This window comes from Paracoccus methylarcula, assembly GCF_003007735.2.
Taxonomy (GTDB): Bacteria; Pseudomonadota; Alphaproteobacteria; order Rhodobacterales; family Rhodobacteraceae; genus Paracoccus; species Paracoccus methylarcula.
The window spans coordinates 111,950-168,035 of sequence record NZ_PXNQ02000010.1; the positions used below are offsets into that span (position 1 = coordinate 111,950).

Annotated in this window: 53 protein-coding genes and 4 pseudogenes (2 of these 57 cut by a window edge); 35 read left to right on the forward strand and 22 right to left on the reverse strand. The window is 64.8% G+C overall.

All coding sequences use genetic code 11. The features are described 5' to 3' along the window. From A7A09_RS15900 to A7A09_RS15960, 13 genes and pseudogenes are all read right to left on the reverse strand, one after another. On the reverse strand, positions 1–1,025 hold the 5' portion of the coding sequence (locus A7A09_RS15900) for a M3 family oligoendopeptidase (RefSeq protein ID WP_106692312.1). 790 nt of this gene lie to the left of the window's left edge; 1,025 of the gene's 1,815 nt are visible here — the first part of the coding sequence; it begins with the start codon at positions 1,023–1,025; its stop codon lies off the left edge, out of view. Between the two features lie 211 nt (positions 1,026–1,236). Further along, positions 1,237–1,458 (reverse strand): 50S ribosomal protein L31, encoded by a 222-nt coding sequence (gene rpmE / locus A7A09_RS15905; RefSeq protein ID WP_106692313.1) that lies wholly within the window; start codon positions 1,456–1,458, stop codon positions 1,237–1,239. A gap of 13 nt (positions 1,459–1,471) precedes the next feature. After that, a complete protein-coding gene (gene rplS / locus A7A09_RS15910; RefSeq protein ID WP_106692314.1) occupies positions 1,472–1,861 on the reverse strand; it encodes a 50S ribosomal protein L19 in 390 nt (129 codons plus the stop codon). A 4-nt stretch (positions 1,862–1,865) separates the two neighbouring features. Continuing rightward, positions 1,866–2,750 (reverse strand): tRNA (guanosine(37)-N1)-methyltransferase TrmD, encoded by an 885-nt coding sequence (gene trmD / locus A7A09_RS15915; RefSeq protein ID WP_106692315.1) that lies wholly within the window; start codon positions 2,748–2,750, stop codon positions 1,866–1,868. Further along, on the reverse strand, positions 2,747–3,544 hold the full coding sequence (locus A7A09_RS15920) for a hypothetical protein (protein ID WP_106692316.1): 798 nt from the start codon (positions 3,542–3,544) through the stop codon (positions 2,747–2,749). Before A7A09_RS15920 ends, trmD begins: the two co-directional genes overlap by 4 nt. After that, a pseudogene (rimM, locus tag A7A09_RS15925) lies at positions 3,541–4,034 on the reverse strand (ribosome maturation factor RimM). Before rimM ends, A7A09_RS15920 begins: the two are co-directional and overlap by 4 nt. 197 nt (positions 4,035–4,231) lie before the next feature. After that, positions 4,232–4,603: a 30S ribosomal protein S16 gene (rpsP, locus tag A7A09_RS15930; protein ID WP_106692317.1), complete on the reverse strand. Its 372-nt coding sequence runs from the start codon at positions 4,601–4,603 to the stop codon at positions 4,232–4,234. A gap of 37 nt (positions 4,604–4,640) precedes the next feature. Continuing rightward, positions 4,641–4,946, reverse strand: coding sequence for a chorismate mutase (locus A7A09_RS15935; RefSeq protein ID WP_106692318.1), 306 nt, complete (start codon positions 4,944–4,946; stop codon positions 4,641–4,643). A 124-nt stretch (positions 4,947–5,070) separates the two neighbouring features. Continuing rightward, positions 5,071–5,637 (reverse strand): GNAT family N-acetyltransferase, encoded by a 567-nt coding sequence (locus A7A09_RS15940; protein WP_366466160.1) that lies wholly within the window; start codon positions 5,635–5,637, stop codon positions 5,071–5,073. Next, a complete protein-coding gene (locus A7A09_RS15945; RefSeq protein WP_106692319.1) occupies positions 5,618–6,139 on the reverse strand; it encodes a GNAT family N-acetyltransferase in 522 nt (173 codons plus the stop codon). The genes A7A09_RS15940 and A7A09_RS15945 overlap by 20 nt, the downstream gene beginning before the upstream one ends. After that, positions 6,136–7,632 carry a signal recognition particle protein gene (gene ffh / locus A7A09_RS15950; RefSeq protein ID WP_106692320.1) on the reverse strand — a complete coding sequence of 499 codons (1,497 nt, stop codon included), beginning with the start codon at positions 7,630–7,632 and terminating at the stop codon, positions 6,136–6,138. Before ffh ends, A7A09_RS15945 begins: the two co-directional genes overlap by 4 nt. 220 nt (positions 7,633–7,852) lie before the next feature. Next, on the reverse strand, positions 7,853–8,149 hold the full coding sequence (locus A7A09_RS15955) for an antibiotic biosynthesis monooxygenase family protein (RefSeq protein WP_170167133.1): 297 nt from the start codon (positions 8,147–8,149) through the stop codon (positions 7,853–7,855). Between the two features lie 172 nt (positions 8,150–8,321). Next, the gene (locus A7A09_RS15960; protein WP_106692322.1) at positions 8,322–8,909 is read right to left on the reverse strand and encodes an FMN-dependent NADH-azoreductase; all 588 of its coding nucleotides are present in this window, start codon (positions 8,907–8,909) and stop codon (positions 8,322–8,324) included. A gap of 98 nt (positions 8,910–9,007) precedes the next feature. Between A7A09_RS15960 and A7A09_RS15965 the strand changes: the two genes are divergently transcribed. From A7A09_RS15965 to pbpC, 13 genes and pseudogenes are all read left to right on the forward strand, one after another. After that, positions 9,008–9,886, forward strand: a complete 879-nt coding sequence (locus tag A7A09_RS15965; RefSeq protein ID WP_106692390.1) for a LysR family transcriptional regulator — start codon at positions 9,008–9,010, stop codon at positions 9,884–9,886. A 171-nt stretch (positions 9,887–10,057) separates the two neighbouring features. Further along, entirely contained in the window at positions 10,058–10,636 is a 579-nt protein-coding gene (locus A7A09_RS15970) for a peroxidase-related enzyme (protein WP_106692323.1), read from the forward strand. Beyond that, on the forward strand, positions 10,633–11,577 hold the full coding sequence (locus A7A09_RS15975) for a DMT family transporter (RefSeq protein ID WP_245999395.1): 945 nt from the start codon (positions 10,633–10,635) through the stop codon (positions 11,575–11,577). Before A7A09_RS15970 ends, A7A09_RS15975 begins: the two co-directional genes overlap by 4 nt. Further along, positions 11,574–12,476 carry a DMT family transporter gene (locus A7A09_RS15980; protein WP_245999396.1) on the forward strand — a complete coding sequence of 301 codons (903 nt, stop codon included), beginning with the start codon at positions 11,574–11,576 and terminating at the stop codon, positions 12,474–12,476. Before A7A09_RS15975 ends, A7A09_RS15980 begins: the two co-directional genes overlap by 4 nt. Before the next feature lie 82 nt (positions 12,477–12,558). Then, on the forward strand, positions 12,559–13,329 hold the full coding sequence (locus A7A09_RS15985; RefSeq protein ID WP_106692324.1) for a division plane positioning ATPase MipZ: 771 nt from the start codon (positions 12,559–12,561) through the stop codon (positions 13,327–13,329). Positions 13,330–13,425: 96 nt separating this feature from the next. After that, positions 13,426–14,571 (forward strand): efflux RND transporter periplasmic adaptor subunit, encoded by a 1,146-nt coding sequence (locus A7A09_RS15990; protein WP_106692325.1) that lies wholly within the window; start codon positions 13,426–13,428, stop codon positions 14,569–14,571. Further along, positions 14,568–15,161, forward strand: coding sequence for an efflux RND transporter permease subunit (locus tag A7A09_RS21885; protein ID WP_281277609.1), 594 nt, complete (start codon positions 14,568–14,570; stop codon positions 15,159–15,161). Before A7A09_RS15990 ends, A7A09_RS21885 begins: the two co-directional genes overlap by 4 nt. Then, on the forward strand, positions 15,122–17,623 hold the full coding sequence (locus A7A09_RS15995; protein ID WP_281277610.1) for an efflux RND transporter permease subunit: 2,502 nt from the start codon (positions 15,122–15,124) through the stop codon (positions 17,621–17,623). Before A7A09_RS21885 ends, A7A09_RS15995 begins: the two co-directional genes overlap by 40 nt. A gap of 245 nt (positions 17,624–17,868) precedes the next feature. Next, positions 17,869–18,444, forward strand: a complete 576-nt coding sequence (locus A7A09_RS21115; protein WP_211341153.1) for a PAN domain-containing protein — start codon at positions 17,869–17,871, stop codon at positions 18,442–18,444. Then, on the forward strand, positions 18,441–19,421 hold the full coding sequence (locus A7A09_RS21120) for a hypothetical protein (protein ID WP_211341154.1): 981 nt from the start codon (positions 18,441–18,443) through the stop codon (positions 19,419–19,421). The genes A7A09_RS21115 and A7A09_RS21120 overlap by 4 nt, the downstream gene beginning before the upstream one ends. Continuing rightward, positions 19,409–20,923 carry an alpha-2-macroglobulin family protein gene (locus A7A09_RS21125; RefSeq protein WP_211341155.1) on the forward strand — a complete coding sequence of 505 codons (1,515 nt, stop codon included), beginning with the start codon at positions 19,409–19,411 and terminating at the stop codon, positions 20,921–20,923. The genes A7A09_RS21120 and A7A09_RS21125 overlap by 13 nt, the downstream gene beginning before the upstream one ends. A gap of 47 nt (positions 20,924–20,970) precedes the next feature. Next, positions 20,971–23,333 (forward strand): annotated as a pseudogene (locus tag A7A09_RS21130) (alpha-2-macroglobulin family protein). A gap of 2 nt (positions 23,334–23,335) precedes the next feature. Next, positions 23,336–25,438, forward strand: a complete 2,103-nt coding sequence (gene pbpC, locus A7A09_RS16005) for a penicillin-binding protein 1C (RefSeq protein ID WP_106692326.1) — start codon at positions 23,336–23,338, stop codon at positions 25,436–25,438. A gap of 95 nt (positions 25,439–25,533) precedes the next feature. Here pbpC and A7A09_RS16010 read toward each other — a convergent pair whose 3' ends face one another. Next, positions 25,534–26,739 (reverse strand): MFS transporter, encoded by a 1,206-nt coding sequence (locus A7A09_RS16010; protein WP_106692327.1) that lies wholly within the window; start codon positions 26,737–26,739, stop codon positions 25,534–25,536. Between the two features lie 120 nt (positions 26,740–26,859). On the opposite strand from A7A09_RS16010, the gene A7A09_RS16015 reads away from it, so the two are divergent. From A7A09_RS16015 to A7A09_RS16045, 7 genes are all read left to right on the forward strand, one after another. Next, positions 26,860–27,804: an AraC family transcriptional regulator gene (locus A7A09_RS16015; protein ID WP_211341158.1), complete on the forward strand. Its 945-nt coding sequence runs from the start codon at positions 26,860–26,862 to the stop codon at positions 27,802–27,804. A 173-nt stretch (positions 27,805–27,977) separates the two neighbouring features. Further along, positions 27,978–29,675, forward strand: a complete 1,698-nt coding sequence (locus A7A09_RS16020; protein ID WP_170167134.1) for a sensor histidine kinase — start codon at positions 27,978–27,980, stop codon at positions 29,673–29,675. Next, the gene (locus A7A09_RS16025) at positions 29,672–31,006 is read left to right on the forward strand and encodes a sigma-54-dependent transcriptional regulator (protein WP_106692330.1); all 1,335 of its coding nucleotides are present in this window, start codon (positions 29,672–29,674) and stop codon (positions 31,004–31,006) included. Before A7A09_RS16020 ends, A7A09_RS16025 begins: the two co-directional genes overlap by 4 nt. Before the next feature lie 134 nt (positions 31,007–31,140). Further along, complete coding sequence (locus A7A09_RS16030; protein ID WP_106692331.1) at positions 31,141–32,160, forward strand: TAXI family TRAP transporter solute-binding subunit; 1,020 nt, start codon at positions 31,141–31,143, stop codon at positions 32,158–32,160. Between the two features lie 137 nt (positions 32,161–32,297). Further along, positions 32,298–34,415, forward strand: coding sequence for a TRAP transporter permease (locus A7A09_RS16035; RefSeq protein WP_106692332.1), 2,118 nt, complete (start codon positions 32,298–32,300; stop codon positions 34,413–34,415). Continuing rightward, on the forward strand, positions 34,412–35,602 hold the full coding sequence (lhgO, locus tag A7A09_RS16040; protein ID WP_106692333.1) for an L-2-hydroxyglutarate oxidase: 1,191 nt from the start codon (positions 34,412–34,414) through the stop codon (positions 35,600–35,602). The genes A7A09_RS16035 and lhgO overlap by 4 nt, the downstream gene beginning before the upstream one ends. A 110-nt stretch (positions 35,603–35,712) precedes the next feature. Beyond that, positions 35,713–36,867, forward strand: a complete 1,155-nt coding sequence (locus A7A09_RS16045) for an iron-containing alcohol dehydrogenase (RefSeq protein WP_106692334.1) — start codon at positions 35,713–35,715, stop codon at positions 36,865–36,867. A gap of 22 nt (positions 36,868–36,889) precedes the next feature. Here A7A09_RS16045 and A7A09_RS16050 read toward each other — a convergent pair whose 3' ends face one another. From A7A09_RS16050 to A7A09_RS16065, 4 genes are all read right to left on the reverse strand, one after another. Continuing rightward, on the reverse strand, positions 36,890–37,222 hold the full coding sequence (locus A7A09_RS16050) for a DUF2794 domain-containing protein (protein WP_170167141.1): 333 nt from the start codon (positions 37,220–37,222) through the stop codon (positions 36,890–36,892). Positions 37,223–37,309: 87 nt separating this feature from the next. After that, positions 37,310–37,594 (reverse strand): I78 family peptidase inhibitor, encoded by a 285-nt coding sequence (locus A7A09_RS16055; protein ID WP_106692336.1) that lies wholly within the window; start codon positions 37,592–37,594, stop codon positions 37,310–37,312. A gap of 2 nt (positions 37,595–37,596) precedes the next feature. Next, the gene (locus A7A09_RS16060) at positions 37,597–37,944 is read right to left on the reverse strand and encodes a hypothetical protein (protein WP_245999398.1); all 348 of its coding nucleotides are present in this window, start codon (positions 37,942–37,944) and stop codon (positions 37,597–37,599) included. A 110-nt stretch (positions 37,945–38,054) separates the two neighbouring features. Further along, positions 38,055–38,738, reverse strand: a complete 684-nt coding sequence (locus tag A7A09_RS16065) for a TetR/AcrR family transcriptional regulator (protein ID WP_106692337.1) — start codon at positions 38,736–38,738, stop codon at positions 38,055–38,057. Positions 38,739–38,948: 210 nt separating this feature from the next. On the opposite strand from A7A09_RS16065, the gene A7A09_RS16070 reads away from it, so the two are divergent. The 5 genes from A7A09_RS16070 to A7A09_RS16090 all read left to right on the forward strand — a co-directional run bounded on the left by A7A09_RS16070 (position 38,949) and on the right by A7A09_RS16090 (position 44,171). After that, on the forward strand, positions 38,949–40,376 hold the full coding sequence (locus A7A09_RS16070; RefSeq protein ID WP_106692338.1) for a Glu/Leu/Phe/Val family dehydrogenase: 1,428 nt from the start codon (positions 38,949–38,951) through the stop codon (positions 40,374–40,376). Between the two features lie 222 nt (positions 40,377–40,598). After that, on the forward strand, positions 40,599–42,296 hold the full coding sequence (locus A7A09_RS16075; protein WP_106692339.1) for an acyl-CoA dehydrogenase: 1,698 nt from the start codon (positions 40,599–40,601) through the stop codon (positions 42,294–42,296). Further along, positions 42,293–43,315, forward strand: coding sequence for an MBL fold metallo-hydrolase (locus A7A09_RS16080; protein WP_170167135.1), 1,023 nt, complete (start codon positions 42,293–42,295; stop codon positions 43,313–43,315). Before A7A09_RS16075 ends, A7A09_RS16080 begins: the two co-directional genes overlap by 4 nt. Positions 43,316–43,370: 55 nt before the next feature. After that, entirely contained in the window at positions 43,371–43,523 is a 153-nt protein-coding gene (locus A7A09_RS16085; protein WP_106692395.1) for an aa3-type cytochrome c oxidase subunit IV, read from the forward strand. A 21-nt stretch (positions 43,524–43,544) separates the two neighbouring features. Next, positions 43,545–44,171, forward strand: coding sequence for a hypothetical protein (locus A7A09_RS16090; protein ID WP_106692340.1), 627 nt, complete (start codon positions 43,545–43,547; stop codon positions 44,169–44,171). Here A7A09_RS16090 and A7A09_RS16095 read toward each other — a convergent pair. Further along, positions 44,156–44,491, reverse strand: a complete 336-nt coding sequence (locus A7A09_RS16095) for an AzlD domain-containing protein (protein WP_106692341.1) — start codon at positions 44,489–44,491, stop codon at positions 44,156–44,158. The genes A7A09_RS16090 and A7A09_RS16095 overlap by 16 nt on opposite strands. Then, the gene (locus A7A09_RS16100) at positions 44,488–45,168 is read right to left on the reverse strand and encodes an AzlC family ABC transporter permease (RefSeq protein WP_106692342.1); all 681 of its coding nucleotides are present in this window, start codon (positions 45,166–45,168) and stop codon (positions 44,488–44,490) included. The genes A7A09_RS16095 and A7A09_RS16100 overlap by 4 nt, the downstream gene beginning before the upstream one ends. Before the next feature lie 173 nt (positions 45,169–45,341). Between A7A09_RS16100 and A7A09_RS16105 the strand changes: the two genes are divergently transcribed. Beyond that, on the forward strand, positions 45,342–45,815 hold the full coding sequence (locus tag A7A09_RS16105; protein WP_106692343.1) for a GNAT family N-acetyltransferase: 474 nt from the start codon (positions 45,342–45,344) through the stop codon (positions 45,813–45,815). Between the two features lie 128 nt (positions 45,816–45,943). Here the strand turns inward: A7A09_RS16105 and A7A09_RS16110 are convergent, their stop codons facing one another. Beyond that, positions 45,944–46,867 (reverse strand): hypothetical protein, encoded by a 924-nt coding sequence (locus A7A09_RS16110; RefSeq protein ID WP_211341159.1) that lies wholly within the window; start codon positions 46,865–46,867, stop codon positions 45,944–45,946. 27 nt (positions 46,868–46,894) lie between these two features. Beyond that, entirely contained in the window at positions 46,895–47,365 is a 471-nt protein-coding gene (greA, locus tag A7A09_RS16115; RefSeq protein ID WP_106692345.1) for a transcription elongation factor GreA, read from the reverse strand. A gap of 241 nt (positions 47,366–47,606) precedes the next feature. On the opposite strand from greA, the pseudogene A7A09_RS16120 reads away from it, so the two are divergent. From A7A09_RS16120 to A7A09_RS16160, 9 genes and pseudogenes are all read left to right on the forward strand, one after another. Next, a pseudogene (locus A7A09_RS16120) lies at positions 47,607–49,261 on the forward strand (electron transfer flavoprotein-ubiquinone oxidoreductase). 78 nt (positions 49,262–49,339) lie between these two features. After that, on the forward strand, positions 49,340–51,214 hold the full coding sequence (locus A7A09_RS16125; protein ID WP_106692346.1) for a tetratricopeptide repeat protein: 1,875 nt from the start codon (positions 49,340–49,342) through the stop codon (positions 51,212–51,214). 6 nt (positions 51,215–51,220) lie between these two features. Next, positions 51,221–52,054, forward strand: coding sequence for a 4-(cytidine 5'-diphospho)-2-C-methyl-D-erythritol kinase (locus A7A09_RS16130; RefSeq protein WP_106692347.1), 834 nt, complete (start codon positions 51,221–51,223; stop codon positions 52,052–52,054). A gap of 28 nt (positions 52,055–52,082) precedes the next feature. Then, positions 52,083–52,817, forward strand: a complete 735-nt coding sequence (locus A7A09_RS16135) for a pyridoxine 5'-phosphate synthase (protein ID WP_106692348.1) — start codon at positions 52,083–52,085, stop codon at positions 52,815–52,817. Positions 52,818–52,938: 121 nt separating this feature from the next. Continuing rightward, positions 52,939–53,352, forward strand: coding sequence for a holo-ACP synthase (acpS, locus tag A7A09_RS16140; protein WP_106692349.1), 414 nt, complete (start codon positions 52,939–52,941; stop codon positions 53,350–53,352). 75 nt (positions 53,353–53,427) lie between these two features. Further along, positions 53,428–54,221 (forward strand): annotated as a pseudogene (gene lepB, locus A7A09_RS21140) (signal peptidase I). Further along, positions 54,218–54,907, forward strand: coding sequence for a ribonuclease III (gene rnc, locus A7A09_RS16150; protein WP_106692350.1), 690 nt, complete (start codon positions 54,218–54,220; stop codon positions 54,905–54,907). Before lepB ends, rnc begins: the two are co-directional and overlap by 4 nt. Further along, a complete protein-coding gene (gene era / locus A7A09_RS16155; protein ID WP_106692351.1) occupies positions 54,904–55,818 on the forward strand; it encodes a GTPase Era in 915 nt (304 codons plus the stop codon). The genes rnc and era overlap by 4 nt, the downstream gene beginning before the upstream one ends. A 5-nt stretch (positions 55,819–55,823) precedes the next feature. Next, positions 55,824–56,086 carry the 5' portion of a DUF1491 family protein gene (locus A7A09_RS16160; protein ID WP_106692352.1) on the forward strand. Its footprint extends 73 nt past the window's final position, so only the first 263 of its 336 coding nucleotides appear in the window; the start codon lies at positions 55,824–55,826; the stop codon falls past the right edge of the window.

Consider the following 56,086-nt stretch of genomic DNA (forward strand, 5'->3'; position numbering starts at 1 on the left):
CGCGGCGAGAAACCGGCATAGGCGTCCAGGACCGTGCTGCGGGCCTCGTCCCAACCGATGGTCCGGGGCGCTTCGGTCGGCAGGGGCGCGTTGCGGTCCCAGACTTGCAGCTTGTCCAGTCCCAGCCAGCGCGCCTTGAGCGCGTAATAGCGATGCGACAGGCGCGGATAGGCGCGGGTCACGGCATCGCGCAATGCCTCGACCACCTCGGGTTCGACATGGTTCGACAGGTGCCGGCCATATTGCGGCGTGGGCATCTTGCGCCACTTGTCCTCGATGGCCTTTTCCTTGGCCAGCGTGTTGTGGATGCGCGCGAACAGCTTGACATTGTCGCCAAAGACCTTGGCCAGCGCATGGGCGGCGGTCTCTCGCTTGGCACGGTCATGCTCGGTCAGCAGGTTCAGCGTCGATTCCATTCCCATGCGCTCGCCGTCCACCTCGAATTCCAGCGCCGCCGTGGTTTCGTCGAAGAGCCGGTTCCATGCCGCCGCGCCCACGACGGAATTGTCATGCAGGAACTGCTCCAACTCGTCGGAAAGCTGGTGCGGGCGCATGGCCCGCATCCGGTCGAAAACCGGCTTGTAGCGGGCCGGGCCGTCAGCGGCGGCAAAGACCGCTTCATAGGTCTCGTCGGGAATGCGGTTGAATTCGAGGCTGAAGAACACCAGCGGCGTGGTGATATCGGTGATCCGCCCTTGCAGGTCGCCCATCAGCTTGGCGCGTTCCGCGTCGGTGGTATTCTGGTAATAGCGCAGCCCGGCAAAGGACATGATCCGCCCGGCGGTGATGTCGATCCGCTCATAGGCCTGGATGCAGGCCAGCATCTCGGGCGCGGACAGATCGGCCAGCTTGCCCTGGTAACGCGCGGCGAAATCCTGCGCTTCCTTCGTCAGACGCTCGATATCGGCGGTCAGTTCCGGAGCATCCGGGGCAGGATAGAGATCGCTCAGGTCCCATTCGGGAAGCTGCCCGAGTTCATTGCCTTTCGCCATGTCCCTGGAATCGAATGTCACATGTCCTGCCATCTTCGGTCCTTTCTCGATTGCCCTAGATGTGGACCGTAAGCAAGCTGCCTGCAAGGCTCGGGATGCGCTTTGACCGGATTGCCGTCGGGTCGGGGCGTGGTGGTTTCGGGGCAGGGTGCGGTGACGGCCCGGCGGCGATCACCACCCGGTCCCGCAAAAGGAAAACGCCGCCCCTTGGGACGGCGTTTTACATCGCAACAGCCTGGCTGGATCAGAAGCCCAGTCCGGCATATTTCGATTTGAACTTCGACACGCGGCCACCGGCGTCCATCAGCCGCGAGGAGCCGCCGGTCCATGCCGGATGCGAGGTCGGGTCGATGTCGAGCGTCATCGTGTCACCTTCGGACCCCCAGCTGGAGCGGGTCTGATAGGTGGTGCCGTCGGTCATCTTGACCTCGATCAGGTGGTAGTCGGGATGGATATCCTTTTTCATCGGGGGCCTCCGTTCACGCGTTTGCTTCAGCGCCCGACTTGGGCTTGTAGTTGGTTTTCTCGACGATGCGGGCGGATTTACCACGGCGATCGCGCAGGTAATACAGCTTGGCGCGGCGGACCTTGCCGCGGCGGACGACCGTGATCGCGTCGATATTGGTCGAGTAGAGCGGGAAGACACGTTCCACACCCTCGCCAAAGCTGATCTTGCGGACGGTGAAGCTGGCGCCGATGCCGCTGCCGCCCTTGCGCGAGATGCAGACGCCTTCATAGTTCTGCACGCGGGTCCGGGTGCCCTCGGTCACCTTGTAGCCGACGCGGATGGTGTCGCCGGCCTTGAAGTCCGGGATGGTCTTGCCAAGCTCGGCGATTTGCTCGGCTTCGAGTTCTGCGATCAGATTCATCGCTTCATTCCTTTTCTGGCTCGCGGTGGCCCCGCGATTGGTCTGATGCGCCCGAGAGCTGTCGGTCCTTTGCCGGGTCCATGTCCGACGCCTGTCCGGGATGCTTCCCGGCTGCGTCGGCCCATGCCCGCCACAGGTCGGGGCGGCGTTCCTTGGTCAGCCTTTCGGCCTCTGCTTCCCTCCAAGCGGCAATGGCCGCGTGATTTCCGGACAGCAGGACCTCCGGTATCTCGCGGCCTTCCCATTGGGCGGGCTTCGTATACTGAGGATGTTCCAGAAGACCCCGGTTGCCGATGGAAAAGGACTCCTCGGCCAGCGAATCCTGATTCCCCAGCACGCGCGGTATAAGCCGAACCGTCGCGTCGATCAAGACCTGAGCGGCGATCTCTCCTCCGGTCAGGACATAATCGCCGATGCTGACCTCCTCGACATCATGGGCATCAAGGACGCGCTGGTCAACACCTTCGAAACGCCCGCATATCAGGGTCACGCCGGGACCTTCCGCCAGGGCGCGGGCGCGGGACTGGGTCAGGGGGCGGCCGCGGGGGGACATGTAGAGGACCGGACCGGCGGGGCCGCCCCGTTTCGCGTCGCGCAGCGCCGCGTCCATGACATCGGCGCGGATCACCATGCCCGCACCGCCGCCCGCCGGGGTGTCATCGACATTGCGATGCTTACCCACTCCGAATTCGCGCAGCGGGATGGTCTGCAGGTTCCACAATCCCTGCGCCAGGGCCTTGCCGGTCAGCGACAGGCCGAGAATGCCGGGGAATGCCTCGGGGAAGAGCGTCACGATCCTTGCGGTCCAGACCCCCCTGACCTGCGGCTCGGCCATCAATTCGCGCGGGCGAAGGCTGGGTTTCGCTGTCAGGCGGCCATGGGATTTCATCGCTGGTATTCCTTTGCGGGCACGCCACGCAGCATTGCCTGCTTGGCTGCAGCCAGGGCATCCTCGTCCAGATCGCTGCGATTCAGCGCGATCAGGCGGTCGATCAGCTCGGGTGCGGGGCTGCGATGGTGATGCGTGGCAGGGCGAAGCATCCGGTTGTCCGGCAGGTTCAGGAAATCGACGAAAACCTGCGCAAGGCCGAAGGGCTGGTCGGCCAGCGCCTCCATCCCGTTCACCTGCAGGTCGAGATCGGGCAGAGCAGCAGGGATCGCTGTCAATGTGCGCTCGAACCCGTTCCCGGCCAAGCGGGCGGAAAAGTTGTCACGATCCTCGGTCAGCCGGACCGCCCTGATCTTGCGGGCCAGATGGGCATGGATGCTGATGGCCCAGTCCTGCGGATCGCGGGTCGTTAGCCAGACGGTCAGTCGCGGCGGTTTCGGCAGGATCTGCAGGGTCTCCCGATAGGTGTCGATGAGCGTCGCGGCATGGGGATAGGGATCGGCACCTTGCGCGCGCGGCATCGGCCCCAGCAGGTTCTCGTCGCTGATGATCAGGTCGCGGTCGCCAAGCGGCAGGGCGGCAAGAAGTTGCTGGAAATCCTCGCGGATCACCTGCAGCACATCGCGGTCGCCCAATTGGTGAAAGCGCCAGGCCCAACGAGAGATCTCGCGTGTCTGGGCGGGCAGCAAGATTGCCGCAGCCGGTTCGATCGCGGCGCGGTTGTCTTCAAGGAATTTCTGCAGGCTGGTGGTGCCGGTCTTGTGCAGCCCCAGATGCAGCAGGACCCGGGTCATTCGTCCGAGCCGGGCGGGTCCGCGATGATCCTGCCCGCCCTGAGATCGACGGTGGGGATAACGGCGCGGGTGAAGGGCAGCAGAAGCTGTTCGCGGCCGGTGACTTCAAGGATGTCGCCCGCGCGTGATCATAGATCGCGCGGACGCGGCCCAGGGACTGACCACCGGTGTCGAAGACCTCCAGCCCGATCAGGTCGGCATGGTAGAACTCATCGTCCGGCAGCGAGGGCAGGGCTTCGCGCGGGGCCCAGAGGGTCGTGCCGCGCAGTGCCTCGGCCTGTTCACGGGTCGAGACGCCCGAGAGACGCGCGCCGATACCACCGGTGACGGGGCGGGTCAGCTTGACGGTGAAGGAGTGTTTTCCGTCCTCGGTCGTCAGCGGACCGTAGCCGGCGATGTCGCGGGGGTCCGAGCAAAAGCTTTTCAGCCGCACCTCGCCCTTGACGCCAAAGGCTCCGGCGATGGCTCCGACGCAGATCTTATCGGACATGGCCTATTTCTCCCCGCAAAACCCGGCGCGCAGCCGGATGCCGCCGGAAGTCTCGCACAAATCCCTTTGATGCGAACGCTCGAACATCATCCCGGCCACGAAAACGGACAGGCCGAGGAAGACAAGGCGAAACAACCGGAACATGCGATGGCCGCAGCAGGCAGGCCCGGCCGGATGGCGCGGGCCTGCGCAGGCGATTACTCGGCGGCTTCGTCAGCCGGAGCTTCGGCGGGTGCGGCCTTGGCGGCCTTTTCTTCGGCGCGCTTCTTGGCTTTCTCGCCGGGCTCGGCCTTTTTCATGTTCTTGCGCTCGGCCTTTTCCTTGGCGCCAGCGGCTTCGAGGAAGCGGGCGATGCGGTCGGTCGGCTGTGCGCCCTGGCCCAGCCAGTACTGGACACGTTCCATGTCCATCTTGACGCGGTCTTCGCTGTCTTTCGGCAGAAGCGGGTTATAGGTGCCCAGCTTTTCCAGGAAACGGCCGTCGCGCGGCATGCGCGAATCGGTTGCGACGATGGCGTAATGGGGGCGCTTCTTGCTGCCGCCACGGGCCAGACGGATTTTCATTGCCATTGGTATTCTCCTTTGAAATGGCGGGGGGAGGGCGTTTTCACTTGCCCTCGGGTTGCAGTCCTTCGTGATGCCGGATCACTTCGGCGATCACGAAATTCAGGAATTTGCGCGCGAATTCCGGGTCGAGATCGGCCTCGCGCGCGAGGCGTTCCAGCCGTTCGATCTGCTGCGCTTCGCGCGTCGGATCGGAGGGAGGAAGGTCATGGGCGGCCTTGAGACGGCCGACGGATTGGGTGTGCTTGAACCGTTCGGCCAGCGTATAGACGAGGATCGCGTCCAGCCGGTCGATGCTGGCGCGATGCTCTTTCAGCAATTCGGCGGCGCGGGTGACGGGATCGGTCATGCGCTGGCTCCTGTGGCTGGCTTGGCGGCGGGGGCTGTCTGCCCATGTCGCTGGCTGGTTCTTGAACCAGTGGCGCACCGACCAGCGACCCCCGAAGATACTTGTATGAAAAAGAAGGCGGGATTCATGTCGCGGTTTCCCCGATCCGGCCGGGCGCCGGGTGGCGATAGACAAGGCAGGGCTCGTCGAACTCGGGAACCGGGGCGCTGCCGTCCCGCACCGCGCCGAGGCGTTCGGCCAGCGTGATGGAGCGGGCGTTGTCCCGATGGATATAGCTGACCGCGCCACTCCAGCCGAGCACCTGATAGGCATGGTCGCGGGCGGCCAGAGCGGCCTCGCGTGCATAGCCCTTGCCCTCGGCGGCAGAGGACCAGATCGTCCAGCCGATCTCCTGCTCGGGCCAGCCTTCGGGGAACCACGGACCGGTCATGCCGAGCGGAGTGTCATCCCCTTGCAGGGTAAAGACGAACATGCCCCAGCCACGCATGACCCAATGGCCGATGACATGGCCAAAGGCGCGCCAACTGTCGGATGGCTTGATCCGTGGTCCGCCGCCGATGAAGCGGGCGCGTTCCGACAGGTGGAATTCGCACCAATGCGGCCAATCGCCGGCGTGGGCGCGCGCAGGCAGAGCCGCTCGGTCGACAGGGGCGGGGCGGGGGACAGCAGGATCATGCCGGGACCTTCGCATGGCGATAGATCAGCACCGGGTGTCCCAGCAATTCGCCTTCGCGCTCGATCGTCGCACCGAGGCGTTCGGCAAGCGCGCGCGAGCGGGTGTTCTGAGGGTCAATATGCGAGATCAGCGGCGCGAAGCCCATCGGGCCCTGGGCATGGTCGCGGGCCATGAGCGCGGCCTCATGGGCAAGGCCGCGGCCCTCGAAACCTTCATAGATATGCCAGCCGAGTTCGGGTTCGGACCAGCCCTCGGGTTTGATCACGCCAACACGGCCAGCAGTCGCGCCGCTGGCCTTGTCCTCGACGACCCAGAAGCCATAACCGAACAGCATCCAATGGCCGACGGCCGAGGAAAAGCCGCGCCAAGCCCCCCATCGGTCGAACGGACCGCCGACGAAGCGGGCGCGTTCCGAGGCAGCGAAAGCCGCATGCGCCTCGAAATCCGACATGCGCGGTTCGCGCAGGATCAGGCGTTCGGTTTCCAGAACCGGAATATCGACGGAAAGCGTGGTCATTTCTTGCCGAACAGTCCCGACAGGCCGCCGGGCAGACCGGCCTTGCCAAGATCGCCGCCCAGGCCCTTGGGATCCTGCAGCATCTTGGTGGCTTCGGCCATTTTCGTCGGATCGACATTCTCCATATCGGGCAGGCCGCCGCCCTTGCCGGTCATCGCGCGCATCGCTTGTTTCAGCATGCCGCCCTTGCCCATCTTGCCGAGTTTCTTCATCGTATCAGCCATTTGGCGCTGCATCTTCAGAAGCCGGTTCAACTCGGCCACATCCAGGCCGGCGCCCAGGGCAATGCGTTTCTTGCGGCTGGCCTGCAGGATCGCGGGATTGGCACGCTCTTTCCTGGTCATCGAGTTGATGAGCGCGACCTGGCGGCGGACGGCGCTGTCGTCCATGCCCGCCTGCTCGGCCTGCTTGGCCATCTTCTGCATGCCGGGCATCATGCCCATGATCGACTGCATGCCGCCCATCTTCTGCATCTGTTCGAGCTGGCCCTTCAGGTCGTTCATGTTGAACAGGCCCTTCTGGAAGCGCTTCATCATGCGCTCGGCCTGTTCGACCTCCAGCACTTCCTGTGCCTTCTCGACCAGCGCGACGATATCGCCCATGCCGAGAATGCGGCCAGCGACGCGCTGCGCGTCGAAGCCTTCCAGCGCGTCCATTTTCTCGCCCAGGCCCACGAAGCGGATCGGCTTGCCGGTGACGGCGCGCATGGACAGGGCCGCACCGCCGCGCCCATCGCCGTCCATCCGGGTCAGCACCACGCCCGAGACGCCGATCTTGCCGTCGAACTCGGTGGCGACATTGACCGCGTCCTGCCCGGTGAGGCCATCGACGACCAGCAGGGTCTCGCGCGGCTGCGCGATGTCGCGAACCGCCTGAACCTCATCCATCAGCACCTGGTCGATATGCAGCCGGCCAGCGGTATCCAGCATGAAGACGTCATAGCCGCCCAAGGCCGCCTGCTGCTTGGCGCGCTTGGCGATCTGGGTGGCGGTCTCGCCCGGCACGATGGGCAGGGTATCGACGCCGATCTGCTGACCGAGGATCGCAAGCTGCTCCATCGCCGCCGGGCGGTTGGTGTCGAGGCTGGCCATCAGCACGCGCTTCTTCTCGCGCTCCTTCAGGCGTTTGGCGAGTTTCGCGGTGGTGGTCGTCTTGCCCGAGCCCTGCAGGCCGACCATCAGGATCGGGGCGGGCGGGTTGTCGATGCGCAGGGCTTCGGGTTCGTCCTCGCCCTGCAGGACCTTGATCAACTCGTCATGGACGATCTTGACGACCTGCTGGCCGGGAGTGACGGATTTCGTGACCGCCGCGCCGGTGGCCTTCTGCGTCACCGATTTCACGAAACTGCGGGCGACCGGCAGCGAGACATCCGCCTCGAGCAGCGCGACCCGCACTTCGCGCATGGCGGCGGTGACGTCGTCCTCGGACAATGCGCCCTGCTTGGTCAGCCGGTCGAAGACTCCGCCAAGCCGGTCGGATAGGTTCTCGAACATGGGCCGGGCCTCCTGAGCTCCGATGAATGGCCCGACGGGCCGGTGCAAAACACGAATGCCCCCGTGGGCGCAACGCGCTGACGGGGGGCGATCCCCGCAAGTTACGGGGACCGGAAGGGTGGTCCTTCCGGGAATCCGCAGCGTGATAGGCCGGGCTGCGGAGAATGTCAATGCCGGGCGATCCGGCGTGTCAGACCACCCATATCATCACGGATGCGAATCAGGGCTTCTTGTCGCGCCGGATAACCTCGCAAACCGAGATGTCATATTCATCGAACCAGGTCTCGCGGCCGTGTTTTCTTGCCTCGAGATGTTCCGGGTGGTTGGCCCATGCTTGCTGATGCTCATCGCTGGTGAATTCGACGATGGTGACCTGCTCGCCATCGTCGGCGCGAAATGTCTTGATCAAGACGAAGCCCGGCATCCGGCTGCCGATCTCTGCCATCTTCTTGCCGGTTTCGACATAAGCTTGGCGAGTTTCCTCGTGAACACGTGAGCGAAAGACAGTGATTGGCATTCCGGTATCCCTTGAGACCGGTATCCCTTGAAGCATGAAACTGGGCAACATCCCGGCTTTTTCCGGTAAAAACACCCGCTGTCAATCCCGGCGGGGGCAGGCGGGATATGCCGTCATCATTCATGGGGCGGCGCAACTCGGGACAAGCGGAACCCCGGTTGCGCCTGCAGGATCAGGCCGCCAATGCGCTCACCGCCTCTTGCGCGCGGGCAAGGCCGGCGTCGCGATCCATCGCCAGGCGGTCGGCGGCGACGAAGGTGACATCGGTGATGCCGAGGAAGCCCAGCATGTGGCGCAGGTAATCCGAGGCGAAGTCGACCTCCGATCCGATCGGCGTGCCGGCCGCGCTATAGGCGATGATGGCGCGCTTGCCCTTCAGCAGGCCTTCGGGGCCGGCCTCGGTATAGCGAAAGCTGATCCCGGCGCGGGCGATCTGGTCGATCCAGTTCTTCAGTTGCGCGGACAGGGTGAAATTGTAGATGGGCGAGCCGATCACCAGCACATCCGCGTCCTGCACCTCTTTCAGATAGGCGTCCGAGGTCGCGACCAGTTTCTGCTGCTCTGCCGTCGGGTTCTCGGGGGCGAGGCGGACGGCCTTGTACCAGTCGGTATCGATCGCGGGGACGCCTTCGTTCAGGTCGCGATAGGTGACGGTCGCAGCCGGGTTGTCGGTTTTCAGTTTCGCCACGATATCGGCGGTCAGCTTGCGCGAGATGGATTCCTCGCCGGTCACGGCGCTGTCGAGATGAAGAATATGCATGTCTGTCGATCCTCTTGGTTTGGCGTTGAGCAAGAATTAAGACTTTGCATGGGCGAACGGAATAGCGATAAATGCGCAATGTCTGTGCGGAGGTGCACATGAATATCGAAAGCTGGGACGATATCCGCACGGCTCTGGCCGTGGCGCGCACGGGAACGGTCAGCGGCGCGGCCGAGGCCCTGGGCGTGCATCATGCGACGGTGATCCGCCGCGTGGATGCGTTGGAAAAGCAGTTGGGCGCCAAGCTGTTCCAGCGGCATACCCGCGGCTATGCGCTGACCGAGGCGGGGCAGGTCCTGCTGCGCAGCGCGGGCGAGGCGGATGAGCGTTTCGCGCAGATGGCCTCGAACATCGCCGGGGCAGGCGACCGGATAGAGGGGGAACTGGTGGTGACTTCGCTGCCCGAGCTCTCTGATCTGGTCATGCCGCGCCTGCTTGCGCTGTTGCGGCGGAATCCCGGTTTGCGGTTGCGTTATGTCACCGCTGCGCGGCTCTACCGGCTTTCGACCGGAGAGGCGCATATCGCCATCCGCGCCGGGGCGAAACCGGACGAGCCGGATTACGTCGTGCGGCAGTTGGCGGTGCTGCCATCCCGGCTTTACGCGGCGCCCGCCTATCTGGAAGCCCATGGTCCGGTGGATGATCTGGCGCAGCATCGTTTTGCCATACCCCCGCCGGGGGCCGGAGGAGAGCGGGCCCCCTATATGCGCTGGCTGCAGGAACGCGTCCCCGAGGAATGTCTTGTCTTTGTCAGCAATGATCATGACGCCATAGAGGCTGTCGTCCGCGACGGGCAGGCTCTTGGGGTGCTGATGGATGCGCGGACGGAAGGGCTGGTCGAGGTCATGGCCCTCGCGGAATGGGATTCGCATCTCTGGCTCGTGACCCATGTCGACCTGCATCGCACGCCGAAGGTGCAGGCCGCGCTGGAGGCGTTGCGCGGTGGTGGAAAGAGGCAAGCTGTGCAAGGCAATTGAATGCCACGCCCGTTTCCTGCGCCCCGTCACGCCATCGAGCGGCTATATCCATATCGGTCATCGCGATGCGGGAGGGCGGGACGCCATGCAGATCCGGCGACTGAAATGCCATCTGTTCCCTTCCATCTGCACCGGCCATGACGCAGACTGCGCCGGAAGAGGAGCCGAGAGATGACCCAATCCCCCCCGCCGATCAGCCGTTTTCCCGTTCCCGATCTGGACAGCCTGCCCGACGATATCCGCCAGACCATCGAGAAGGTGGCCGAGAAATCGGGCTTTGTGCCCAATGTCTTCCTGGCGCTCGCCCATCGCCCGGCCGAGTTCCGCGCCTTCTTCGCCTATCACGACGCGCTGATGGACAGTGACGAGGGGCTCAGCAAGGCCGAGCGCGAATTGATCGTGGTCGCGACAAGCGGGCTCAACCGGTGCCAGTATTGCGTGGTGGCGCATGGGGCGATCCTGCGCATCCGGGCGAAGGATCCGTTCATCGCCGATCAGGTGGCGGTCAACTGGCGCAAGGCGGATCTGAGCAAGCGGCAGCGGGCGATGCTGACCTATGCCGAGAAGGTGGCGCTGAACGCGCAGGAGATCGGCGACGAGGACCACCGGGCGCTGGCAGAGGCCGGTTTCAGCGCCGACGAGATCTGGGATATCGGAGCCATCGCCGCGTTTTTCGGCATGTCGAACCGGCTGGTGAATGCGGGCGATATCCGGCCCAATGACGAGTTCTACATGCTGGGACGGCAATGAGGGCGCCGCTTGCGCCCGAGCCGCGGCTGGCCCGGCCCGGGATCAATCCACAGATGGAGGCCGCCGATTGGGCGCAGCTTTTGCTGCTGTCGCTTTTGTGGGGCGGCTCGTTCTTCCTGATCGCGGTCTCGGTCACCGGGTTGCCAGTGCTGAGCATCGTCGCGATCCGGTTGGGCGTCGCGGCGATGGTGCTGTGGCTGATCGTGCTGGCGACGGGGCGCAGGTTGCCGCGCGCGCCGGGGATATGGGCGGCTTTCCTTGTCATGGGCATCCTGAACAACGCCATCCCCTTCGGGCTGATTGTCTGGGGACAGACCTCGATTCCCTCGGGGCTGGCCTCGATCTTGAACGCGACCACGCCCTTGTGGACTGTGATCGTCTCGGGGTTGCTGCTGAGCGACGAGGGTTTCAGCGCCCGCAAGCTGGCCGGTGTTGTGCTGGGGCTTGGCGGGGTCGCCGTCATGATCGGGCTGGATACGCTGGCCGGGCTGGGGCATGCGATCTGGGCGCAACTGGCGATCCTGGGGGCGGCGCTGTCCTATGCCTTCGCCAATGTCTTCGGGAGGAGGTTCCGGTCCATGGGGCTCGACCCGGTGGTCACGGCGGCAGGGATGGTCACCGGATCGAGTGCGCTGCTGATCCCTCTGGCGCTATCGGTCGATGGCTGGCCCGGGGCGGAAGTGCCCGGACAGGTCTGGCTCGCCGCCATCGTTCTGGGCGTGCTCAGCACCGGCTTTGCCTATGTGCTGTATTTCCGCGTGCTGGCACGGGCGGGGGCCACGAATATCTCGCTGGTGACCTTCCTTGTCCCGGTCTCCGCGGTCCTGTTGGGATGGCTGTTCCTTGCCGAGACCCTGGGAGCGGCGCATCTGCTGGGCGTCGCCCTGATCGCCCTGGGGCTGGCACTGATCGACGGGCGGCTGTTCGGAGGGCGCAAATGAGTGTCGCGGTGCCTCGGCAAGAGGCCCTGCGCGGGCATGCGGCGATGCTGCTGTTCTCGGCGCTGGTGGCGGGGTCGTTCTCGCTTGGCGCGCGGGCGGCCAACCTGATCGATCCGGCGGCAATCAACGCGGTGCGTTTCGTCATCGCCGCCGGGGTAATCGGAGCGGTGGCGCTGGCCGGTCCCGGCATCCCACGAAAGGCGCTGCATGCACCGTGGAGATACCTGCTGCTGGGCGGCATCTTTTCCAGCTATTTCGTGCTGATGTTCGAGGGGCTCAAGACCGCCAGCCCGGTCTCTGCCAGTGCCGTCTTCACGCTGACGCCGCTGATCGCCGCCGGTTTCGGATGGCTGGTCATGCGGCAGCGGCTGACCCGGCGGATGGCGGCGGCGATGACGCTTGGCGCCGTGGGGGCGCTATGGGTGATCTTCCGCGGCGACATCGCCGCGATGCTGCGGCTGGAACTGGGGCGCGGAGAACTGATCTACCTGCTGGGCTGCGTGGCGCATGCGCTGTATATCCCGCTGGTGCGGCGATTGAACCGGGGCGAAAGCTCGGTCGTGTTCACGCTCGGCACGCTGGTCGCGGGGGCCATCCTGCTGCTGATCTGGGGATGGCGGGCCATCGGTGCGACGGCATGGGCGGATTTGCCGGCGATCGTCTGGATCACCCTGTTCTACGTCTCGCTCTTTGCCAGCGCCACGACATTCGTGCTGGTCCAGTTCGCCTCGCTGCGGCTGCCTGCCGCCAAGGTCATGGCCTATACCTACCTGACCCCCGCATGGGTGATCGCGCTCGAGTCCCTGCTGGGGCAGGGCCTGCCCGGAGGCATCGTGCTGCCCGGCGTGGCGGTGACGCTGCTGGCCCTGTGGCTGCTGCTGGAGGGCGATGACGGCTGACCGGCGATCGGACGAGGCCGCTTTTCATCCCCTCGCGCAGCCGCTAGGTTCCGCGCGGACAAACGAGGCAAAGAGGCAGTCGGTGGCGCATATCATCGTTGTGGGCAACGAAAAGGGAGGTTCCGGGAAATCGACGACCTCGATGCATGTGGCGACCGCCCTGGCGCGGATGGGCTACAAGGTCGGTGGGCTGGATCTCGACGTGCGGCAGCGCAGTTTCGGCCGCTACCTGGAGAATCGGGCGGCTTTCACCAAGCGCGAGGGGCTGGATCTGCCCACGCCGATGCTGGGAGTGCTGGGCGAGGGGAGCGACCCGCTGACCCCGGCGCTTCACGCGCTCGAGGCGGAATGCGACTTCATCCTGCTGGATTGCCCCGGCTCGCATACGAAACTCAGCCAGATGGCGCATACGCTCGCCGATTCGCTGATCACGCCGATGAATGACAGTTTCGTCGATTTCGACCTGCTGGCGCGGATGTCGCCCGAGGGCAAGGTGCTGGGGCCTTCGATCTATGCCGAGATGGTCTGGTCCGCCCGGCAGATGCGGGCCGAGGCCGGAGCCGGGCCGATCGACTGGCTGGTGCTGCGCAACCGCCTTGGCACGCAGGCGATGCATAACAAGCGCAAGGTCGGCGGGGCGCTGGCGACCCTGTCCAAGCGGATCGGCTTTCGCGTCACCGCCGGCTTCTCGGAGCGGGTGATCTTTCGCGAATTGTTCCCGCGCGGCCTGACCCTGCTGGATCTGAAGGAGATCGGCACCGAGAGCCTGAGCATGTCGAACATCGCCGCGCGGCAGGAATTGCGCGACCTGATCGCGACGCTGAACCTGCCGGGGGTGAGCGTCAGTTTCTGATCGTCATCACGGCCTCTTGACGTCGCGGCAGGATTGTCGCTAGTCGCATGAATGTCTATGTTTCGCAGATTGCATTTTTCGTTACAGGCGGTCGCGATGCGCATCCTGTCCATTGCCCTGCTCGTGGCTGGTTTGGCATGGCCTGCCATCGCCGAGGATGGTGATTCTTCCGTTAACTCTACCGAATCCGTGGTCGAACGCTCCGTTCCCTCGGTCACCGTAACTTCTGCCGAGCGGACCGAGGTGCAGGCGAGGGTGCCGGTCGTCGGCACGCTGATGGCCCGGCAGGAGGTGCAGGTCTACTCGCAGGTCTCGGGTCACGAGATCACCGAACTTCTGGTCGAGGCCGGTGACAGCGTCGAAAAGGGACAGGTGCTGGCGCGGTTGTCCACCGATACTCTGGCCGCACGGCTCGCGCAGGCCGAGGCCGGATACCAGCAGGCCGAGGCGGCGCTGAAACAGGCCGTCACGACATTGGAGCGGGCGCGGCGTCTGCGTTCGTCGAACAACGCCTCGCAAGCGACCCTGGACGATGCGGTCGCGGCAGAGGCGAATGCGCAGGCCGGGCTTGCGCAGGCCGAGGCGGCGCGGCGGATCGCGCAGCTCGACCTGGACCGGGCCGAGATCACCGCCCCGGTATCTGGACTGGTGGTGGAGCGCAACGCGGTGCTGGGCGGATTGTCCGGCAGCGCTAGCGGCCCACTGTTCACGCTGCTTGCCGATGGCAAGATAGAGATGTCCGCCGAAGTGATCGAAACCGCCCTGCAGAAAGTCTCGATCGGCGATCCGGCCGAGATTCGGGTTGCCGGGTTGGGGAGCATCACCGGCGAGGTGCGGCTGATCCCGGCATCGGTCGATCCGGTGACGCGCCTGGGCAAGATGCGGATCTCGCTGGAGGCGGTGCCGGGCCTGCGAACCGGGCTGTTCGCCAGCGGTTGGGTGATCACGGCGAAACGCGAGGCCGTGACCGTGCCTGCCACCGCCGTTCTGTCGGATGACCAGGGCGATCGCGTGCAGGTCGTCGAGGATGGCGTGGTGCGGTCCCGCCCGGTCAAGGCCGGTCTGCTGTGGCAGGAGCGGCGCGAGATCCTCGAGGGCATCGAGGAGGGCGAGCAGGTGATTGCCCGCTCGGGCGCCTTTTTCCGAGATGGCGACATGGTCAAGGCGGTCAGTTCCACGAAGGAGACGGAAGACGAAACCGCCAGCGCCACCACGCCCGCCGAAGGGACGCGCCGGCCATGAATATGTCCACCTGGTCGATCCGGCACCCGGTTCCGCCGATCGCGGTGTTCCTGGTGCTGCTGATCGTCGGGCTGTTCAGCTTTTCCCGGCTGCCGGTCACGGCGATGCCGAATATCGACCTGCCCATCGTCAGCGTGAATATCGGCCAGCCGGGCGCCGCGCCCTCGGAACTGACCACGCAGGTGATCCAGCCGGTCGAGGACAGCATCGCCTCGGTCACCGGGGTGCGGCATATCAGCTCGACCGCGACGGACAGCATGGCGGCGATCACCGTCGAATTCGAGCTGGAAACCGACAGCGACCGGGCGGTGAACGACGTCAAGGACGCGGTGTCGAATGTCCGGGCGGAACTTCCCGAGAGCATCAGCGAACCCATCGTCCAGCGGGTCGATGTGACGGGCTATCCGATCCTGACCTATGCGGTCAGCGATCCGACCCAGACCATCGAGGGGTTGTCGAAATTCGTCGATGACGTGATCGGGCGCGAGCTTTCGACCGTGGACGCGTCGGCAAGACCACCCGCATCGGCGGCGCAGAACGCGAGATCAAGGTGGAACTCGACCCCGACCGGCTGCTGGCGCATGGATTGACGGCGGCGGATGTCTCGGGTCAGCTTCGCGCCAAGAATATCGACATGGGCGGCGGGCGCGGCGATCTGGCGGGCACCGAATATTCGATCCGGACATTGGGTTCCGCCGACACGGTCGAGCAGCTTGCGGCGACGCCGATCGCCATCGCCGATGGAAGGACGATCCGCCTGGACCAGTTGGGGCAGATCATCGACGGGGCGAGCGAGGAACGCAGCTTCGCCCTGCTGGACGGTCAGCCGGTCGTGGCCTTCGGCGTCTACCGTGCGACCGGCAAATCCGATCTTTCCGCGGGCGACGGCGCCAAGGCAAGGCTGGAGCAGATCCGCGAGCGTTATCCGAATACGCAGGTCACCTTGATCGACGATGCCACGACCTATACCGCCTCCAGCTATCACAGCGCGATGGAGACGCTTTACGAAGGCGCGGCGCTGGCCGTGGTCGTGGTGTTCCTGTTCCTGCGCAACTGGCGCGCCACCCTGATCGCCGCCGTGGCGCTGCCATTGTCGATCATCCCGACCTTCTTCGTGATGCAATGGATGGGCTTCACGCTGAACGGGATCAGCCTGCTGGGGATCACGCTGGTCACCGGCATCCTCGTCGATGACGCCATCGTGGAAATCGAGAATATCGTCCGCCATATCGGCATGGGATCGCCGCCATACGAGGCCAGCGAAGAGGCCGCGAGCGAGATCGGCCTGACGGTCATCGCGATCAGCTTTTCGATCGTCGCGGTCTTTGCCCCGGTCAGCTTCATGGGCGGCATCGCGGGGCAGTATTTCAAGCAGTTCGGCCTGACCGTCGCCGTGTCGGTGCTGTTCTCGCTTCTGGTCGCGCGGATCATCACGCCGATGCTGGCGGCCTATTTCATCCGCGGCAAGGTGCATGAGGCGGACCTGCCCGACGGCCTGGTCATGCGCGTGCTGATGTCGGTCCTGCGCTGGACGATGCGCCATCGCGGGCTGACCCTGCTGGCGGGGCTGGGGATCTTTGCCTTTTCGATCTTCTCCTCGACCCTGCTGCCGACCGAGTTCGTCCCGGCCTCGGATATCGGCCGCAGCCAGATCGAGATCGAGATGCCGCCCGGTTCGACCATAGACGAGACCGAGGGGTCCGTGCGCGATCTGAACAGGCGCATTGCCGAGACGTCCGAGGTGAAATCGGTTTTCGCCTATAGCGACGGCTCGGATGTGACCTCGGCCCGGCTGATGATCAATTACGGCAAGAAGGATGATCGCGAGCGGTCGCAATTCGACCTGGAAAACGAGCTGAAGGAGCGGCTCGCCGAGGTTCCGGACATGCGCATCAATTTCCAGAACGAGGCGGGGCAGAACGACCTGACGATCAGCGTGCTGGGCGAAACCGAAGAGGCATCGGCAGAGGCGGCGGAGCGCCTGGTTTCCGCCATGGGTGAACTCGCGACGCTGGAGGGGGTGAGATCGTCGGCGAGCCTGCAACGGCCCGAGATCCAGGTCTCGCCGAAACCGGATATCGCCGCGCAGCTTGGCGTGACCGCCAGTGCGCTGGCCACCACCCTGCGCATCGCGACGCTTGGCGATACCGAGGCGAACCTGGCCAAGTTCAACGCAGGCGACGAGCAGGTGCCGATCGTCGTGCGGCTGAACGAGGCCTCGCGGAACAACCTGATGCAGGTGCGGAACTTGCGGGTGCCCAGTTCTTCGGGGCAGATCCCGCTGGTGACGGTTGCCGATGTGACGCTGTCGGCCGGTGCGACCGAGATCGGCCGTTATGACCGGCAATTCCGCACCACGGTCAGCGCGAATCTCGCGGATGGGGCATTGCTTGGACCGGTGAGCGCAGAGGTGGCCAACCTGCAGCAACAGGTCGAATTGCCGCCCGGCACCTCGATCCAACCGGCCGGCGATGCCGAGATCATGGGCGAGGTGTTTTCCGCTTTCGGCACCGCCATGGGCGCCGGCATCATGCTGGTCTATGTCGTGCTGGTGCTGCTGTTCCACAATTTCGTCACCCCGGTGACGATCCTTCTGTCGCTGCCGCTGGCTATCGGCGGAGCGATCCTCGCGCTCTTCGTGACCGGCAATTCGATCAGCATGGCGGTGGTGATCGGATTCCTGATGCTGATGGGCATCGTCACCAAGAACTCGATCATGCTGGTCGAATTCGCGCTGACCTCGATGGCCGCGGGCACCCCCAAGCGCGAGGCGATCCTGGACGCGGTGCACAAGCGCGCCCGGCCCATCGTGATGACGACAATCGCGATGACGGCGGGGATGGTGCCCTCGGCCCTGGCCACCGGGGAGGGGGGCGAGTTCCGTGCACCGATGGCAATTGCGGTGATCGGCGGGCTGCTTCTGTCAACCTTGCTGTCGCTGCTCTTCGTGCCGTCGCTGTTCTCGGTCATCCATGGTGGGCAGGGGCGAGTGTTCGGCTGGATCGGACGCCGGATCGGGCTGAACAAGGCGCGGGAGGTTCCCGCCGAATAAGCGGACGCGGCGCCGGTCGGCAGGGCGATGCGGGTGAACCGTCAATGCAAGACCGCGATAATCGGGATGCGGGCAAAGAAATTTGACTTGCCGCCCCGTCCGAAAAGATCCGGGAAAGATCGGGGAAAATGCGGTAAGATCGGGGCCGGGCCTCTTTGCGGCGACAATTTCACGCGTATTGACAGAGTGTTACAAAGCTGAGCCATATTCGTGATGAGGCTATCGGAAACACCCGGAGGATTGTCATGCGGATCGCACGCGGTTTCATCTTGCTTTGCATTTTCCTTTTGGGCTTTCCGATCTCCGCTGCGGCGCAGGACGGGCGTCGCATAGAGACGACCGAGAATGCCGATTATTTCGGTTTCGATCTGCGCACGGAAAAGGATGTCTCGCTGGATCAATGCAAGGCCCTTTGCCTCGAAGATCAGCAATGCCGCGCCTTTACCTATAACAGCAAGGCGCAATGGTGCTTTCTCAAGTCCGATTTCACCCGCTCCAATCCGTCGGAGGGCGCCGTGGCCGGCAGGGTCGTCGTCGAGGCGGCGGCGCCGGATCTCGGGGTGGCTCCGGCTTTGCGTTTCGTGCCGGAACATGTGCTTCGCGAGGCCCAGCAATATCGCGACAAGCTCTTGCGCGATGCAGCACCGGGCGACAGCGGTTTCCTGTCGCTGGTGTCGATGGCGGGACAGGCACTGAACAGGGGCGATTCCCGTGCCGCGATGCGGGCCTATTACGAGGCCATCGCGATGAAACCCGAAGATGCTGGCCTTTGGACGGGGCTGGCCCGCGCGTCGCGGCGACGGAACCCGGCGGGCAGATGAGTTCCAACCAATTGGAACGGGCTGGCACCTCTGCGGCGGTCAATGCCTATGACATGTCGCGCAGCCGGGATGAGCGGGCTCATGCCCTGGTGGTTCTGGCCGAGGCACTGGAGCGGCGCAGCCTCTTTCGTCCGGCGATCAGCGCCTACGAGGCGAGCCTGGAGTTGAGGAACGCGCCGGATGTGCAGGAGGCATATGCCGATCTCAAGCGCCGCAAGGGGTTCCGGGTGCTCGATCATTCGGTGGATTCCGACAGCGTCACGCCCCGCGCCTGTGTCCAGTTTTCCGAGAACCTGGTGAAAAGCGGTGTCGATTACGCGCAATATGTGACGGTCGAGAATGCGCGCTCCTTTGCCATCGACCGCAGCGATGCCGAGCTTTGCGTCACCGGGCTGAAACATGGCGAAGAATATCGCATCGTGATCCGGCAGGGATTGCCCTCGGCCATCGGCGAGGTGATTGCGCAGCCGATCCCGCTCGAGATCTATATACGCGACCGCGCTCCGGCCCTGCGTTTCACCGGCGACAGTTTCGTGCTGCCATCCTCGGCCCGGCGCGGCATTCCTCTGGTCTCCATCAATGCGCAAGCGGCGAAGCTCTCGGTCTATCGCATCGGCGACCGGGCGCTGACGCGGCTTCTGACCAGTTCGGAATTCCTTCGGCAGTTGAACGGTTATTCGCTGGATTACGTCTCGGGTCAGATGGGCGAACCCATCTGGGAAGGCACGGTCGATATCGACACCGAGTTGAACAAGGACATCGTCACCAGCATCCCCCTCGACGAAGCGGTGCCCGAGCGTAAACCCGGCATCTACCTGATGACCGCGCAATCTTCGGACGGGCAGGACGATTATTCGGACAACCGCGCCACGCAATGGTTCCTTGTCTCCGATATCGGGCTTTCCACATTCGCCGGGCAGGACGGGCTGTCGGTCTTTGCCCGTTCGCTTGAAACGCTGCGCCGATGGAGGGGGTGACGCTCCGGCTGCTGGCCCGCAACAACGAGATCCTGGGCGAGGCCGTGACGGATGCCGATGGGCGCGCGGATTTCGATCCGGGGCTTGCACGCGGAACCGATGGGCTGGCGCCGGCGGCGATCCTGGCCCGGCGGGGCGAGGAGGATTTCGTCTTCCTCGACATGACCCGCGCCGGTTTCGACCTGTCGGACCGGGGTGTGACGGGGCGTCCGGCGCCGGGGCCGCTGGACATATACGCCTGGACCGAGCGCGGCATCTATCGCGCGGGCGAGACGGTGCATGCCTCGGCCCTTGTGCGCAGCCCGGCTTCGGATGCCGAGGACGACCTGCCGCTGACCTTCATCTTTCGCCGTCCCGACGGGGTCGAGGCGCGCCGTGTCGTGTCGGATGGTGCGCGGCTTGGCGGTCATGCCGTGGAACTGGCCGTGCCGGAGAATGCGATGCGCGGCACATGGCGGCTGACCATCCATGCCGACCCGGACAAGCCGGCGCTGGCGGAAGAGATGTTCCTGGTCGAGGATTTCGTCCCCGACCGCACCGAGATCACGCTTGCCAGCGCCGATGACCGCATCCCGGTGGGGGGCGTGACCGATGTAAGCGTGGATGGGCGTTATCTTTACGGTGCCCCGGCCTCGGGCCTGTCGCTTGACGGCCAGTTGACCGTGGCCCCGACGCGGAAATGGCAGGCGTTTCCCGGCTATGTCTTTGGCCTCGATGACGAGGAGGACGTGGAGACCATGCGGGTCCCGCTGGCCGGGTTGCCGCTGACGGATCAGGACGGCAAGGCGGTCTTCCGGGTCGCGCTGGACTCGGCCCCGGCCACGACGCGCCTGCTGAGCGCCGAGGTCAGCGTGCGGATGCGCGAGGCTGGCGGGCGGGCTGTCGAACGGGCGCTGGATCTCGAAATCGAACCCGAAGGCGCGATGATCGGGATCCGGCCGGAATTCGGAGGCGGCCGCGTGGAAGAGGGCGGCACGGCGAATTTCCGGGTGATCGCCGCAGATCCCGAGGGCCGACGTATCGGGATGGAGGGGCTCAAATGGTCGCTTCTGCGGATCGACCGTCATTACCAATGGTATCGCGATGGCGGCTCGTGGAATTACGAAGCGATCACCACGACAAGCCTCGTTCAGGAAGGTATCGTGGATGCGCAGGCCGATAGCGAGCCGCAGATCGGCGTCTCGGTCGATTGGGGCCGCTACCGGCTGGAGGTGGAAAGCCCCGAGCCGGGCGGGCCGATCACCAGCGCGGCATTCGATTCCGGCTGGTATGTCGAGGCAAGCTCGACCGAGACGCCCGACGGGCTGGAAGTGGCGCTGGACCGTGAAACCTATGCGGTGGGCGATACGGCCCGGCTGCAGATCTCGCCGCGCTTCGCGGGCGAGGTCCTGGTGACGGTCGGATCGGAAAGCCTGCTTGAGACATTCACCGCAAGCGTTCCCGAAAGCGGCGCGAATATCGACATCCCAGTGACCGGAGAATTCGGCGCGGGCGCTATGTGACCGCGACCCTGTTCCGCCCCGGCAGCGATACCGAGAACCGCCTGCCGATGCGCGCCATCGGCGTGCAATGGCTGCAGATCGATCCCGCCGGGCGGCAACTTGCCGTCGATCTTGGCGTCAAGGAACAGGTCCGGCCGAATGCGCCGCTGGCCATCCCGGTCAGTGTCGATGGGCTGGAGCCCGGAGAGGAAGCCTATGTCACCGTCGCCGCGGTGGATCTGGGGATCCTCAACCTGACCCACTTTGAGCCGCCCGATCCCGAGGGCTGGTATTTTGGCCAGCGCAAGCTGGGGCTGGAGATGCGCGACATCTATGGCCGCCTGATCGATGGCTCCCTGGGCGCTGCGGGACGGCTGCGGACCGGCGGCGACGGCGCCAATATGGAAAGCAGCGGCAGCCCGCCGACCCAGAAGCTGCTCGCTTTCAATTCGGGGATCGTGCGGGTCGACGATGACGGCAAGGCCGAGATTTCCTTCGACATCCCGCAATTCAACGGCACCGCGCGGGTGATGGCGGTGGCATGGTCGGGCAGGGGTGTCGGACATGCGGTCAAGGATGTGATCATCCGCGACCCGGTGGTGCTGACCACCAGCCAGCCGCGCTTTCTCGCACCGGGGGACCAGGCGCGCCTGCTGCTGGAACTGGTCAATACCGACGGGCCGGCGGGCGATTACCGGCTGGCGATCTCGGGCATCGGTCCGGTCGCCATCGGTGCGGGCGCGGTCCCCGATACACTGACGCTGGAGGCCGGGGCGAAAACGGCCTTGTCCGTCCCCATCTCGGCCACCGGCGGTACGGGAGAGGCCGCGATCACCGTCACCCTGTCGCATGAGTCCGGGCTCGGCGTCGAGAAAAGCGTCACCCTGCCGGTGCGCCCCGGTGTCATGCCGGTCGCCGATCAGCGCATGGTCACGCTGGAGCCCGGTGGCGGCAGCCTGGTGCTGGACAACACGCTTCTGGCGGGGAGTTTCGCGGAAGGCGCCTCGGTCAGTGTCAATGTCTCGCGCAATACGGGCTTTGACATTCCCGCGCTGCTGATGTCGCTGGACCGCTATCCTTATGGCTGCGCGGAACAGACGACCAGCCGTGCGCTGCCGCTGCTTTATGTCAGCGAATTGTCGAAGGCTGCCGGGCTGGAGGACGATCCGGCGGTGAAGGGCCGGATCGAGGATGCCCTCAGGCGGGTGCTGTCCTACCAGTCCTCCTCGGGCAGTTTCGGCTTGTGGGGGCCGGGATCGGGCGATCTCTGGCTTGACGCCTATGTGACGGATTTCCTGACACGGGCGCGCGAACAGGGCTTTGCCGTGCCGGAACAGTCGATGGAACAGGCGCTCCGGAACCTGCAGAACTCGCTGGCCTATGACACGGATGTCGAGTCGCGGGGCAGCGAGATCGCTTATGCGCTTTATGTCCTGGCACGCAATCGCAAGGCTTCGGCGGGGGATCTGCGTTACTATCTGGATACCCGGCTGGACGATTTCAGAACACCGCTGGCCCGCGCCCAGCTTGCCGCGAGCCTGGCGCTCTATGGCGATGCCGGGCGGGCAGAGAGCGGTTTCGCCTCGGCTTTCCGTCTCGCACAGGGGCTGGGCGGCGGCTATCGCAGCCGTTCCGATTACGGCTCCGATCTGCGCGACGGCGCGGCGATGCTGGCGCTTGCGGTCGAAAGCCGCCCCGAGCCGGCGCTGGTGCCGCAGATGGTCGGCCTTGTCTCGGACATGCGCAACAAGACCCGTTATCTCAGCACGCAGGACCAGGCCTGGATGCTGCTGGCCGCACGTGCGCTCAGCCGGTCCGATGACGATATCCGCCTTGCCGTGGACGGAGCATCGCATGACGGCGCCTTCGCCCGGCGGATACCGGGCACGCAGTTCGATGCCGCGCCGCTGACCATCGCCAATCGCGGCAGCGAGCCGGTGACGGCGGTGATCACGACAGATGCGGCACCCCGGCAACCCCTGCCTGCGGGGGGCGAGGGTTTCACCATCACGCGGCGCTACTTCACGCTGGACGGTCAGGAGGCCAATATCACCAATGCCCGCCAGAACGAGCGTTACGTGGTGGTCATCGAAGTGACGGAGCAGCGTGACTGGCCGTCGCGCCTGCTGGTCTCGGACCTGCTGCCAGCGGGTTTCGAGATCGACAATCCGCGTCTCGTCGCAGTTCGCAGCTGGACAATTTCGACTGGCTGGGCAGCACCAGCGCGGTGCATACCGAGTTCCGCGACGACCGCTTCATCGCCGCTTTCGACCGTGGCGAGGGCAGCAAGGACAAGCTGCGGCTGGCCTATGTCGTGCGGGCGGTGACGCCGGGGGTCTTCATGCATCCGGCGGCCAGCGTCGAAGACATGTATCGCCCGCAATTCTCAGCCCGCACCGCGTCGGGCTTCATGGAGATCGCGGGGAACTGACGATGAAGCGGGTCGGGATCAGGGGGCGTCGCCGGATCAGGCGGGGCGCGATTGTCCTGTCGGTTCTGGCCGTGCTGCTGGTCGCCGGTGGCGTGGCGTTGCAACGGCTGGATGCGGCCTATCCGCCGCCGCTCGATCCCGCGCCGCTTTCAGCCGAGGTGGTGGACCGCGACGGAGCCCTGCTGCGTGCCTATGCGGCATCCGACGGGCGGTGGCGTCTGCCTGCGGATATCGACCATCTCGACCCGCAGCTCATCGAGATGCTGATCGCCTACGAGGACAAGCGTTTCTGGTCGCATTCCGGCGTCGATCTCCGGGCACTCGGTCGGGCGGCGTGGCAGCTTGCCAGCAACGGGCGCATCGTTTCGGGCGGCTCGACCTTGTCCATGCAGCTTGCCCGCCTGACCGAACCGCGCACCGAGCGCAGCTTTGCCGCCAAGTTCCGGCAGATCGCCCGCGCGATCCAGATCGAGCGGCGGCTGTCCAAGCGCGAGATCCTCGAGCGCTACCTGACGCTGGCGCCCTATGGCGGCAACCTGGAAGGGGTGCGGGCGGCGAGCCTTGCATGGTTTGGCAAGGAGCCGCAGAAACTGGAGCTTGCCGAGGCCGCGCTGCTGGTCGCGCTGCCGCAATCGCCCGAGGCGCGCCGCCCCGACCGGCATCCGCAGGCGGCCAAAGAGGCGCGCGACCGCGTGCTTGCCCGCATGGCGAGCGCCGGGGTGATCGCCGAAAGCGAGGTCGAGCGGGCATCGGGCGGCAAGATCGCCGAAAGACGCCTGCCGATGCCCGCATATGCCGCGCATCTGGCCGATGCGGTGATGCGGGCGGATCCCGGAGCGCGGAAGCATTACCTGCTGATCAAGCGCAGCGCACAGGCCAATCTGGAGACGGTCGCCGCCCGGTCCGCGCAGCGCTTGGGCGCGGGGGTCTCGGTCGCGATGATCCTTGCCGATGCCCGCACGGGCGAGGTTCTGGCCCGCATCGGATCGGCGGGCTATTTCGATGCCGCGCGTGCCGGATGGATCGACATGAGCACCGCCCAACGCTCGCCCGGCTCTACGCTCAAGCCCTTCATCTACGGTCTCGCCTTCGAAGAGGGGCTGGTGATGCAGGAAACCATGATCGAGGACCGGCCCGGCAATTTCTCGGGCTACCGGCCACGGAATTTCGACATGGCCTATCAGGGTGACGTGTCGGTGCGCACGGCCTTGCAGATGTCGCTGAACGTGCCGGCGATCCGGCTGCTGGACGCGCTCGGCCCGGTGCGGCTGGTGGCACGGATGCGGCAGGCGGGCGCCCCGCCGGAACTACCGCCGGGAGAGGCGCCGGGATTGGCCATCGGGCTGGGCGGGGCGGGGCTGACGCTGGAAGGACTGGTGCAGCTTTATGGCGGGTTGGCCAATCGTGGCCGCGTGCAGCCGCTGCGTCACCTGGCCGGGTCGTCTCCGTCGCGGCAACCGGCCCAGGTGCTGACTCCGCAGGCTACGTGGCAGATCGCCGATATCCTGTCGGGCGTGGTGCCGCCCAAGGGCGCGCCGCGTCTCGGCATCGCCTACAAGACCGGCACCTCCTATGGCTATCGCGACGCATGGGCGGTCGGCTATGATGGCCGCCACGTTCTGGGGGTCTGGGCCGGGCGGCCCGATGGCGGCTCGGTGCCGGGGTTGACCGGATATGTCGCCGCCGCGCCGATCCTGTTCGAGGCCTTCTCGAAATCGGGCATCGGGATCGAGCCCTTTCCCCCGGCCCCGCCGGGCGCATTGCGGATGACGGCCTCGGAATTGCCGTTCTCATTGCGGCGCTATGCAGCGCCGGATGGCGATCTGGTGACCGGAGCAGCGGGCGAGCCCGCGCCCGAGATCGTCTTTCCGCCGCAGGGTGCAAGGGTCGATCTCGGCCTTGCCCGGGGCGGCGGGGTCATGCCGCTTGCGCTCAAGATCAATGGCGGCCGGGCGCCGTTTCGCTGGCTGGCCAATGGCGTGCCCCTTCCCGAGATGTTCCGGCGGCGCAATGCGTCATGGGTGCCCGATAGCGGTGGTGCCTCGACGCTCACGGTCATCGATGCGGCGGGACGCACGGCAAGCGTCGATGTGTTCCTGGAATAGGTGTTTCCGGATCCGCAGGCCGGGCCATCGCCTGTCCGTCGATGGTCCGGCCCGTGGATTTGCAAGGCTTTATCGCCGGGCGGTTTGCGCGGGGATCACCTGATCCTGACCCGGGTGACGATGGCAAGGACGGCTACGCCCAGGATCAATGCGCTGACCAGGAAGACACCGCGGGGGCCGGACAGTTCCAGCACCGCGCCGCCGCCTGCCGCACCCATCGCGATGGCAAAGTTGATGGCGGCGACGATCAGGCCGCCCCCGGCTTCGGCCTCATCCGGCAGGGAGCGGGTGATCCAGGTCGACCAGGAGACCGGCACTCCGGCGAATACCAGCCCCCATAGCCCCACCATCGCCGCATCGAACGGAGCAAAGCCGCCCACCCATGACAGCAACAGCGCAAGGATCGCCATGGTCAGCGGCATCGCCATGAGTGCAAGCCAGAGCGAGCGCTCGATGACATGGGCGATGAGGTAAGTGCCCGCGAAATTGGCGATCCCGAAGATGAACAGGATCGCGGTGACACCTTCGATCCCGACTCCCGTGATCAGTTCCAGGAAGGGACGGATATAGGTGAAGAAGGTGAAATGCCCGGCAAAGACCAGCAGGACGGCGATCATGCCGATGCCTATCCCCGGGCGGGCAAGAACCTCGATCAGCGTGCCCAGTCTGGCCTTTCCGCGAGACGGCAGGGAAGGCAATGTCGCCATCTGGACCAGTAGCGCCAGGACGGCCAGCCCCGTGGCGACATGGAAAACGCCGCGCCAGCCGATCAGCCCGCCCAGATAGCTGCCGACCGGAACGGCAAGGACGGTGGCGGCCGAAACCCCCATGAACATGATCGCCAATGCGCGGGGAATCGCGTCTTCGGGCACCAGCCGCATCACCGTCGCGACCGACAGGGTCCAGAACCCGCCAAGCGCAACCCCCATCAGGATGCGTCCGAGCAATAGTAGCGGCAGCCCCGGCGCGGTCGCCACGATCAGGTTCGAGACGATCAGCAGGACCGAGAAACCCATCAGCACCAGCCGCCGGTCGATCCCGCGCGTTGCGACCGAGATCAGCAGGCTGGAGATCAGCGCGACAAAGGCCGTCGCGGTAACCGCCTGTCCGGCCGCGCCCTTGCTGATCTGCAGCCCCTCGGCGAGCGGGGTGAGCAGGCTGGCGGGCAGGAACTCGGCCGTGACAAGCGCGAAGACCCCCAGGGACATGGAAAAGACGGCACCCCAGGCCGGTCGCTCGACGGGGTGTTCCGTAATTAAGTCGATGCTGGGCGCCGTGGCGCCGAATGTATCCGTTGGCATGATCCGGTCCTTGTTCGGGATGACAGCTTTTCCCTATTTGGCTGGTCAATCCGGATTATCCATGTCATTTTATCCCGCATGTATGATCGAAACGCCGAAACTCCTGCCGAACGCGATGCCGTGAGCGAGGTGCTTCTCGGGATGCGCCTTCGCGGCGCCAGCTATTCCCGCCTGCGCCTGACACCGCCATTCGGCCTGCGCTTGCCGGAGGGAAGCGGCGCCCGCTTTCACTTCATCGGGCAGGGAGAGGCGGTTCTGCTTTTGCCGGACATGCCGCCGCGCAGGCTTGGGGCCGGCGATGCGGTCCTGATCCCGCGCGGACATGATCACAGTCTCCTGTCGGCGCCGGGCGTTGCGGTGCGGGATATCGCCTCATACACATCCCAGACCTTGTGCAAGGCGTTCTGCGAGATCCGCGACTGCAACGCCGAAACCTGCAGGACCCTCGATACGACCATCCTGTCGGGGGTGATGGAGCTTGACCTTCTGACCATGCATCCCCTGATCGCCCTGATGCCCGAGGCGATGTCGGTCGGCGCGTTGCTGGACAGGCAGCCCGAGATGCGGGCCATGCTGGCGGCGATGGAGGCCGAAATGGCGCAGGATCGCCCCGGTTCGGCCGGAGTGCTGGCCCGCCTTGCCGATGTGATCGCGGCCCTGATCGTGCGTGGCTGGGTGGAATGCGGCTGCGACGAGGCTTCCGGCGTCATCACCGCGCTGCGCGACCCCCGCCTTGCCCGGGTGCTGGTCGCGCTGCATCGGGAACCGGGCAGGGACTGGGATGTTCCGGCCATGGCGAGCCTGATGGGGGCATCCCGCTCGGTGTTCTCGGAGCGGTTCACGGCAATCGTCGGGGTCAGCCCGCTGCGCTATGTCACCGATCTGCGGATGCGGCTCGCCGCTCAATGGATCGGGCGAGATGGCGAAGCCATCGCGGCGGTGGCCCATCGGTTGGGTTACGGCTCGCAAGCCGCGTTCGCGCGGGCTTTCAAGCGGGTCATCGGGGTTGCGCCCGGCCATGTCCGGCGCATGAATGCCGCACAGCACCCGGGATCAGCCGGATAGGCGCCCACCATTCCGAGCAGGGATTTCCGGCGTCGCGCCGCCGCTCCGAAAGGCGTGCAAGCCGCGTGCAATTTTGGAATATTGAATTTTCTTCTGGCCGGATCGCGATGTTCCGCGATACCGTGCCTCTGCCACGTGATCGACGGAGCTGGAGGAGGCGAGACCGTATCAGGGTGCCCGGAAAGATCAGGATAACCTCGATCGCGGCGGTGATCGCGACCACCGCGATTTGCCTTGCCGCATATCTGTTGTCCTTCGAGTATCTCGTCAGGGCGATGCGCGACAGCGACAGGGGGGCAAGCCATTACGCCCGGGGCATCGATCTCGCGGTGACGCGTTTCGGGCATTTGCCACGGCTGCTGGCCGAGGATCCGCGGATATTGCAGGCATTGGCCGGGGAGGATGAGAAGCAGCTCGAGCAGCTGGACAGGCATCTGTCATGGGTCGCGGCAGTCTCGAATGTGCAGCGCATCCTGTTGCTGGACATCAATGGCCGGGCAATTGCCGGATCCGAACTCTGGAAGGATCCGGCACCGAAGGAGGAACTCTATACCTTCCGGCCGGATTTCAGGGCCGCGCTCGGCGGGACTGTCGGCACCTATTTCACCGTGTCGCCGGAAACCGGGGCATTTTCCTATCACGTCTCGGCGCCCGCCCTGAACCGGGAAGGTGTCGTCTTCGGGGTCGTGAGCGCCATGGTCTCGCTCGACGATGTCGGGCGGGCATGGGAAGATACCGGTGAGCTGGTCTTGCTGACCAATCCGCAGGGCGTGGTGCTGGCAGCATCCGACCGGGAATATCTCTATGGGCTTCTGAACCCGTTGAATGCCTATGAGCGGCGGCAACTGGAGCTTGGGCGGCAATTCGGGGACCTGTCGCTGCATGTCCTGGGCTGGAAGGTGAACGGCCCGGACCGGGTCGATCTCGAGGGCGAGACCTATGTCTGGAACAAGGCCATGGTGCGATCCGAACCCTGGACGATCCATCTGCTGACCGATCTGCGCGGCATTCGGATCACCTCGCTGCTGGTCGCCGCCGGGTTGCTGGTGCTGGCCTTGCTGATCGGGCTGATCACGGTGCTGTTCCAGAGTGCCCAGCTTCGCGAGGCGCTGCATCGCTCGAACGAGGACCGGCGGCGGCTGCGCGAAGCGCAGGACATGCTGGCGCGCAAGAACAGGCTTGCGGCCCTGGGACAGTTTTCGGCCTCGATCACCCATGAGCTGGGACAACCCATCGCGGCGATGCGCAACTATCTTGTGGCCTCGGAAATGGAGCAATCCGGCGAGAATGCCGGTCAGAATGCCGATCTGCATGGCGAACTGACGAAGCTGGTCGAGCGGATGGGGAATATCATGACCCAGCTCAAGAGTTTCAGCCAGCCGGGTGGACGCAGCTCCGCCCCGTTCGACATCCTGGCGGCCATCGAGGCGAGTATCGCGCTGGTGCGCTTCGACGCCGAGCGGATGGGCGTCGATCTGGCGTTTGAGGCCGAGCCGGATTTGCCGGCCTGCCTGGGCGATCAGGCGCGCTTCGAGCAGGTGATCATCAATTTGCTGACCAATGCGCTGGATGCGATGGCCGAGCAGCCGGTCAAGCGCCTGTCCATCCGCTGCCGCCGGGACGGCGCCGGACTATATGTGCGCGTCGAGGATACCGGCACGGGGCTGGGCGGCAAGACGCTGAGCGATCTGCAGGAGCCGTTCTTCACGACCAAGGCTTCCGGCAAGGGAATGGGGTTGGGGCTGGCCATCTCGTCCCAGATCGTGGGCGAGATGGGCGGAACGCTGAGAGCGCATGACGCGGCGGGCGGCGGCGCCGTGTTCGAGATCAGGCTTCGCGCAGCAGTGGAGCAGGAGGAGGGAGCCGGGTGAGCGAAAGGAAGATATTCGTGATCGACGACGATGCGGCGATGCTCAAATCGCTGCTGCAGCTGTTGTCGAAAGCCGGTTGGGACGTGAAATGTTTCGAACGTGCGCAGGCCGCGCTCGACCGCCTGGAGGCCGAGGACCCCAATGTGATCCTCTGCGATATGCAGATGCCGGGCATGTCCGGGCTGGAGCTGCTCGCAGGGATCAGATCCCGGCGCGCCGTGCCCGTGGTGCTGATCTCGGCCCATGGGGATATCCCGACCGCGGTTCAGGCGATCCAGGACGGGGCCTATTCCTTCCTTGAAAAACCCTATGATCCCCGTCGGTTGCTGGGAATTGTCAGAAACGCGGCAGAGAAGGACAACCTTCGCCGACAGACCGAGATCATGCGCGAGCAGATCGGCCGCCTGTCCGGGCTGGACCGTATCCTGATCGGCAATGACCGGCAGATCTCGGTGCTGCGCGATCAGGTGATGCAATTCGCCTCGATCGACAATCCGCTGCTGATCTCGGGCGAGACCGGAACCGGGAAGGAACTTGTCGCCCGGTCACTGCACAGCCTTGGCAGCCGGATGGGATTCCCGTTCGTCGCCCTCAATTGCGCGACCCTGTCGCAGGAGCGTTTCGAAGAACAGGTCTTCGGGGTCGCAGATGGCAATGCCGGGCTGATCCGGCGGGCCGAGGGAGGAGTGATGTTCCTGGACGAGATCGGCGCCTGCCCGGCCCAGATACAGGCCAAGTTCCTGCGGGTGATCGAGCATCATTCCTTCACCCCCATCGGCAGTGACGAGGAACTGACCGCCGATCTCCGCATCATCGCCTCGACGAACGAGGATCTTGAGGCAAAGGTCACGGCGGGTGAGTTCCGGCAGGATCTGCTGTACCGGATCAACGCCCTGTCCCTGCACCTGCCGCCGCTGCGCGACCGGGGGGAGGATGTCATCATCCTGTTCGACCATTTCCTGCGCGATCTGGCCGCCGTCTACGAGATCGACCAGCCCGAGCTTCTACCCGGCGAGCTGTCGGACCTGCTGTCGCATGGCTGGCCCGGCAATGTCCGCGAATTGCGGCATGTGGCCAATCGCAGGATCCTGGCGGCCACGCGCGGCGGCGGTTCGGTGAGCGAGGCGATGTCGCGCCAATCGGGAGAGGATCCGCCGCCCGGAACCCTGCGCGACGCGGTTGCGGCATTGGAGAGATCGATTATCGGCCAGTCGATCCGCAACCATGACGGGCGCATGGACGCGGTGGCCGAGGCGCTCGGGATCGGTCGCCGGACGCTGAACGAAAAGATGGTCAAGCTGGGGCTCGACAAGGCGCATATCCTGCGCTGAGCCGCATATTGGCGGATATCCGCAGGTGGTTCGCGCCGGGGCTGGCGGATTTCTTCATAGCCAGATCGAGCGTCCTGCCGATACTCTTCCACATGGCAATAACAAGGCAATAACGAGTCCAAGGGAGGATTATCATGTATCGCCATACAAAGTTTGCAGCCGGGATCGCGGCAGCCATATCTCTGGCCGGAACGGTTGCGATGGCCGAGCCGGAACCGGCCAGCTACATTCTGGCCACGGCCTCGACCGGCGGCACCTATTACCCGGTGGGCGTCGCGCTTTCCACTTTGGTCAAGGTCAAGCTGGAACCCGATACCGGTATCAGCCTGTCCGCCATCAATTCGGCCGGTTCGGGCGAAAATATCCGGCTTCTGAACGAGGGGGAAGCGCAGTTCGCCATTCTTCAGGGGCTTTTTGGCTATCTGGGATGGAACGGAGAAGGTGAGTTCGCGGAAAGCGGTCCGCAGGAAAAATTACGCTCAATCTCCATGCTCTGGCCGAATGTCGAGCAATTCATCCTTGACAAGAGAGCCGTCAAGAACGGAACGGTCAGCGACCTGATTGAACTCAAGGGGGAGGCCATGGCCTTTGGGGCCGAGAATTCAGGCGCGCTTGGTTCGACCGAGACGCTGCTGTCCGGGTTGGGGGTTGATATCTTCAAGGATTATAAACTGATCTATGCCGGTTACGGTCCTTCCGCTGAAGCCCTGCAAAACGGTCAGGTTAAAGGCATCAACCCGAATTCGGGGATACCGAACGGGACGGTCAGTCAGGTTTTCGCAACGGCGGGTGACAATCTCCAGATGCTGGAGGTCACGGACGAAGAACTGGAAAAGATGGATGGCGGGCGTGAATTGTGGACCCGGTTCGTCATTCCGGCCGGAACCTATCCGGGTGTTGAAGAGGATATCCAGACCATTGCCCAACCGAACCTGCTGGCGACAACAGCGGACATTCCCGAAGAGAATGTCTATCTGATGACCAAAGCGATCTACGAGAACCTGCCCTTCCTGCAGGCGATCCATCCGGCCACCAAGGAAATGGCATTGGAACAGGCCATCGCCGGTCTGCCCTTGCCGCTGCATCCGGGGGCGCGGCGTTATTACGAGGAAATGGGGGTCGAGATCCCCGACCGGCTGAAGGCGGCCGAGTAACCCAGTTCCCATCGGCCGGGGAGCGACAGCGCCCCGGCAGGTCCTCTCTCTTTCCAATGCGCTGATCTGCAATCACTTGCATCGATGATGCGCGTCCAAGTTAGCGCAGGGTGTTCGACCCTGCCGGGAGATACATAATGTCCAGCAATAACGAAGAGGGCGTTGTCGACGTCCAGCGGAACTTTGTGGGCAAGCTTGGGATGGCCATATCCGCGCTTTGCCTGCTCATCGCCATATTCCACATCTATGTCGCCTTCTTCCCGGTGGTGTCAGAGCTGCAGCGCAACGTCTTTCACTTCGCGGGTTTCGGGTTTCTTGCCGCGCTGACCTATCCGGCACTTGCCAGCAAGAGCGGGAACAGAACGCTCCTGATCATTGATCTGGTCTTTGCGGTCGCGGTTGCCGTGTCGGCGGTGCATCTGGCCTATGCTGAAAGCGCCATCTATGCCCGGGGGGTCAAGCTGTCCACGCTCGACTGGATCGCGGGCAGTATCTGTATCCTGGGAGCAGTCGAACTGACGCGCCGCATGACCGGTTGGGTGATCCCCACGGTGATCCTGATCTGCCTGTCCTACCTGGTCTTCCTGGGCAAGATCATTCCGGGCGTGTTCCATTTTCCCGGGTTGAAGCTTGAATCGGTGATGTTCCGCTCGATCTATGGCGATGATGCGATGTTCGGTTCGATCGCGCGGATTTCCTCGACCTATGTGTTCCTTTTCATCATCTTCGGCGCGTTCCTGATCCGCTCCGGCGCGGGGGATTTCGTGATCAACATGGCTCGCGCGCTGGCCGGGAAATGGATCGGCGGCCCGGGGATCGTGGCGGTCATGGCCAGCGCGCTGACCGGGACCATCTCGGGCTCTGCCGTGGCGAATACCGCCTCGACCGGGGTGATCACCATCCCGCTGATGAAGCGCGCGGGCTTCAAGCCCGAATTCGCGGGCGGCGTCGAGGCGGCGGCATCCTCGGGCGGGCAGCTGATGCCGCCGATCATGGGGGCGGGGGCCTTCGTGATGGCCAGCTATACGCAGATCCCCTACGAGACCATCATCGCCGTGGCCACTCTGCCGGCGCTGCTTTATTTCCTGTCGGTGATCTATTTCGTCCGCATCGAGGCGCGGCGGCTGAACCTGCAGCCGATGGAGGCGAGCGATATCACGCCCAAGCAGGCGTTCATTGAAAATGGCGCGAGCTTCGTCATCCCGATCACGATCCTGATCGCGCTGCTGGTCGTGGGTTTCACCCCGACCTATGCCGCCGTGGTGGGTATCCTCGCGGTGATCGCCTCAAGCTGGCTGACCAAGTCGCGCATGGGTCCCCGGGCGGTAATCGAGGCCCTGGTCATGGGCAGCAAGAGCATGATCATGACGGCGGTCCTGCTTTGCGCGGTGGGCCTGATCGTGAACGTGATCGCCACGGCAGGGGTCGGCAATACCTTCAGCCTGATGATCGCCAGCTGGTCGGGCGGCAATATGCTGATCGCGCTCGTGCTGATCGCGGTGGCCAGCCTCGTGCTCGGCATGGGGCTGCCGGTGACTGCCGCCTATATCGTGCTGGCGACACTTTCGGCGCCGGCGCTGGCGGGGATGATCTCGGACCGTTTCGTGATCGATATGCTGGCCGATGGCAGCCTGCCCGAGGCTGCCCGCGCGGTCCTGACCTTTGGCGCGCCCGAATATGCCGAGATCCTGGCCGGACCCGTCTCGCCCGATCAGGCGTCGGCGATCATCAAATCCCTGCCGCTGGAAGTGGCCGCGCCGCTGCGCGAACTGGTGGTGCCGCAACCGGTCGCGGTGACGGCGCTGCTATCGGCGCATATGATCATCTTCTGGCTCAGCCAGGACAGCAATGTGACACCTCCCGTGGCACTGGCCGCCTTTACCGCCGCAGCCATCGCCAAGGCTCCGGCCATGGCTACCGGGGTGGCAAGCTGGAAGCTGGCCAAAGGGTTGTATATCATGCCGATCCTGTTCGCCTACACGCCTTTCCTGTCGGGTGACTGGGCCGTGGCCTCGATGATATTCGGCTTCGGCGCGGTCGGGGTCTATGCCATCGCGGGCGCGCTTCAGGGCTGCATGGAATATCCTCTCGGCATCGTCGGGCGGGGCCTGGCGATGGTCGCGGGGGTCGTCTGCCTGTGGCCGGGTTATCACCTGGTCAGCCTTGGCGGGGTGCTGGCGGTGATCGCGCTCCTGGTCATCAATATCAGGACCGGCAGATATTCCGCCGCGCAGGCGGGAGAGGTCGAGGCATGACCCAAACGGCGGATATCGTCATCGCGGGTGGCGGCATCGTCGGACTGGCGACGGCGGTCGAGATCCAGAACCGCCTCTCTGATGCGCGGGTCACCGTTCTGGAAAAGGAACCTGCCGTTGCCCGGCACCAGTCGGGCCGCAATTCCGGGGTCATCCATGCCGGGCTGTATTACGCGCCCGGCAGCCTCAAGGCCTGGTTCTGCCGCGCCGGTGTGACCGCGACCGAAAGGTTCTGCACCGAGGAGCGGATCCCTTTCGAGCGCTGCGGCAAGCTGGTCGTGGCCACGAACGAGGCCGAGGCGGGCCGGCTGGCCGACCTGGCCGCGAGAGCGCGCGGGAACGGGATCGAGATAGAGGAGATCGACCGCCAGCAGTCACGCGAGATGGAGCCGAATATCAACTCGGTGGCGGCGATCTTTTCGCCGACCACCGGGATTGTCGATTTCGCCAAGGTGACCGAGCGGCTGGCGCGGATCTTCCAGTCGCGCGGAGGGATGCTCAGGACCGGGGTGCGCCTGCTGTCCGGGCGTGAGACGGGCAGTTCCGTGCGTCTGCGGACCTCGGACGGAGAACTGCAATGCGACCGTTTCGTCGCCTGCGCCGGTCTGCATTCCGACCGCCTGATCCGGGCCTTCGGGCATGATCCGGGCTACCGGGTAGTTCCCTTCCGGGGCGAATATTTCCGCATCCATAACCAGCCGCCCGACCTCGTGCGGCACCTGATCTACCCGGTGCCCGACCCCGAGCGGCCCTTTCTGGGTGTGCATCTGACGCGCAAGATGGATGGCGGCTTTACCGTCGGGCCGAACGCGGTCCTGGCTTGCAAGCGCGAAGGCTATGGCAAGCTGGCGATATCCCCTCGGGACATGCTGGAAACGGCCCTTTACCCGGGTTTCTGGCGGATGATCGGACAGAATTTCGGACCTGCCGTCTCGGAGCTGCGATCCTCGATCCTGCGGCGGCAATATCTGCGCAAGGTCCATGCCTATTGCCCGCGTATCCGGCTGGAGGATCTCGGTCCCTACCGGCCGGGGATCCGGGCGCAGGCTGTTGCGCCCGATGGCGGGATCATTGACGATTTCCTGTTTGTCGAGACCGAGCGCTGCGCCCATGTCGGCAATGCGCCTTCGCCTGCCGCCACCTCGGCCTTTCCGATTGCCGAGCATATCGCCGACCGGCTGCTGTAAAAGGGCAGGCGGGTGGATGCCGCCGAAGCGGCTTGACAACCCGGGACATGCCGCAACCATGTGACCCGCCAGAGACCCGGCCACGAATATCGCCGGGGAAAGGAGGGGCAGTGCAATCATTCAGCTTCCAGACCACCCGCTCGGTTATTGCCGAGGCCGGCGCCACCGCCAGGATCGGCGAGATCCTCGCCACGCGCGGTTGCCGCAAGGTGGGGTTCGTCACCGATGCGACGATCCTGGAACTCGGGCTGGCCGATGCGGCGCTCGACGGGATCGAAAGGGCCGGGCTGTCGGCCTGGATCTTTTCGGATATCCAGCCCGATCCGCCCGAGGAGATGATCCTGAACGCGGTGCGCGCGGCGCGCGGCGAAGGCGTGGATTGCGTCGTCTCCGTCGGCGGCGGTTCTTCCCTGGATACGGCCAAGCTGATCGCGGTCCTGCTGAATACGGATCAGCCGATTTCAGAGATCTATGGCGTCGATCTGGTCAGGGGAGAGCGCCTGCCCCTGATCCTGGCCCCGACCACCGCCGGAACCGGGTCGGAGGTGACGCCGATCGCCATCGTCACCACCGGCGAAAACGAGAAAAAAGGCGTGGTCGCACCGCAATTGCTGCCTGACTGCGCGATCCTCGATGCGGATCTGACCCTGGGGCTTCCGGCGCATGTGACCGCGGCCACGGGCATCGATGCGATGGTGCATGCAATCGAGGCGTTCACGTCGAGACGGCTCAAGAATGTCGTATCCGATTGCCTCGCGAAACAGGCGCTGGAACTGCTGGGCGGCAATATCCGCAAGGCCTGCGCCGAACCGCGGGACCGCGATGCCCGGGCGAATATGCTACTGGGCTCGATGCTGGCGGGAATGGCCTTCGCCAATGCGCCGGTGGCGGCGGTTCATGCGCTGGCCTATCCCCTTGGCGGGCATTTCCATATCCCGCATGGGCACTCCAATGCCCTGGTCCTGCCTTACGTGCTGGAATTCAACATGCCCGAGGCGCGGGCGCAATATGCCGAACTCGCCCCGCTCGTCTTCCCGGAACTGGAAGCCATGGGCGAGGCCGCGCGGGCAGAGGGGCTTGCCAGGGGCTTCAGGGAATTGGGCCCTGCGCTTGGCATGACAAGCAGGCTGGGTGAGATGGGCATCAGCCATAATCACCTGCCGATGCTGGCGGCGGATGCGATGAAGCAGGAGCGCCTGCTGATCAACAACCCGCGCGAGATGACCTACGAGGCGGCGCTGGAGATCTATACGCAGGCCTTGTGATGCCGGAGCGGGGCGTTCCGCGTCAGTCGATGGCGCGGATCAGCTTCTTGTCGAAGACCTTCAGGACCTGGGCGAGATCATGGCCGCGCTTGAGGATCCGGCCATCCATCGCGATCACGGCATAAAGGCCCTGCGCATTGCGCAGTTTCGGCCGCTTCTCGATCCGGTAGAGCGGATGCTCGGCAGCATGCCGGAACACGCAGAACACGGCGGCGTCGCGCAGAAAGGACATGGCGTAATCGCGCCATTCGCCGGCGGCGACAAATCTGCCATATACGGTCAGGATGGAGCCGAGTTCCGTCCGGTCGAAAACCACCCGGTCGGGATCGGTCGCAAACGGCGGAGCGGCGTTCATCATGTCAGGATGGTGACATTCCGCCGGGCGCAAATCAATGAAAAACGACGGCCCGGCCAGGGGCCGCCGCGAGTCGGCGGTCCGATGTCAGTAACAACCGATCTTCTCGATCCGGTCATTGCTGTTGATCTCGATATTCAGCCGGTCGGCGCGGTAATCGGCCGTCACCGGGTCTCCGGGGCCGATGATCCGCGTGCCGGTCGGGAAGTCCCTTGAATCGAGCACGGATTTCGGCTGGCCGACCAGGTTCTGCAACTCTTCGGCCCCGCAATTCTGGGGCAGGTCGAGCGCGGGGGCGGTGGATTCGGCCGCAGGCTCGCAGGCGGCCAGCGCAAGGCCCGACATCAGCGAGAGGATCAGGGGGGCGCGCATCGTCAGCCGCAATCGATATTGTAGATATTGCCCGAGGCGTCGAGGCGGAAGACGATCCGGTTGGGGTCGTAATCCTGCGGCTCGATGCCGCGATATTCGACGACGCGATATTCCTTGGTCAGGCCGATCGTGGGGATGACGCTGCCGGGCTGCGACAGATACGAGGTGTAATCCTTGGCGCCGCACAGGTCGGGTTCGCGTTCCTCGAGGCCCGAGATGCCCTGGGCCGGGGTCGGTGCCACGGGCTGAGCGGCTGGCAGCGCCGGGGGCGGAGCGGTCTGAGGCACGGGCATGCAGCCGGCCAGGAATGCGGTCGTCGCGGCGATGGGCAGGATCGTCGTCTTGATCATGGTGTCATGGTTCCCTCGTGCGCCCGGATCGGGCATGTGCCGTGATTTGTAACATGAAACTTACCGCTCGCCATCCCGGTTGAAAAGCCGACGGCGCGATCACTATTCCATCAGCGCATCGGTGCAACATCCGCCTCCCGGGCGCCGGAGCGCCGGTCGGCCGCATGCGCGGCGGGGCAATAGGCGCGCAGGAACATCGTGGCAGCCATTTCGGCGGAACGGAGGACCGCCGCCTCGTCGGTGTCGGCGGCCCTGGCCGCGGCGCGGTCGAGAACGGCAAGCCCGCAAAGCCGGATCAACTGCCGGGCGGCCAATGCCGTGTCCTCGATCTCCAGATCGCCCCGCTTCACGAATATCTCGAGCCTGTCGCGCAGGGGCTGTCCGAGCAATGTCTCGAACCGATCGTGATAGCCTCTGGCGATCGCCGGAAACCGGTTCGCCTCTCCGATCGCGAGCCGGAACAGCCGGATCTCGTGATCCGAGTTCAGCCAGCCGGTGATTTCCGCCGTGATCCGGGGCAGGCCGCTGGCGGCGGGCAGATCGGGCGGGACGGATTCCAGCGGCGTGGTCCGGTTGCGTTCCAGGGCCATCTGCATGGTTTGCTGGAACATCAGCCGCTTGTCCGGGAAATAGGCGTAGAGGGTCGCCTTCGAGACACCGGCGGCCCGCGCAATATCGTCGACCCCGGCGCCGGCATAGCCGTCGCGCTGGAAAATCCGCCACGCGCCGTCCAGCACCTGGTCGATCTTGCGTCCGAATGCGGCGTTCCTGCTCTTTTTCACTCTGACCATCATCACTCGTCCCAATTCAAACACATTCGTAGATACAATGTATGTCGGCGCCCGATAGTTGCATCGAAGGTCGAAAGCAGTTGTCTGCCGAAGAGGTAAAGAAAGATTCAATTTTGCCTGAAATTTTGGCACGAAGCGCGTGGAAGCTGGCGACGCTTTGGCCTAGCCTCCAAGAAGTGCAAGTCGAATCGTCAGTGTGAAAAGGAGCCTGCAATGGCCAACACGCATACGTCATTTCGTGAATCTGTTGAGCGGATGTTCACGCATGCCGCGGGGCTGATGACCCTTCCCCCCGGTCTGGAAGAGAAGATTCGGGTGTGCAACTCGACCTATACGGTGCGCTTCGGCGTCCGGCTGCGCGGCCAGATCCAGACATTCACCGGCTATCGCTCGGTCCATTCCGAACATATGGAGCCGGTGAAGGGTGGGATCCGTTATTCGCTCGATGTCAACCAGGACGAGGTCGAGGCGCTGGCCGCGCTGATGACCTATAAATGCGCCTTGGTCGAGGTGCCCTTCGGTGGTTCCAAGGGCGGGCTGCGGCTTGATCCGCGGGAATGGAACGAGGATGAGCTTGAGCGGATAACTCGCCGTTTTACTTATGAATTGTCGCGCCGAAACCTGATCTCTCCCAGTCAGAACGTCCCGGCCCCCGACATGGGTACGGGCGAGCGCGAGATGGCCTGGATGGCCGATGCCTACAAGCGCCTGCATCCCGACGACATCAACGCCAAGGCCTGCGTGACCGGCAAGCCGCGCACCGCGGGCGGCATCGACGGCCGGGTCGAGGCGACCGGGCGGGGCGTGCAATACGCGCTGCGCGAATTTTTCCGGCATGACGACATGATGAAACGGGCCGGGCTCGAAGGCACGCTCGCCGGCAAGCGGATCATCGTGCAAGGTTTGGGGAATGTGGGCTATCACGCCGCGCTGTTCCTGGCCCGCGAGGACAAGGCGCTGATTACCACGGTGATCGAGCGTGACGGCGTGATCAGCAATCCGCAGGGCCTGGATATCGAGGCGCTGCGACAGCATATCGTCTCGACCGGTGGGGTGAAGGGCTTTGCCGGGGGGGACTGGCGCGCGGATGGCAAGGCGGCACTGGAGGATGAATGCGACGTGCTGATCCCGGCAGCGATGGAAAGCGTCATCCATGGCGAGAATGCCGACCGGATCAGGTGCAAGGTGATCATCGAGGCCGCGAACGGTCCCGTGACCGCCGATGCCGACGAGGTCCTCAAGCGCAAGGGGGTGGTCATCATCCCGGACATGTATGCCAATGCCGGCGGTGTGACGGTGTCCTATTTCGAATGGGTCAAGAACCTGTCGCAGATCAGCCTTGGCCGACTGGAGCGGCGCCACGAAGAGGCCCGCGCCCGTATGCTGGTTGAGGAACTGGAACGCCTGTCGGCCGATACCGGCCTGAACTGGACGCTTTCCAAGGGCTTCAAGGAGGCGTTCCTGACCGGCGCGGATGAATTGGAGCTGGTTCGCTCGGGCCTTGACGACACCATGCGTGAGGCTTTCGGCAAGATGAAAGAGGTCTGGGTCGGCAACAGCAAGGTGGATGACATGCGCACCGCCGCCTATGTCGTGGCGATCCGCAGGATCTCCAATGTCTATGGCTCACTGGGGCTGTAGCGCCTGAACTCGTGGCCCGAAACCACCGCCTCGCCGATGGGGCGGTGGATGGATATGTTTGCCCTTTCTTGAGTATCTCTTTCGCGTCTGGCAAAGCCTCGGCCTGTCGATTGTGACGCGGGGTTTCTGTTGTGACCGGCGGGACCGGCCTTAAGATGGCGGTCGGATCAGTCTGGAAAGCAGTCGGGGCGCGCGGATTGCCGCCCCGCAAGGGAGGATCGGATGAGCTACAAGGCGCCAGTCGAGCAGATCGAATTCATTTTGCGGCATGTCGTGCCCTATGGCGAGGTCGCTGCAACGGAACGGTTTGGCGAGGCCGGTTTCGACACCGCCAGCGCGATCCTGACCGAGGCGGGCAAGCTGGCCGGCAATGTGCTCGCCCCCCTGAACCGCAATGGCGATGAGAACCCGGCGCGGCTGGAAAACGGCAAGCTGCGGTCTTCGCCCGGCTTTGACGAAGGATTCCGCGCGATTGCCGAAGGCGGTTGGGTCGGGCTGGCCGCCGATCCGGAACATGGCGGCATGGGGCTGCCGCAGGCGCTGAACATGGCGGTGGCCGAGATGATGGCGGGGGCCTGCCTGTCGCTGCAGCTCAACCCGTTGCTGACGCAAGGCCAGATCGAGGCGCTGGAACATCACGCCAGTGACGAGTTGAAGGCGCTTTACCTGCCCAAGCTGATCAGCGGCGAATGGTCCGGCACGATGAACCTGACCGAGCCGGGGGCAGGCAGCGATGTCGGCGCCCTGACCACCCGGGCCGAGCGGAACGGGGATGGCAGCTATTCGATCACCGGGCAGAAGATATTCATCACCTGGGGCGACAGCGATGTGACCGGGAATGTCTGCCATGCGGTGCTGGCGCGGCTGCCGGACGGGGCCAAGGGTACCAGGGGGATCAGCCTGTTCATGGTGCCGAAATTCATCCCGGACGAGAACGGCAATCCCGGCGTTGCCAACAGCCTAAAGGTCGTCAGCCTCGAGGAAAAGACCGGCATCCACGGCAGCCCGACCTGCGTCATGAGCTATGAGGGCGCGACCGGCTGGCTGATCGGCGAAGAACACAAGGGCATGGCGGCTATGTTCACGATGATGAACTGCGCCCGGCTTGGTGTCGGCATGCAGGGGATCGGCGTGGGTGAGGCGGCGCTTCAACAGGCCGTCGCATATGCGCAGGAGCGCAACCAGATGGGGCTGATCATCCGCCATCCCGATGTCCGGCGGATGCTGGCCACCGCGCGGGCCGAGATTTTTGCCGCCCGCGCCATCGCCCTGGCCTGCGCCACCGCGATCGATCTGGAAAGGGCGACGGGCGATGCCGATCACGCCGCGCGCGCGGCCTTCCTGACCCCGATCGCCAAGGCCTACGGCACCGATACCGGCTGGCGCGTCGCCGATACCGCGGTGCAGGTGCATGGCGGCATGGGCTATATCGAGGAGACCGGCGTATCCCAGTATCTGCGCGATGTCCGCATCACCCAGATCTACGAGGGCACGAACGGTATCCAGGCCATGGACCTCGTGGGCCGCAAGCTCTCTGACGGCGGAGAGGCGGCGGCGCGGTTGCTCGACGAGATCCTCGACGGTGCCAAATCCGCGCAGGGCGAACATCCCGACCTGGCCAACGAGGTCTGGCAGGCCGCCGAAACCCTGCGCGAGGCGACCCAGACTTTGTTGGAACGCGACCTGCCCGAACGTTTCGCGGGCGCGGTTCCCTACCTTTCGGCCTTCGCGCGGGTGCTGGGCGGATATTACCACCTGCTCGCCGCGCGTGCGGGGGGCGAGGCGCAGCTCGCGCTGGCCCGGGTCTTCATCCGCCGCGTGTTGCCGCGTTTCGGCACCGATCTGGACGAGGCGCTGGCAGGGCTCGGCGACCTGACTGCCATCAGCAACGAGACCCTGGCCGGGGAGATGGCAGTTTGATTGCAACCCCGTTCACGACGCCGCCCGCCAAAGGCGAGGCGATCACGGTTGCGGACGGGGTATTGTGGCTGCGTCTGCCCCTGCCCATGGCGCTGGACCATGTGAATATCTATGCGCTGGAAGAGGGCGATGGCTGGACCATCGTCGATACCGGATTCGACACAGGTTTGACCCGCGAGATATGGGGGGCCCTGCGCAGCGGTCCCCTTGGCGGCAGGCCGATCCGCCGGGTGATCGGCACGCATCATCATCCCGACCATATCGGGCTCGCCGGTTGGTTCATGCGCAGCGATGATGCCGAACTGATGATGAGCCGGACTGCATGGCTCACCGCCCGGATGCTGCAACTGGATTTGCAGGAGCGCCCCACGCAAGAGGCGCTGGATTTCTGGCGGCGGGCGGGGATGCCGCCGGAACTGCTGGAAAAGCGCGCGGGCGAACGGCCCTTCAACTTCGCCGATGTCGTGGCACCGATGCCGCTTGGCTATACAAGGCTGACCGACGGGCAGGAGGTCGGCTTCGGCGGGCGGCGCTGGCGGGTCGCGATGGGGCATGGCCATGCGCCGTGCCACGCCACCTTCTGGTCGCAGGATGACGATCTGGTGATCGGCGGTGACCAGCTGCTGTCCTCGATCTCCCCCAATCTCGGCGTCCACCCGACAGAGCCCGAGGCCGATCCGGTCGGTGAATGGCTGGAAAGCTGCACCCGCTTGCTTGAACTGGCCGAGCCGCGGCAGTTCGTGCTGCCGGGCCACAAGCTGCCCTTTACCGGCCTGCCTGACAGGCTGCGGCAATTGATCGACAATCACCACGGCGCCCTCGGCCGGATGGAGGCCGCCTTGCGCGCGGCCCCCCGCAGCGCCGTCGAATGTTTCGACATCCTGTTCAAGCGCCGGATCGACGAGTCGGTTTTTGGTCTCGCCCTGGTCGAGGCGGTGGCGCATGTGAACCATTTGCGCCGCAAGGGTGTGATCCATGCGGTCGGCGAAAGGGATGGCGCGGCGCTCTGGGGGGCGTGACAGCGCGCCCGCTTTCGGCTATCGGATGGCCAAGGACAAACCGGAGGGCAGAGGCATGGCCACGCATCACGAGATTACCGAACACGAACATGGCAGCATGGACATCACCCAGCAGAAACAGACCTTTGCCGGCTTCGTCCGGATGGCGGTCTGGGTCTCGGTGATATCGATCCTGGTGCTGATCTTCATGGCGCTGACGAACGCCTGATTACCGGCGCGGGAATATATCATGAAAAGACGCGTTTTTATTGCGGCGGCCCTGCCGGCGGCACTATCTGCTTGCGGCGCGGACAATATCTGGGCCAGTGACGAGGCGGTGCGCGCTGCGCGTTTCGTGTCGAACGAGCCGCCCTCGATCACCCTGTTCACGGTGATCGGCATTCCGCGCGGCGAGGGCGGGCATACCGCGCTGATGATCAATGGCAGCCAGCGGGTCATCTACGATCCGGCGGGTAGCTGGAACCATCCTTGGATCCCCGAACGTCACGACGTGCTTTACGGGATCACCGACAATTTCAAGAATTTCTATATCGATTACCACGCGCGCGAGACCTATTGGGTCGCCGAAGATACCGTGCCGGTATCCCGCGAGGTCGCAGATATCGCGATTCGCCGGGTCGAGGCGAATGGTGCCGCCAACAAGAGCTTTTGCGCGGTCGAAACCGGCACTGCCCTGCGCGGCGTTCCGGGCTTCGAGAATGCGCCGACCGGCTTTTCACCGATCAAGATGCGGGAATGGTTCCTCACCCTGCCGGGCGTGACATCGAAACGGCACAGGGATGGCGATCCGGCGAATAACCACAATGTGCTCATCCGCCAGAAGGACGGCACGATGACCGGCTACCCCAGGACGTAGAGCATCCCGAAAAGGGTGATCGCACCGCCAAGAATGGCAAGGATGACATTCTTGGTCAGGACACCGATGGTCACCGTCACGACGGCTGCCGACAGGCGGGCCGGTTCCGGCTGGCCGTCGGTCGCGGCGGGCCACATGACCAGCGGTGCGACCAGTGCGGGCAGGACCGCGACCGGCGTATAGCGCAGCATGCGCATGAACCATTGTGGCAGGTCGCGATTCCCCAAGGCGCCAAGGAAGGACCAGCGGATCAGGAATGTGCCGATCCCCAGCAGGACGATCACTACCCAGATGGTCAGGTCCGAATGGGCCGAACTCATGATTTGGCCTCCTGCCGCCGCTCGGTCCGGACTTCCAGCAGGGCACCGGCCGCCATGCCCAGAAGGGCGGCGATCATCATCCCCAGCCCGGATGGCAGCCCGGCCAGGATCAGCGCCGCAACGATCGAGACGAAACAGGCCGCCATATGCGCCTGCGTGCGCAGCATCGGGGCGATCATCGCAAGGAAGGTGATCGGCATCGCGAAATCCAGCGCGATATCGTCGGGAATGGCCCGGCCAAGCGTCGCGCCCAGCCAGCTTGCCGCGATCCAGGGGATGCACATCGCCACCGCCGCGCCAAGGAAATAGGCCAGCCTTTGCCGCAGGTTCAGGCGCGGATGGCGCTCGTAATGCTGGATCGCCAAGGCATAGCTCTGATCGATCAGCATATAGGCGACCCAGGCTTTCTGCCGCCCCGTGGCGCCTTTCAGCCAGGGGACCAGCGATGCCGAATACATTGCCATCCGCAGGTTGACGGCAAGGCCGGACAGGATCACCACCCAAGCGGGCGCGTGATCCGACAGAAGCTGAATGGCGGTGAATTGCGAGGCTCCGGCCAGGACCAGTACCGAGAAGCCGAGGATCTGCCCGATATCGATCCCGGCTTCGAGCGCCACGACCCCGAAAAGCAGCGCGAAGGGAATGATCACGATCAGGAAGGGCAGGCTTTGCACCATGCCATGGCGGAAGGCCTGCGCCGGGCTGCGCGCCAGGCGCGCGCGCTGACGGCATCGGCAGCGGCTTGCCGGGGCTGTGGTTGCGAGGCTGGCGACGGAGCCATGACGGGGGTATTCCTATCTGTCGTGCGAGCCTCTTGCTTGCATGATGTGCAGCGAGAGGCAAGCACCCGATGAAGATTTGCGCCCCGGTTCCCGACGCCGCTCTGCCGCAGGCGGTGCTGCTATGGCGCAGTGCTTTCGGGGGTGGAAGAGGGGTGATGCATGCCCGCGCCGAGAACGCCATCGCTGCGATGCGTGGAGAGGTGATCGAGGGAATCGTCGGTATCCGCGACGATCGCGGCGGTTTCCTGGCCGTGACACCGCCCCTGATGCGGTTGCTGTTCCGGGCTGCCCCGCCCACGGCCGACCTGGTTCTTGACGGTATCGTCGTGCGCCGGTCCCGCAGGGGCGTCGGCAGGGCCCTGGTGACTGCGGCGGAGGCCGAGGCGCGCCGCCGCCACCGCCACGGGCTGCGGGCCGAGGTGCAGTTGCGGAACCGCAGTGCCGTCGCCTTCTATCGCAGCCTCGGTTTCGTCGAAGAGGCGCGTGGCCGCTATGGCTGGCCCTGGTCGGGAATGGTCGCCATCATGCGAAAGCCGGTCTGAGCCGGGGGGCAAGGGTGGTTCGGCGTCCCGCGATGGCCGGGGCTCTGCCCGTCGCCGGCAGGTCTCTCGAACCAGTGGCGCTCCAACCGGCGACCCCGGGATATTTTCATGAAGAAGATAAAGCGGGTTCAGCCGAACACGCCCGCCGCCCGCCCGATCAGCATGAAGCCCCGCGCCGAGCGGGTATCGGCCAGCGCCGCCAGTTGCGCATCGTCCAGCCTTGGCGTTTCACGGGTCAGCATCAGGTCGAAATGGCGCAGGAAATGATGGGCGGTGTCGCGGAAGATCTCGTCTCCGCGCAGCAGTGCCGCAGCGGTCTCCAGCGCGATTTCATCATGAATGCCGCCGATTCTCGCCGCGATCTCACCACGTTCTCCCCCGGCAAAGCGGCGCCAGATCGCGGGTGGCACGGGATCGGGCGGCAGGTCGTCCATGTAGATGTCATGCTCGGCCAGCAGCGTGACGACATCCTGCGCGGCACGCAGGACCCGCGCGGTTTCGTGATCCTTCAGCGCCATGCGCAGCGCCGCGATGGTTTCCTGGTCATTCGCATCATCGGGAAAATTGAGCGCCCGGATCAGGGTTTCCGATGGAATTTCAATTGGCTCCGGCGCGTCGAAGCGCAGGCTTGCCTGCTGCGGTTGAGAGGCCGGACGTGCGGGCCTTGCCGCCGGAGGTGTCGGGGTTGCTGGGCGCGCCGCCGGGATCGTAGGAGCAGGCTGCCGCGGCATCTGCACGCCGCTGGCGGCGGGGGTGGGGGCGGTTGTTGACGGTTTGGGCCGTTTTGCCGCGAGTTCCTGCAATTGCGACAGGTTCCCGCGCAATTCAGCGGCCTCCTGGCGCAGCCTGTTGACGGCGCGGCTCACCCCGACCGCCATCCAGATCAGCGCGAAGGGCATGACCGCCCCGGTGATCGTCAGGATCCGGGTCAGGCCGCCCGACCCCGGGCTGGCCTCTCCGGGGATCAGAAGCCAGAACAGCAGCAGCAGGAGCAACCAGGCCAGGCTCAGGGCGAGGCCGATGATCACTTCCCTGTTGTGATCCGTAATCATCCTGTCATGGCTGTCCGGCAGCATCGGCTAGGCATACCTGATGGCGAGGATCTCGTAGCTGCGTTGCCCGCCCGGCGTGTTCACCTCGACGCTGTCGCCCTCTTCCTTGCCGATCAGTGCGCGGGCGAGGGGCGAGCGCATGTTCAGAAGGCCTCGCTCGATATCGGCCTCGGCCTCGCCGACGATCTGGTAGCTGCGCTTTTCCTCGGTATCCTCGTCAATCAGATCGACGGTGGCGCCGAACTTGACCGAGCCCGACAGTTTGGCGGGATCGATCACCTCGGAGCGCGACAGGATCGATTCCAGCTCCTTGATACGGCCCTCGATGAAGCCCTGCTTTTCGCGGGCGGCGTGATATTCCGCGTTCTCCGACAGATCGCCATGTTCGCGCGCCTCGGCGATGGCGCGGATGATGGCCGGGCGTTCGGTCGATTTCAGCCGGGTAAGTTCTTGCTCCAGCGCCTGAAAACCGCCGCGTGTGATTGGTAATTTATCCATCGCTGCCCTGTCCTGTCCTGGGTTGGGTTACTGTGTCGATGCTAACCGAACGCCCCCGCCATTCGACATGGCAGGGGCGCGAGAACCTGACTGGCATGGTGACTCCAAACCCGAGTGTTTTGCAAGAGCGCGCGCCGCGCCGATGGCAGTTTTCGGCTTGCGAATTCGCTGCGTCACGATTGCGCGGGAGAAAAACGCCATGTAGTGCTGTGTCAGCCAGAGAAAGGGGAGACTTCCAGCCATGACCGACGAGACCCAGACCCTTCGCGAATCGATGGAATACGATGTTGTGATCGTGGGGGCGGGGCCAGCGGGCCTGTCGGCGGCGATCCGGCTCAAGCAGATCGATCCCGAGATTCAGGTGGTGGTGCTGGAAAAGGGTTCGGAAGTGGGCGCGCATATCCTTTCGGGCGCGGTGCTGGACCCAAGCGGGCTGAACCGGCTGATCCCCGACTGGAAAGAAAAGGGCGCGCCGATCGCCACCGAGGTCACCGACGACAATTTCTTTGTCCTGGGCGAATCCGGGCAGATGAAGGTGCCGAACTGGCCGATGCCGCCGCTGATGAACAATCACGGCAATTACATCGTCAGCATGGGCAATGTCTGCCGTTGGCTGGCCGAGCAGGCCGAGGAACTGGGCGTCGAGGTTTTTCCCGGCATGGCCGCGTCGCAGATCGTGTGGGACGGCAACCGGGTGAAGGGCGTCGTGGCCGGTGAAATGGGGCTGAACGCCGACGGCACCCCCGGCCCGCAATACGAGCCCGGCATGGAACTGCATGGCAAATATGTCTTCATCGCCGAGGGCGTGCGGGGCAGTCTCGCCAAGGAGATCATCTCCAAGTTGAACCTGTCGGACGGGCATGAGCCGCAGAAATTCGGCCTCGGCATGAAAGAAATCTGGGAGGTCTCGCCCGAAAAGTTCAAGAAGGGCCGGGTCGTGCATACGATGGGCTGGCCGCTCGGCAAGAACGCGGGTGGCGGCAGCTTCATCTATCATTTCGAGGATAACCAGGTGCTGGTCGGCTTTGTCGTCCACCTGAACTACGCCAACCCGCATCTGTATCCCTACATGGAATTCCAGCGTTTCAAGCATCACCCGATGGTGGCCGAACTGCTGGAGGGCGGCAAACGCGTGGCTTACGGTGCCCGCGCGATCAGCGAGGGCGGCTGGCAGTCGATTCCCGAGCTGTCATTCGATGGCGGCGTGCTGCTGGGTTGTTCCGCCGGACTGGTGAACGTGCCGCGGATCAAGGGCAACCACAACGCGATGATTTCCGGCATCGAGGCGGCGGAGGCCGCGGCGGCGGCCCTGGCCGAGGGGCGCGAAGGCGACCGGCTGGAGGCCTATGACGCGGCTTTGCGCGGCGGCGATGTCGGCAAGGACCTGAAGCGCGTCCGCAATGTCAAGCCGATCTGGTCGAAACTGGGCCTGTGGTGGTCGCTGGCGCTTGGCGGTTTCGACATGTGGGTGGCGAACCTGACCGGCTGGAACCCTCTTGGAACCTGGAAACACGGCAAGACCGATGCGCAGGCGACCGGAAAGGCCAGCGATTACCAGCCGATCGACTATCCCAAGCCCGACGCAAACTGTCTTTCGACAGGCTGACCAATGTGTCCTTCGCCTTCACCAATCACGAGGAAAGCCAGCCCTGCCATCTGCAACTGAAGGATCCGGCGGTGCCGATCTCGGTCAACCTGCCGGAATTCGCCGAACCAGCGCAGCGTTACTGCCCGGCGGGGGTCTACGAGGTGGTCGAAGACGGCGACGGCGCACGCTTCGTGATCAACTTTCAGAACTGTGTCCATTGCAAGACCTGCGACATCAAGGATCCGAGCCAGAACATCAACTGGACCACTCCGCAGGGCGGCGACGGGCCGAATTACCCGAATATGTGATTGCGGGGCGGGGATGGCGACATTGCCCCGGGCGATTCGGGACGTTAGGCTCGCGTCAACGACAATATTACTTTCTCGATGGATGACGTGAACACGACTCGACCCAACCAGGCCCTGATCGCCGCGCTGATCGCAGGGATTTTCCTGCCTCTGGCCACATCATCCGCCGCGCAGGAGCCGCCGCCGCCACGCCCCGAACAACACGAGGCGTCGCAATCCGAATCGTCATCCGATGACAGCCCGCCCGCGCCCTTGACCAAGGGGCTTGCGGGGCCTTTCCTCGCCGCCCGGATGGCGACGGTGCTGAACGACTACCGGGCTGCCGCGAAATATTTCTCGCAGGCCGTCGCCCAGGATCCGAAGGACCGCTATCTGCAGGATGGCGCTCTTGTGGCGCTTATCTCGGCGGGAAATCTTGATCGCGCGACCGAACTGGCCGAGCAGATGGTCACCCAGGGGGGCGGGACCGAATTGTCGGCGCTGCTGCTCCGGGTCAGCCTGGCCCAGAAGGGGGACTGGGCCGGCTTGCTCGACATGCTGGATGACGCCGGTGGCAACGCCAAGGACAACAAGGACAACAAGCTTCTCGACGGGATGATGCGGGCATGGGCGCTGCTTGGGGTGGGGAACGCCTCGGACGCGCTCGCCACTTTCGAGGGGATGGCCAAGGCCCGGGACGTGGCGCCGATGGTCCAGTATCATCTTGCCCTGGCGCGCGCGATGGTCGGCGATTACGAGGGCGCGCAAAGCCTGCTGTCCAACCGGCAGGCCGGGGACCATCTTCTCGGCCTGACCGCGCGGGTCCAGATCCTGGCGCAGCTCGAACGCCGGGACGAGGCGGCGGCATTGCTGGACAGCGTGCAGGGGATCGAGGCCGAACCCCAGCTTGTCGAATTGCGGGAAAAGCTGGAATCGGGCGAGCAGATCACCTTCGACATCGTGCAGAACCCGGCCGACGGACTCGCCCAGCTCTTGCTGACATTCGCAAGCGCATTGGCCTCCAGCCCCGATCCCAACCCCGAACCCTTGTCGCTTATACATGCGCGGCTGGCGGCATGGCTTTCTCCCGAACTGGGGGCGGCGCGGCTGACAGTGGCGCAATTGTTGCAGGAACGGCGGCAATTCGACCTCGCCGAACGGGAATTCGAGGCATTGCGCCGGATGGGTGAGATGCGGCCGGTGGCGGAACTGTCGCGAATCGATGCGCTGGCCCGTGCGGGCCGTCAGGACGAGGCCGAGAGCGCCGCCTTGTCGTTGACCGCAGCCTATCCCGAATTGCCGCAGGCATGGGTCGCACTTGGCGACCAGCTGCGGCAGCAGGAGAAATTCGCACAGGCGGTGCCGGCCTATGACAAGGCGCTGTCGCTTCTGGCCGACGAGAAACCGGAACAGCGCTGGTTCGCCCTTTATGCCCGCGGCATCGCGCTGGAACGTATCGGCCAGTTCGACCGGGCCGAGCAGGACTTGCTGGCCGCGATCGACATCCAGCCGGAAGAGCCGAGCCTGCTGAACTACCTGGGCTATAGCTGGATCGACCGGAACGAGAACCTGGACCAGGCGCTCGAGATGATCCGCAAGGCGGTCGAGCTGTCACCGGAGGATGGTTATATCCTCGATTCGCTGGCCTGGGCCTATTACCGGCTCGGCCGCTATGATGAAGCGGTCGAACCGATGGAGCAGGCGGTCGCCAGGATGTCCTCGGATCCGCTGGTGAATGATCATCTGGGCGACATCTATTGGAAAGTCGGCCGCAAGCGCGAGGCAGAGATCCAGTGGCAACGCGCATTGTCGCTCGAACCCGGCGAAAGTGGCGAGGTAGAGGCCGATCGCATCCGTGCCAAGCTGAAACGCGGGCTGGACGCTGTTCTTGCCGAAGAGGAGGAAGCGGGCGAGAGTGAGCAGCTTCCCCAATCGCAAGCCGAGGCCGAGGCTGAAACCGCGCCCGCCGACTGATCGCCGATGCCGATGACAAGCCTGGTCGAACCGGCCCCGGCCAAGTTGAACCTTGCCCTGCATGTGACCGGGCGGCGGGCCGACGGGTATCATCTGCTCGATTCGCTGGTCTGCTTCGCATCGGTCGGGGATGAATTGCATCTGTCGCCCGGTCCGCTTTCCCTGTCGATCGATGGTCCTTTCGGTGAAGGCCTTGCACCGGATGATGACAATCTCTGCCTGCGCGCAGCCCGGCTGAGCGGGGCCGAAGCCGCGATCCGCCTGACCAAGAACCTGCCCGTTGCATCCGGTATCGGGGGCGGTTCCGCCGATGCGGCGGCGGTGCTGCGTGGTCTCCTGCGGATGGGATATGAACTGCCTCCCGATCTCCAGCGGCTCGGGGCCGATGTGCCGGTCTGCCTTGCCTCCGCATCCGCCCGGATGCAGGGGATCGGAGAGCATGTGACCCCGCTTCCCGCCCTGCCGGTGCTGCACCTGGTTCTTGCCAATCCCGCCGTGGCCCTGTCCACACCGCAGGTCTTTGCGATGATGGAACAGCGCGAGAACCCACCGCTGCCGAAGATCCCCGATTTCGGGACAGCGGGGGAACTGATCCGCTGGCTGCGCGGCACGCGGAACGATCTGGAGGAACCCGCGCGCCGTCTTGCTCCGGTGATCGGCGAGGTGCTGGCGGCGCTGGACGCCACGGGCGCCGGATTCGCGCGCATGTCCGGCTCGGGCGCGACATGTTTCGGCATTTTCGACAGCGTGGGAAGGGCCGCGGAATCCGCAGGCATCCTGGCGAGACAAGGCTGGTGGGCGGTGGCAACGGAACTGGCGCAACCGCTCGTGCCCGGCTAAGCTGTCAGGGAAGTATCGGAGGGCTGACATGCTGCGTCTCGGCGTCAATATCGATCACGTTGCCACGATCCGGAACGCGCGCGGCACGCCATGGCCGGATCCGCTGCGCGCAGCCCGCATCGCCGAAGCGGCGGGGGCCGATGGAATCACCGCCCATCTGCGCGAGGATCGCCGCCATATCAGCGATGCCGATATCGATGCGCTGATGGAGCATCTCGACCTGCCGCTCAATCTCGAGATGGCCGCCACCGCGGAGATGCAGCGCATCGCCCTGCGCCACCGCCCCCATGCGGTCTGCCTCGTCCCCGAAAAGCGCGAGGAACGCACCACCGAAGGCGGGCTCGACGTGGCGGGCAATGACAGCATGCTGGCCGATTTCATCGCGCCCCTGCGCGAGGCGGGATGCCGCGTCTCGCTGTTCATCGGTCACGAGCCCGCCCAGATCAAGGCTGCCGCCCGTATCGGCGCGGCGGTCGTGGAACTGCATACCGGCGCTTATTGCGATCTTGACACCGAAGGCCGGATTGCCGAGCGCGACGCCGAGCTTGCAGGCTTGACCGAGGGCGCGCAGCTTGCCGCCGAACTCGGGCTCGAAGTTCATGCCGGTCATGGCCTGACCTTCGACACAGTCGGCCCGATTGCCGCACTGCCGCAGATCGCCGAACTGAATATCGGCCATTTCCTGATCGCCGAATCCGTCTTTACCGGGCTTGGCGACGCGATCCGTGAAATGCGCCGCCGCATGGAGGAAGCCCGCGCATGATCCCCTCTTGTCTTCCCCCGTCGGCAGGAGAAGGCGGGTGCCGCAGGACAATGTTTCCGATGACGAAAAGCAGCTTCTTCTTTGAACAAATACCTGCATTCCCAAGCGGGCAGCCAGCGGCATGATTCTCGGTATCGGCACCGATCTTGCGAATATCGAACGTATCCAGGGCACGCTGGACCGCTTCGGCGATCGCTTCCGCAACCGCGTCTTTACCGAGACCGAGCTCGCCAAGGCCGCCCGCCGCAAGGACGAGGCGGGGACATTGGCCAAGAGATGGGCCGCGAAAGAGGCCTGCTCCAAGGCCCTTGGCACCGGGCTCGCGATGGGCATCAGCTGGCGGGACATGGCGGTCAGCAATCTGGCAAGCGGTCAGCCAGTCATGGAACTGACCGGATGGGCGGCGGATCGGCTGGCGCGGATGACGCCAGCCGATCACGATGCGACGGTTCATGTCACCCTGACCGACGATCATCCCTGGGCGCAGGCTTTCGTGGTGATCGAGGCATTGCCCAAAACGCGGCCCTCGGCTTGACTTTGCCCCCCGCACCGGACCATGAACGCGCGAATGCGGGGTATCTCTCGCGCAATGCTCGGAAGGACATGGACCATGGCTGACAGCGCGGCCGGCAAGAAGAAGGAAGGCATCTGGGAGACGATCAAGACGATCTTCTGGGCGCTGGTGATCGCGGGCATCTTCCGCACCCTGTTCTTCCAGCCATTCTGGATCCCCTCGGGCAGCATGAAGGACACCTTGCTGATCGGGGATTTCCTCTTCGTCAACAAGATGGCCTATGGCTATTCGCAATATTCCTGCCCCTTCTCGCTCTGCCCGATCTCGGGCCGCATCATGGGATCCGAGCCCGAGCGCGGCGATGTCGTCGTGTTCCGCCACCCCACGCGCGGTGTCGATTTCATCAAGCGCGTGATCGGCCTGCCCGGCGACGAGATCCAGATGAAGGGCGGGCGCTGTGGATCAATGGCGAAGAGACCGCGATGGAACCGGCCGAGGATTTCATCGAGGTCAAGGAACAGCAGGGCCCGCAGGGGCTGATCCCGCGCTGTGCGAACGACCCGGTGTCCGAGGGTGGCGATTGCGTCAAGCAGCGTTTTACCGAGACGCTGCCCAACGGCGTCAGCCACAGCATCCTGAACATCACCGATGGCTGGGTCGCCGACGACACCCCGGCTTTCACCGTCCCCGAGGGCCAGTATTTCTTCATGGGCGACAATCGCGACAATTCCGAGGATTCGCGTTTTCCGCAAGAGGTCGGCGGTCTCGGCTTCGTTCCCGCCGAGTTTCTGATCGGCCGGGCTGATCGCATCATGTTCTCGTCCGCCGGGCGGTCCCTGCTGTATTTCTGGACCTGGCGGGGGGATCGATTCTTCAAGGCGGTCAATTGAAGCCCGGAGCCGATATCCGCGCCTTCATGACCCGGCTTGGCCATGAGTTCGCGCATCCGGAACTGCTGATCCGTGCGCTGACCCATGGCTCGGTCGCTACGCCGACCCGGCCCGATAACCAGCGGCTGGAATTCCTGGGCGACCGGGTTCTGGGGTTGGTGATGGCCGAGGCGCTGTTCTCGGCTGATCTTCAGGCCAGTGAGGGGCAGCTCGCGCCGCGTTTCAACGCCCTCGTCCGGGGCGGAACCTGCGCGGATATCGCCCGCGAGATCGGCCTGGGCGATGTGCTGAAACTGGGCCGTTCCGAAATGCTGTCGGGCGGACGCCGCAAGGAGGCGCTTCTGGCCGACGGGATGGAGGCGGTGCTGGCCGCGATCTACCTGGATGCCGGTTTCGAGGCCGCGCGCGATGTGATCCTGCGGCTTTGGGCGAACCGGCTGGACAGCATCGACGACGACCCCCGCGACCCCAAGACCGCGTTGCAGGAATGGGCGCAGTCGCAGGGGATGGGCCCGCCGGTCTACGAGCAAACCGACCGCGGCGGCCCGGATCACGCGCCGGTCTTTTTCATCACCGTGCGCCTGGCCGATGGCCGATCCGCCGAGGCCAGCGGCTCGGGCACCAAGCGCAGCATCGAACAGGCCGCCGCACAGGCCCTGCTGGACCGGCTGGAGGGCCGCAAATGACCGATACCAATACCCGCGCCGGTTTTGTCGCATTGATCGGAGAGCCCAACGCGGGCAAATCCACGCTTCTGAACCGGATGGTCGGGGCCAAGGTCTCGATCGTGACCCACAAGGTCCAGACCACCCGCGCCCGCATTCGCGGCATTGCGATCGAGGGTGGCAGCCAGATCGTCTTCGTCGATACGCCCGGCATTTTCCGTCCCCGCCGCAGGCTGGACCGCTCCATGGTCGCCGCCGCCTGGGGCGGTGCGTCGGATGCCGATGTCATCCTGCTTCTGGTCGAGGCGCATCGCGGCATGACCGAGGGCGTCGAGGCGATCATCGCCTCGTTGAGGGAACTGGGCGGCAAGACCCGGGTCGCGCTGATCATCAACAAGATCGACCGGGTGAAATCCGAGGCCCTGCTGGCGCTGTCGCAGAAACTGAACGAGGCTTTCACCTTCGAGCAGACCTTCATGATCTCGGCCGAAAAGGGCTATGGCTGTGATGATCTGCGCGAATGGCTGTCAGGCGCGCTGCCCGAGGGGCCTTGGCTTTATCCCGAGGACCAGATCGCCGATCTGCCCATGCGCATGATCGCCGCCGAGATCACCCGCGAAAAGCTGACCCTGCGGCTGCACGAGGAAATCCCTTATCAGTTGACGGTCGAGACAGAAGCCTGGGAGGAGCGCAAGGACGGCTCGGCCCGTGTCGATCAGGTCGTCTATGTCTCCCGCAGCGGCCATAAGGGCATCGTTCTCGGCAAGGGCGGAGAGACGATCAAGGCGGTCGGTCAGGCCGCGCGCGCGGAACTGGAAGAGTTCATGGGCCGCCGCATCCACCTGTTCCTGCAAGTCCGCCTGCGCGAGAACTGGCAGGACGAGGCCGAGCGCTATAACGAGATGGGCCTTGATTTCCGCGATGGCAACTGACGGCCATGGCTGAGGCGCGGCTGGCAAGCGGTGTCTGGGTCTCGGCCTATCTGGCCCGGTTGGGGCTGGCGAATATCCCCGCCTATGTCGTCGCGCATGGAGATGATACCGCCGGAGCAGTGCTGGTCAAATGCGCCCGGCTGGATGGCAGCGCACAGCTTTATGCCCGCGAATGGGATTTCGAGACGGATATCCGGTCGTGGCAGACCGTGGCCGACGGTTCCGAGGCCGAGATCGACGAGGCGATCCGTCGGCAGCGCGGTTTCGA

What these genes read in the sequence shown, in the direction of transcription:
- A7A09_RS16085 (WP_106692395.1), top strand. Translation starts at nt 43,371, where the DNA reads ATGGCCACGCATCACGAGATTACCGAACACGAACATGGCAGCATGGAC.
- A7A09_RS16100 (WP_106692342.1), bottom strand. Translation starts at nt 45,168, where the DNA reads ATGGTGCAAAGCCTGCCCTTCCTGATCGTGATCATTCCCTTCGCGCTG.
- ffh (WP_106692320.1), bottom strand. Translation starts at nt 7,632, where the DNA reads ATGTTCGAGAACCTATCCGACCGGCTTGGCGGAGTCTTCGACCGGCTG.
- A7A09_RS16055 (WP_106692336.1), bottom strand. Translation starts at nt 37,594, where the DNA reads ATGCGCGCCCCCCTGATCCTCTCGCTGATGTCGGGCCTTGCGCTGGCC.
- A7A09_RS15970 (WP_106692323.1), top strand. Translation starts at nt 10,058, where the DNA reads ATGACCCAATCCCCCCCGCCGATCAGCCGTTTTCCCGTTCCCGATCTG.
- acpS (WP_106692349.1), top strand. Translation starts at nt 52,939, where the DNA reads ATGATTCTCGGTATCGGCACCGATCTTGCGAATATCGAACGTATCCAG.
- A7A09_RS16050 (WP_170167141.1), bottom strand. Translation starts at nt 37,222, where the DNA reads ATGAACGCCGCTCCGCCGTTTGCGACCGATCCCGACCGGGTGGTTTTC.
- A7A09_RS21885 (WP_281277609.1), top strand. Translation starts at nt 14,568, where the DNA reads ATGAATATGTCCACCTGGTCGATCCGGCACCCGGTTCCGCCGATCGCG.
- A7A09_RS16105 (WP_106692343.1), top strand. Translation starts at nt 45,342, where the DNA reads ATGAAGATTTGCGCCCCGGTTCCCGACGCCGCTCTGCCGCAGGCGGTG.
- A7A09_RS16090 (WP_106692340.1), top strand. Translation starts at nt 43,545, where the DNA reads ATGAAAAGACGCGTTTTTATTGCGGCGGCCCTGCCGGCGGCACTATCT.
- A7A09_RS15980 (WP_245999396.1), top strand. Translation starts at nt 11,574, where the DNA reads ATGAGTGTCGCGGTGCCTCGGCAAGAGGCCCTGCGCGGGCATGCGGCG.
- pbpC (WP_106692326.1), top strand. Translation starts at nt 23,336, where the DNA reads ATGAAGCGGGTCGGGATCAGGGGGCGTCGCCGGATCAGGCGGGGCGCG.
- rpmE (WP_106692313.1), bottom strand. Translation starts at nt 1,458, where the DNA reads ATGAAAAAGGATATCCATCCCGACTACCACCTGATCGAGGTCAAGATG.
- A7A09_RS15960 (WP_106692322.1), bottom strand. Translation starts at nt 8,909, where the DNA reads ATGCATATTCTTCATCTCGACAGCGCCGTGACCGGCGAGGAATCCATC.
- A7A09_RS15990 (WP_106692325.1), top strand. Translation starts at nt 13,426, where the DNA reads ATGCGCATCCTGTCCATTGCCCTGCTCGTGGCTGGTTTGGCATGGCCT.
- rplS (WP_106692314.1), bottom strand. Translation starts at nt 1,861, where the DNA reads ATGAATCTGATCGCAGAACTCGAAGCCGAGCAAATCGCCGAGCTTGGC.
- A7A09_RS16075 (WP_106692339.1), top strand. Translation starts at nt 40,599, where the DNA reads ATGAGCTACAAGGCGCCAGTCGAGCAGATCGAATTCATTTTGCGGCAT.
- A7A09_RS15920 (WP_106692316.1), bottom strand. Translation starts at nt 3,544, where the DNA reads ATGACCCGGGTCCTGCTGCATCTGGGGCTGCACAAGACCGGCACCACC.
- A7A09_RS16125 (WP_106692346.1), top strand. Translation starts at nt 49,340, where the DNA reads ATGGATGACGTGAACACGACTCGACCCAACCAGGCCCTGATCGCCGCG.
- rpsP (WP_106692317.1), bottom strand. Translation starts at nt 4,603, where the DNA reads ATGGCAATGAAAATCCGTCTGGCCCGTGGCGGCAGCAAGAAGCGCCCC.
- A7A09_RS16035 (WP_106692332.1), top strand. Translation starts at nt 32,298, where the DNA reads ATGTCCAGCAATAACGAAGAGGGCGTTGTCGACGTCCAGCGGAACTTT.
- A7A09_RS16030 (WP_106692331.1), top strand. Translation starts at nt 31,141, where the DNA reads ATGTATCGCCATACAAAGTTTGCAGCCGGGATCGCGGCAGCCATATCT.
- A7A09_RS15965 (WP_106692390.1), top strand. Translation starts at nt 9,008, where the DNA reads ATGAATATCGAAAGCTGGGACGATATCCGCACGGCTCTGGCCGTGGCG.
- A7A09_RS16010 (WP_106692327.1), bottom strand. Translation starts at nt 26,739, where the DNA reads ATGCCAACGGATACATTCGGCGCCACGGCGCCCAGCATCGACTTAATT.
- A7A09_RS15935 (WP_106692318.1), bottom strand. Translation starts at nt 4,946, where the DNA reads ATGACCGATCCCGTCACCCGCGCCGCCGAATTGCTGAAAGAGCATCGC.
- greA (WP_106692345.1), bottom strand. Translation starts at nt 47,365, where the DNA reads ATGGATAAATTACCAATCACACGCGGCGGTTTTCAGGCGCTGGAGCAA.
- A7A09_RS16070 (WP_106692338.1), top strand. Translation starts at nt 38,949, where the DNA reads ATGGCCAACACGCATACGTCATTTCGTGAATCTGTTGAGCGGATGTTC.
- A7A09_RS21115 (WP_211341153.1), top strand. Translation starts at nt 17,869, where the DNA reads ATGCGGATCGCACGCGGTTTCATCTTGCTTTGCATTTTCCTTTTGGGC.
- A7A09_RS21125 (WP_211341155.1), top strand. Translation starts at nt 19,409, where the DNA reads ATGGAGGGGGTGACGCTCCGGCTGCTGGCCCGCAACAACGAGATCCTG.
- A7A09_RS15940 (WP_366466160.1), bottom strand. Translation starts at nt 5,637, where the DNA reads ATGCGAAGGTCCCGGCATGATCCTGCTGTCCCCCGCCCCGCCCCTGTC.
- era (WP_106692351.1), top strand. Translation starts at nt 54,904, where the DNA reads ATGACCGATACCAATACCCGCGCCGGTTTTGTCGCATTGATCGGAGAG.
- A7A09_RS16110 (WP_211341159.1), bottom strand. Translation starts at nt 46,867, where the DNA reads ATGATTACGGATCACAACAGGGAAGTGATCATCGGCCTCGCCCTGAGC.
- A7A09_RS16130 (WP_106692347.1), top strand. Translation starts at nt 51,221, where the DNA reads ATGCCGATGACAAGCCTGGTCGAACCGGCCCCGGCCAAGTTGAACCTT.
- A7A09_RS16060 (WP_245999398.1), bottom strand. Translation starts at nt 37,944, where the DNA reads ATGATCAAGACGACGATCCTGCCCATCGCCGCGACGACCGCATTCCTG.
- A7A09_RS16065 (WP_106692337.1), bottom strand. Translation starts at nt 38,738, where the DNA reads ATGATGGTCAGAGTGAAAAAGAGCAGGAACGCCGCATTCGGACGCAAG.
- trmD (WP_106692315.1), bottom strand. Translation starts at nt 2,750, where the DNA reads ATGAAATCCCATGGCCGCCTGACAGCGAAACCCAGCCTTCGCCCGCGC.
- lhgO (WP_106692333.1), top strand. Translation starts at nt 34,412, where the DNA reads ATGACCCAAACGGCGGATATCGTCATCGCGGGTGGCGGCATCGTCGGA.
- A7A09_RS15975 (WP_245999395.1), top strand. Translation starts at nt 10,633, where the DNA reads ATGAGGGCGCCGCTTGCGCCCGAGCCGCGGCTGGCCCGGCCCGGGATC.
- A7A09_RS21120 (WP_211341154.1), top strand. Translation starts at nt 18,441, where the DNA reads ATGAGTTCCAACCAATTGGAACGGGCTGGCACCTCTGCGGCGGTCAAT.
- A7A09_RS15955 (WP_170167133.1), bottom strand. Translation starts at nt 8,149, where the DNA reads ATGCCAATCACTGTCTTTCGCTCACGTGTTCACGAGGAAACTCGCCAA.
- A7A09_RS16135 (WP_106692348.1), top strand. Translation starts at nt 52,083, where the DNA reads ATGCTGCGTCTCGGCGTCAATATCGATCACGTTGCCACGATCCGGAAC.
- A7A09_RS15945 (WP_106692319.1), bottom strand. Translation starts at nt 6,139, where the DNA reads ATGACCACGCTTTCCGTCGATATTCCGGTTCTGGAAACCGAACGCCTG.
- A7A09_RS16095 (WP_106692341.1), bottom strand. Translation starts at nt 44,491, where the DNA reads ATGAGTTCGGCCCATTCGGACCTGACCATCTGGGTAGTGATCGTCCTG.